55 protein-coding genes (2 of these 55 running past the window's edge) are annotated in these 56,259 nt (G+C 63.9%); 12 read left to right on the top strand and 43 right to left on the bottom strand.

The window, feature by feature from the left end; genetic code table 11:
• Positions 1-303, top strand: partial view of a tetratricopeptide repeat protein gene (locus AWB70_RS05960; protein WP_053568013.1) — the 3' portion only. Its footprint begins 948 nt before the window's first position; only the last 303 of its 1,251 coding nucleotides appear in the window; its start codon lies beyond the left edge, outside the window; the stop codon is at positions 301-303.
• Positions 304-379: 76 nt separating this feature from the next.
• Here the strand turns inward: AWB70_RS05960 and AWB70_RS39515 are convergent, their stop codons facing one another.
• Both AWB70_RS39515 and glgX read right to left on the bottom strand, forming a co-directional pair.
• On the bottom strand, positions 380-502 hold the full coding sequence (locus AWB70_RS39515; protein WP_255724164.1) for a hypothetical protein: 123 nt from the start codon (positions 500-502) through the stop codon (positions 380-382).
• A 170-nt stretch (positions 503-672) separates the two neighbouring features.
• On the bottom strand, positions 673-2,871 hold the full coding sequence (gene glgX, locus AWB70_RS05955; RefSeq protein WP_045450458.1) for a glycogen debranching protein GlgX: 2,199 nt from the start codon (positions 2,869-2,871) through the stop codon (positions 673-675).
• Positions 2,872-3,152: 281 nt separating this feature from the next.
• Here glgX and AWB70_RS05950 point away from each other — a divergent pair, with 281 nt between their 5' ends.
• The 4 genes from AWB70_RS05950 (at position 3,153) to AWB70_RS05935 (ending at position 6,431) form a co-directional block, all read left to right on the top strand.
• Positions 3,153-4,535, top strand: coding sequence for a DUF2252 domain-containing protein (locus AWB70_RS05950; RefSeq protein WP_053568012.1), 1,383 nt, complete (start codon positions 3,153-3,155; stop codon positions 4,533-4,535).
• 170 nt (positions 4,536-4,705) lie between these two features.
• On the top strand, positions 4,706-5,146 hold the full coding sequence (mscL, locus tag AWB70_RS05945) for a large conductance mechanosensitive channel protein MscL (RefSeq protein ID WP_014191180.1): 441 nt from the start codon (positions 4,706-4,708) through the stop codon (positions 5,144-5,146).
• A 322-nt stretch (positions 5,147-5,468) separates the two neighbouring features.
• Positions 5,469-5,960, top strand: coding sequence for a hypothetical protein (locus AWB70_RS05940; protein WP_014191179.1), 492 nt, complete (start codon positions 5,469-5,471; stop codon positions 5,958-5,960).
• Positions 5,961-6,221: 261 nt separating this feature from the next.
• Complete coding sequence (locus AWB70_RS05935; RefSeq protein WP_014191178.1) at positions 6,222-6,431, top strand: dodecin; 210 nt, start codon at positions 6,222-6,224, stop codon at positions 6,429-6,431.
• Between the two features lie 75 nt (positions 6,432-6,506).
• Here the strand turns inward: AWB70_RS05935 and AWB70_RS05930 are convergent, their stop codons facing one another.
• From AWB70_RS05930 to AWB70_RS05915, 4 genes are all read right to left on the bottom strand, one after another.
• Entirely contained in the window at positions 6,507-7,598 is a 1,092-nt protein-coding gene (locus tag AWB70_RS05930) for a BMP family ABC transporter substrate-binding protein (protein ID WP_045450457.1), read from the bottom strand.
• 88 nt (positions 7,599-7,686) lie between these two features.
• On the bottom strand, positions 7,687-8,616 hold the full coding sequence (locus AWB70_RS05925; RefSeq protein WP_053568011.1) for an ABC transporter permease: 930 nt from the start codon (positions 8,614-8,616) through the stop codon (positions 7,687-7,689).
• Between the two features lie 11 nt (positions 8,617-8,627).
• Positions 8,628-9,734 (bottom strand): ABC transporter permease, encoded by a 1,107-nt coding sequence (locus AWB70_RS05920; RefSeq protein ID WP_053568010.1) that lies wholly within the window; start codon positions 9,732-9,734, stop codon positions 8,628-8,630.
• Between the two features lie 4 nt (positions 9,735-9,738).
• Positions 9,739-11,313 (bottom strand): ABC transporter ATP-binding protein, encoded by a 1,575-nt coding sequence (locus AWB70_RS05915; protein ID WP_053568009.1) that lies wholly within the window; start codon positions 11,311-11,313, stop codon positions 9,739-9,741.
• Positions 11,314-11,584: 271 nt separating this feature from the next.
• Between AWB70_RS05915 and AWB70_RS05910 the strand changes: the two genes are divergently transcribed.
• A complete protein-coding gene (locus tag AWB70_RS05910) occupies positions 11,585-12,517 on the top strand; it encodes a LysR substrate-binding domain-containing protein (RefSeq protein WP_008349998.1) in 933 nt (310 codons plus the stop codon).
• A gap of 644 nt (positions 12,518-13,161) precedes the next feature.
• Here AWB70_RS05910 and AWB70_RS05905 read toward each other — a convergent pair.
• The gene (locus AWB70_RS05905; RefSeq protein WP_053568008.1) at positions 13,162-14,520 is read right to left on the bottom strand and encodes an 8-oxoguanine deaminase; all 1,359 of its coding nucleotides are present in this window, start codon (positions 14,518-14,520) and stop codon (positions 13,162-13,164) included.
• 463 nt (positions 14,521-14,983) lie between these two features.
• Between AWB70_RS05905 and uraH the strand changes: the two genes are divergently transcribed.
• Positions 14,984-15,337 (top strand): hydroxyisourate hydrolase, encoded by a 354-nt coding sequence (gene uraH / locus AWB70_RS05900; RefSeq protein WP_053568007.1) that lies wholly within the window; start codon positions 14,984-14,986, stop codon positions 15,335-15,337.
• 66 nt (positions 15,338-15,403) lie between these two features.
• Complete coding sequence (locus AWB70_RS05895) at positions 15,404-16,597, top strand: urate hydroxylase PuuD (RefSeq protein WP_014191171.1); 1,194 nt, start codon at positions 15,404-15,406, stop codon at positions 16,595-16,597.
• Positions 16,598-16,650: 53 nt separating this feature from the next.
• On the opposite strand, the gene ltaE is transcribed toward AWB70_RS05895, so the two are convergent.
• The 18 genes from ltaE to thpR form a co-directional block, all read right to left on the bottom strand.
• Entirely contained in the window at positions 16,651-17,655 is a 1,005-nt protein-coding gene (ltaE, locus tag AWB70_RS05890; protein ID WP_053568127.1) for a low-specificity L-threonine aldolase, read from the bottom strand.
• Positions 17,656-17,798: 143 nt separating this feature from the next.
• Complete coding sequence (locus tag AWB70_RS05885; protein ID WP_053568006.1) at positions 17,799-18,302, bottom strand: ureidoglycolate lyase; 504 nt, start codon at positions 18,300-18,302, stop codon at positions 17,799-17,801.
• Positions 18,302-19,312: an allantoicase gene (gene alc, locus AWB70_RS05880; protein ID WP_014191168.1), complete on the bottom strand. Its 1,011-nt coding sequence runs from the start codon at positions 19,310-19,312 to the stop codon at positions 18,302-18,304. Before alc ends, AWB70_RS05885 begins: the two co-directional genes overlap by 1 nt.
• Positions 19,313-19,362: 50 nt before the next feature.
• Complete coding sequence (gene uraD, locus AWB70_RS05875; RefSeq protein ID WP_053568005.1) at positions 19,363-19,884, bottom strand: 2-oxo-4-hydroxy-4-carboxy-5-ureidoimidazoline decarboxylase; 522 nt, start codon at positions 19,882-19,884, stop codon at positions 19,363-19,365.
• A complete protein-coding gene (gene puuE / locus AWB70_RS05870) occupies positions 19,881-20,831 on the bottom strand; it encodes an allantoinase PuuE (protein ID WP_053568004.1) in 951 nt (316 codons plus the stop codon). Before puuE ends, uraD begins: the two co-directional genes overlap by 4 nt.
• A 127-nt stretch (positions 20,832-20,958) precedes the next feature.
• Positions 20,959-21,693, bottom strand: a complete 735-nt coding sequence (locus tag AWB70_RS05865) for an aspartate/glutamate racemase family protein (protein ID WP_014191165.1) — start codon at positions 21,691-21,693, stop codon at positions 20,959-20,961.
• Positions 21,694-21,705: 12 nt separating this feature from the next.
• Positions 21,706-23,199: an NCS1 family nucleobase:cation symporter-1 gene (locus AWB70_RS05860; protein ID WP_014191164.1), complete on the bottom strand. Its 1,494-nt coding sequence runs from the start codon at positions 23,197-23,199 to the stop codon at positions 21,706-21,708.
• 349 nt (positions 23,200-23,548) lie between these two features.
• Positions 23,549-24,295 (bottom strand): GntR family transcriptional regulator, encoded by a 747-nt coding sequence (locus AWB70_RS05855; protein WP_053568003.1) that lies wholly within the window; start codon positions 24,293-24,295, stop codon positions 23,549-23,551.
• Between the two features lie 295 nt (positions 24,296-24,590).
• The gene (ldcA, locus tag AWB70_RS05850) at positions 24,591-25,514 is read right to left on the bottom strand and encodes a muramoyltetrapeptide carboxypeptidase (RefSeq protein WP_014191162.1); all 924 of its coding nucleotides are present in this window, start codon (positions 25,512-25,514) and stop codon (positions 24,591-24,593) included.
• Positions 25,508-26,116, bottom strand: coding sequence for a tRNA adenosine(34) deaminase TadA (gene tadA, locus AWB70_RS05845; RefSeq protein ID WP_053568126.1), 609 nt, complete (start codon positions 26,114-26,116; stop codon positions 25,508-25,510). Before tadA ends, ldcA begins: the two co-directional genes overlap by 7 nt.
• A gap of 5 nt (positions 26,117-26,121) precedes the next feature.
• Positions 26,122-26,514 carry a DnaJ family domain-containing protein gene (locus tag AWB70_RS05840; protein WP_014191160.1) on the bottom strand — a complete coding sequence of 131 codons (393 nt, stop codon included), beginning with the start codon at positions 26,512-26,514 and terminating at the stop codon, positions 26,122-26,124.
• A gap of 277 nt (positions 26,515-26,791) precedes the next feature.
• Positions 26,792-27,550, bottom strand: a complete 759-nt coding sequence (locus AWB70_RS05835; RefSeq protein ID WP_053568002.1) for an ABC transporter ATP-binding protein — start codon at positions 27,548-27,550, stop codon at positions 26,792-26,794.
• Positions 27,547-28,407, bottom strand: a complete 861-nt coding sequence (locus tag AWB70_RS05830) for an ABC transporter ATP-binding protein (protein ID WP_087086229.1) — start codon at positions 28,405-28,407, stop codon at positions 27,547-27,549. The genes AWB70_RS05835 and AWB70_RS05830 overlap by 4 nt, the downstream gene beginning before the upstream one ends.
• A 1-nt stretch (position 28,408) precedes the next feature.
• Complete coding sequence (gene nikC / locus AWB70_RS05825) at positions 28,409-29,320, bottom strand: nickel transporter permease (RefSeq protein WP_014191157.1); 912 nt, start codon at positions 29,318-29,320, stop codon at positions 28,409-28,411.
• A 19-nt stretch (positions 29,321-29,339) separates the two neighbouring features.
• Positions 29,340-30,314 carry an ABC transporter permease gene (locus tag AWB70_RS05820; protein WP_235024149.1) on the bottom strand — a complete coding sequence of 325 codons (975 nt, stop codon included), beginning with the start codon at positions 30,312-30,314 and terminating at the stop codon, positions 29,340-29,342.
• 74 nt (positions 30,315-30,388) lie between these two features.
• Positions 30,389-31,981, bottom strand: a complete 1,593-nt coding sequence (locus AWB70_RS05815; protein WP_053567999.1) for an ABC transporter substrate-binding protein — start codon at positions 31,979-31,981, stop codon at positions 30,389-30,391.
• 16 nt (positions 31,982-31,997) lie between these two features.
• Positions 31,998-32,561 (bottom strand): D-alanyl-D-alanine dipeptidase, encoded by a 564-nt coding sequence (gene ddpX, locus AWB70_RS05810; protein ID WP_053567998.1) that lies wholly within the window; start codon positions 32,559-32,561, stop codon positions 31,998-32,000.
• An 84-nt stretch (positions 32,562-32,645) separates the two neighbouring features.
• Positions 32,646-33,221, bottom strand: a complete 576-nt coding sequence (thpR, locus tag AWB70_RS05805; protein ID WP_053567997.1) for an RNA 2',3'-cyclic phosphodiesterase — start codon at positions 33,219-33,221, stop codon at positions 32,646-32,648.
• On the opposite strand from thpR, the gene AWB70_RS05800 reads away from it, so the two are divergent.
• Entirely contained in the window at positions 33,207-34,136 is a 930-nt protein-coding gene (locus AWB70_RS05800; RefSeq protein ID WP_053567996.1) for an alpha/beta fold hydrolase, read from the top strand. The two genes, thpR and AWB70_RS05800, sit on opposite strands and share 15 nt — an antisense overlap.
• Position 34,137: 1 nt before the next feature.
• On the opposite strand, the gene guaA is transcribed toward AWB70_RS05800, so the two are convergent.
• The 3 genes from guaA to guaB all read right to left on the bottom strand — a co-directional run bounded on the left by guaA (position 34,138) and on the right by guaB (position 38,162).
• Entirely contained in the window at positions 34,138-35,721 is a 1,584-nt protein-coding gene (guaA, locus tag AWB70_RS05795; protein WP_053567995.1) for a glutamine-hydrolyzing GMP synthase, read from the bottom strand.
• Between the two features lie 149 nt (positions 35,722-35,870).
• Positions 35,871-36,686, bottom strand: a complete 816-nt coding sequence (locus tag AWB70_RS05790; protein WP_014191150.1) for a hypothetical protein — start codon at positions 36,684-36,686, stop codon at positions 35,871-35,873.
• A 15-nt stretch (positions 36,687-36,701) separates the two neighbouring features.
• Positions 36,702-38,162: an IMP dehydrogenase gene (gene guaB / locus AWB70_RS05785; protein WP_014191149.1), complete on the bottom strand. Its 1,461-nt coding sequence runs from the start codon at positions 38,160-38,162 to the stop codon at positions 36,702-36,704.
• A 221-nt stretch (positions 38,163-38,383) separates the two neighbouring features.
• Between guaB and AWB70_RS05780 the strand changes: the two genes are divergently transcribed.
• Positions 38,384-39,364 (top strand): DMT family transporter, encoded by a 981-nt coding sequence (locus AWB70_RS05780; protein WP_053567994.1) that lies wholly within the window; start codon positions 38,384-38,386, stop codon positions 39,362-39,364.
• Between the two features lie 6 nt (positions 39,365-39,370).
• Here AWB70_RS05780 and AWB70_RS05775 read toward each other — a convergent pair whose 3' ends face one another.
• The gene (locus tag AWB70_RS05775) at positions 39,371-39,703 is read right to left on the bottom strand and encodes an RnfH family protein (RefSeq protein ID WP_053567993.1); all 333 of its coding nucleotides are present in this window, start codon (positions 39,701-39,703) and stop codon (positions 39,371-39,373) included.
• Positions 39,700-40,137 (bottom strand): type II toxin-antitoxin system RatA family toxin, encoded by a 438-nt coding sequence (locus tag AWB70_RS05770; RefSeq protein WP_014191146.1) that lies wholly within the window; start codon positions 40,135-40,137, stop codon positions 39,700-39,702. Before AWB70_RS05770 ends, AWB70_RS05775 begins: the two co-directional genes overlap by 4 nt.
• 119 nt (positions 40,138-40,256) lie before the next feature.
• Here AWB70_RS05770 and smpB point away from each other — a divergent pair, with 119 nt between their 5' ends.
• Positions 40,257-40,706: an SsrA-binding protein SmpB gene (smpB, locus tag AWB70_RS05765; RefSeq protein WP_014191145.1), complete on the top strand. Its 450-nt coding sequence runs from the start codon at positions 40,257-40,259 to the stop codon at positions 40,704-40,706.
• 35 nt (positions 40,707-40,741) lie between these two features.
• Here smpB and AWB70_RS05760 read toward each other — a convergent pair whose 3' ends face one another.
• The 3 genes from AWB70_RS05760 to ppsA form a co-directional block, all read right to left on the bottom strand.
• Positions 40,742-41,668 (bottom strand): SPFH domain-containing protein, encoded by a 927-nt coding sequence (locus AWB70_RS05760; protein WP_045450454.1) that lies wholly within the window; start codon positions 41,666-41,668, stop codon positions 40,742-40,744.
• A gap of 29 nt (positions 41,669-41,697) precedes the next feature.
• Positions 41,698-42,123, bottom strand: coding sequence for an NfeD family protein (locus AWB70_RS05755; protein ID WP_014191143.1), 426 nt, complete (start codon positions 42,121-42,123; stop codon positions 41,698-41,700).
• 102 nt (positions 42,124-42,225) lie between these two features.
• The gene (gene ppsA / locus AWB70_RS05750) at positions 42,226-44,643 is read right to left on the bottom strand and encodes a phosphoenolpyruvate synthase (protein ID WP_014191142.1); all 2,418 of its coding nucleotides are present in this window, start codon (positions 44,641-44,643) and stop codon (positions 42,226-42,228) included.
• 502 nt (positions 44,644-45,145) lie between these two features.
• On the opposite strand from ppsA, the gene ppsR reads away from it, so the two are divergent.
• A complete protein-coding gene (gene ppsR / locus AWB70_RS05745; RefSeq protein WP_014191141.1) occupies positions 45,146-45,964 on the top strand; it encodes a posphoenolpyruvate synthetase regulatory kinase/phosphorylase PpsR in 819 nt (272 codons plus the stop codon).
• Positions 45,965-45,973: 9 nt separating this feature from the next.
• On the opposite strand, the gene AWB70_RS05740 is transcribed toward ppsR, so the two are convergent.
• The 10 genes from AWB70_RS05740 to AWB70_RS05695 form a co-directional block, all read right to left on the bottom strand.
• Positions 45,974-46,750: a TrmH family RNA methyltransferase gene (locus tag AWB70_RS05740; RefSeq protein WP_053567992.1), complete on the bottom strand. Its 777-nt coding sequence runs from the start codon at positions 46,748-46,750 to the stop codon at positions 45,974-45,976.
• Between the two features lie 17 nt (positions 46,751-46,767).
• Positions 46,768-47,472 (bottom strand): ribonuclease HII, encoded by a 705-nt coding sequence (gene rnhB / locus AWB70_RS05735; RefSeq protein ID WP_014191139.1) that lies wholly within the window; start codon positions 47,470-47,472, stop codon positions 46,768-46,770.
• Positions 47,472-48,638, bottom strand: coding sequence for a lipid-A-disaccharide synthase (gene lpxB, locus AWB70_RS05730; protein WP_053567991.1), 1,167 nt, complete (start codon positions 48,636-48,638; stop codon positions 47,472-47,474). Before lpxB ends, rnhB begins: the two co-directional genes overlap by 1 nt.
• A gap of 12 nt (positions 48,639-48,650) precedes the next feature.
• On the bottom strand, positions 48,651-49,439 hold the full coding sequence (lpxA, locus tag AWB70_RS05725) for an acyl-ACP--UDP-N-acetylglucosamine O-acyltransferase (RefSeq protein WP_014191137.1): 789 nt from the start codon (positions 49,437-49,439) through the stop codon (positions 48,651-48,653).
• Positions 49,440-49,509: 70 nt separating this feature from the next.
• On the bottom strand, positions 49,510-49,968 hold the full coding sequence (gene fabZ / locus AWB70_RS05720; protein WP_014191136.1) for a 3-hydroxyacyl-ACP dehydratase FabZ: 459 nt from the start codon (positions 49,966-49,968) through the stop codon (positions 49,510-49,512).
• A 146-nt stretch (positions 49,969-50,114) separates the two neighbouring features.
• Positions 50,115-51,203, bottom strand: a complete 1,089-nt coding sequence (gene lpxD / locus AWB70_RS05715) for a UDP-3-O-(3-hydroxymyristoyl)glucosamine N-acyltransferase (protein ID WP_053567990.1) — start codon at positions 51,201-51,203, stop codon at positions 50,115-50,117.
• A gap of 28 nt (positions 51,204-51,231) precedes the next feature.
• Complete coding sequence (locus AWB70_RS05710) at positions 51,232-51,732, bottom strand: OmpH/Skp family outer membrane protein (protein WP_045450453.1); 501 nt, start codon at positions 51,730-51,732, stop codon at positions 51,232-51,234.
• Positions 51,733-51,838: 106 nt separating this feature from the next.
• Complete coding sequence (gene bamA / locus AWB70_RS05705; RefSeq protein ID WP_014191133.1) at positions 51,839-54,151, bottom strand: outer membrane protein assembly factor BamA; 2,313 nt, start codon at positions 54,149-54,151, stop codon at positions 51,839-51,841.
• 77 nt (positions 54,152-54,228) lie between these two features.
• On the bottom strand, positions 54,229-55,611 hold the full coding sequence (gene rseP, locus AWB70_RS05700) for an RIP metalloprotease RseP (protein WP_053567989.1): 1,383 nt from the start codon (positions 55,609-55,611) through the stop codon (positions 54,229-54,231).
• 7 nt (positions 55,612-55,618) lie between these two features.
• Positions 55,619-56,259 carry the 3' portion of a 1-deoxy-D-xylulose-5-phosphate reductoisomerase gene (locus AWB70_RS05695; RefSeq protein WP_053567988.1) on the bottom strand. It continues 577 nt past the right edge of the window, so 641 of the gene's 1,218 nt are visible here — the last part of the coding sequence; the start codon falls outside the window, past its right edge; its stop codon occupies positions 55,619-55,621.

The following is a 56,259-nucleotide window of genomic DNA, read 5'->3' as shown; positions in this document are numbered from 1 at the left end:
CAGCAGCCGCCCGTCATCATCCAGCAAGGCGGCGGCGGGTTCGGCGGCGGCATGGGCGGCCTGCTTACCGGCGTGCTGCTGGGACAGGCGTTGTCGCACGGCAGGGATCGCGTGATCGAGCGCGACGTGCCTGTCGATCGTCCGTCGAACGACAATGGCGGTCTCGATTTTGGCAACGGCAACGACAACGGCGGCGGCGGCCTGGACTTCGGCAGCGGCTCGAACGACTGGAACGACAACGGCGGTGGCGGCGGCGGTGGTCTGGACCTCGGCAGCAACGACGACGGCTGGCGCGATTCCTGAGTTTTGCACGCCAGCATGAATGTGAAGGCCCCGTTTGCGCGGGGCCTTCGTCGTTTCGGCGAGGAAAATTAGCGCATCAGCCGCCGCCGCCGAGAAAGCGCAGCAACGCCCACAGAAACTTGAAAAAGCCGACGACGAATTCCCAGATGCGCTCGAGCTGATCCCAGCCCGCGACGCGCAGGATGGCGTGCAGGATCATGCCGCTGCGGCCTCGCGCGCGCCGGCGCGTTCATGCGCTGATTCAAGCGTCGTTTCAAGCGTGATCGATACAGGCATCGGAAAAAAAGAAGGCGGCTCGCGCCGCCTCCTGTCGCTATCGCAAAAACCAGATGATAACCGGTCGCGCGAGTCGCTCTGCCGATGCGAGACTCAACCCGCCCCGCTTTCGGGCGGCACCTCGTCCGTGAGCGCTTCTTCCAGCCGCTTGAAAATGCGCTTCGTCGCGCCGCGCGGCTGGAGCGCGAAGAGCAGCAGCGAGCGGCCCGTCACCTGATACACGTCGTCGGAGCCGAACTCCGGCAACTCCTCGCGAATCGGCGCGTTCGTGTCGATCAGGCAGATCCATTCGTCCGGACCCGGAATATCGGGCAGCGTGAAATCGACCACGTCGTGATACGCGTTCACGATGAGCAACAGCGTCGCGTCCGAGGCCGGCTTGCGGATGCCGGTCGCCTGCGCGCGTCCGTCGATGACGAGCCCGAAGCAGCGCATGTTCGGATCGTCCCATTGCTCCTGCGTGAGCTCGTCGCCGGTCGTGCCGAGCCATCTGACGTCGGCGACCTGCAAGTCCTCGTGATACTCGCCCGTGAGAAAGCGCTGGCGCCGCAGCACCGGCAGCGTGTGACGCAAGGTCGTCAGCTTGCGCAGGAATTCTGTGAGCGCGCGCCCATCGTCGTCGATGTCCCAGTTGACCCAGCTGATGTCGTCGTCCTGACAGTACGCGTTGTTGTTGCCCTGCTGCGTGCGGCCGAATTCGTCGCCCGCGAGCAACATCGGCGTGCCTTGCGAAAACAGCAGCGTCGCAAGCATGTTGCGCTTCTGGCGCTCGCGCAGCGTGCGAATCTCGGGGTCGTCCGTCGGGCCTTCCGCGCCGCAGTTCCAGGACTTGTTGTCCGAGTGGCCGTCGTTGTTGTCCTCGCCGTTCGCCGCGTTGTGCTTTTCGTTGTACGACACGAGGTCGTTGAGCGTGAAGCCGTCGTGCGCGGTGATGAAGTTCACGCTCGCCCACGGCCTGCGCCCGCGCTTGTTGAACTTGTCGCCCGATGCGGTCATGCGCGTGGCGAGCTCCGGCGCGATGCCTTCGTCGCCCTTCCAGAACTCGCGCACCGTGTCGCGATAGCGGTCGTTCCATTCCGCCCAGCCCGGCGGGAAGCCGCCGACCTGATAGCCGCCCGGCCCGCAGTCCCACGGCTCGGCGATGAGCTTGACGCTCGACAGAATCGGATCTTGCCGGCACGAATCGAGAAAGCCGCCGCCTTCGTCGAAGCCGTACGGCTCGCGGCCGAGAATCGTCGCGAGATCGAAGCGGAAGCCATCGACGTTCATCTCCGTCACCCAGTAGCGCAGGCTGTCCGTGACCATCTGCAGGACGCGCGGATGCGAGAGGTTGAGCGTGTTGCCCGTGCCGGTATCGTTGATGTAATAGCGCGCTTCCTCCGGCATGAGCCGGTAGTACGACGCGTTGTCGATGCCGCGAAACGAGAGCGTCGGCCCGCGCTCGTTGCCTTCGGCGGTGTGGTTGTACACGACGTCGAGAATCACTTCGAGCCCGGCTTCGTGGAGCCGGTCCACCATTTCCTTGAACTCGGCGATGACACCCGGCCCGCGCGCGAAGTAACGCGGATCGGCGGCGAAAAAGCCGATCGTGTTGTAGCCCCAGTAGTTCGTGAGGCCCTTGTCGAGCAGATAGCTGTCGTTCACGAAGGCGTGAATCGGCAAGAGTTCGACCGATGTCACGCCCAGACTCTTGATGTACTCGACCACTTCCTTCTGCCCGAGCCCTTCGAACGTGCCGCGCATCGACTCCGGAATCGCCGGATGCCGCTTCGTGTAGCCGCGCACGTGCGTCTCGTAGAAGATCGTGTGCTCCCACGGCACGCGCACGCGCGTGGGGTGCGTCCATGAAAAGGTCTGATCGACGACCTGACACTTCTGCATGAACGGCGCGCTGTCGCGTTCGTCGAACGTGAGATCGTCGCCTTCGGCATTGAGCGTGTAGCCGAAGACGGCCGGGTCCCACTTCAGCTCGCCGACGTGCGCCTTCGCGTACGGGTCGAGCAGCAGCTTGTTCGGATTGAAGCGATGCCCGGCTTCCGGCTCGTAGGGGCCGTGCACGCGGTAGCCATAGACCGTGCCGGGCTCGAGACCGTACACGTAGACGTGCCAGACTTCGTCGGTATATTCGGGCAGTTCGATGCGCTGCGTTTCCTTCTCGCCTTTTTCGTCGAAAAGGCAAAGTTCGACCTTGGTCGCGTTCGCGGAAAACAGCGCGAAATTAACGCCCTTTCCGTCCCAGGTCGCGCCGAGCGGGAACGGCGAGCCTTCGGCAATGCGGAGTTCGTTCGGCATGAGATGATGTCTTCGATAGGATGACGCACCGGGCGTCGGGAGTGCACGTTGGCATTGCGGGGCTTCAGGCGGATCGTGAGAAGCACTTCTTATGCCCGTGCGCTTATGCCCGTGCGATGGGCCCGCGCGTCATCCGCTGCGGGCCGTGGGCGACGCCCCGCCGCTCATGCTTCGGACGCGTCGAGTGTAAAACGTTCCGCCTGGGAGCGCCGAATGCTGGGCGTCCGACCAACGTCCTACCGCCGTCCGCCACGTTCCGCACCGCCGAAGGAGAAGACGCCTTGTCCACACGCCCCGACACCTCCGCGAATTCCCCGGTCGACGGCACGGCTGAAGCAAGCCGGGCCGCCGGCCGCGCGCTGCGCGACGCCATCGCGTTCGACGCACACGGCGCCTGGACGCCCGCGCCCGACCGGCCCGACCCGGTCGAGCGCGTGCTCGCGGGCAACGCGGGCCGTCAGGAGCGGCTGATTCCGCTGCGCATGCAACGCATGGCGGAGTCGCCGTTCGCGTTCCTGCGCGGCTCGGCGACGGTGATGGCGTGGGACCTGGCCAGGTCGCCGTCGATCGGGCACAACGTGATCATCGACGGCGATGCGCACATCAACAACTTCGGTCTCTTTCGCACGCCGCGCCAGGACGTCGTGTTCGACCTGAACGATTTCGACGAGACGCTCGTCGGTCCGTGGGAATGGGACCTGAAGCGGCTGACTGCGAGCATCAATGTCGCCGCGCGCGAAAACGGCGTGGACGCAACGGGCCGCGAGCGCGCGGTGCGCTCGGCGTGCGCGGCGTACCGCACGACGATGGACGGGCTCTGGCAAGTCAGCCCCTACGAACTCTGGCAGATGCGCTCCTATGCGAGCGCGTTGCACATGGACGCGCCGACGAAACTCGATGCGGAGGAGAAAGCCACCATCGAGAAGACCGTCGAGCGCGCGATGAAGCGCTCGCACGCGACGATGCTCGCGAAGATCGCGGAGCCCGCCGGCAAGAGCTATCGCTTCAAGGTCGATCCGCCGATCCTCACGAAGCTCGACGCCGCCGAGAAAAATCATGTGATCGACGGCCTGAAGGCCTATTTGCAGACCATCGCGGGCGAATGGCGGATGATGCTCGAACGCTACGACGTCGCGGATGTCGCGCATCGCGTCGTCGGCGTGGGCAGCGTCGGCACGCGCGCGTATCTCGTGCTGCTCGTCGGGCGCGCGCTCGGCGATCCGCTTTTCATGCAGGTGAAAGAAGGCATCGTGCCCGCCGCCGCGCCCTTCGTGCCGCCGCTCGACGAGCCGTACCGGCATCAGGGGCGGCGCGTCGTGCACGGGCAGCGGCTCATGCAGAGCTCCTCCGACGCCCTGCTCGGCTGGACCACCATCTCCGGCCGCGATTTCTACGTACGTCAAATGAAGCAGATCCGCGGCTCGATCCCGGTCGACTGGCTGCATGGCGCGACCTTCGATTTCTATGCATGGTGCCTCGGGCTGCTGCTCGCCCGCGCCCACGCGCGCACCGGCGACGCCGCGCTCATCGCGGGCTATTGCGGGCATTCGGACCGGCTCGACGCGGCCTATGCGATGTGGGCCGAGCGCTATGGCTCGCAGGTGGTCGCCGACCACGCCGCCTTCTGCGCGGCGATCAGCGTGGGCCGCGTGCCGGCGGCATGACGATCGGTCGGCAACACGCAGCGCGCACGCGCAGGCGGTCCGCAGTCGAATTGACTATCATTGACGGTGCCCGCGATGCGCAGCGTTGCGCGGGTGTTTCAATGGCATAGCCCTTGCTGCCGTCCGAGCCAGCACAAACGTCCAACCCAAAAAACCGGAGGAAGCCGCGCATGAGCATGATTGAGGAATTCAAGAACTTCGCCCTGAAGGGCAACGTCATGGACCTCGCAGTCGGCGTCATCATCGGCGGCGCATTTTCGACGATCGTCAACTCCGTCGTGAAGGATCTGATCATGCCGGTCGTCGGCCTCGCCACTGGCGGGCTCGACTTTTCCAATCTCTTCGTCAAGCTGGGGCAGATACCACCGACCTTCAAAGGCAATCCCGATTCGTACAAGGATCTGCAGACCGCGGGCGTCGCCGTGTTCGGCTACGGTTCGTTCATCACGACGCTGATCAACTTCATCATCCTCGCGTTCATCATCTTTCTGATGGTCAAGTTCATCAACAATCTGCGCAAGCCGGCCGAAACGGCGCCCGCGGCAACGCCGGAAGACGTGCTGCTGCTGCGCGAAATCCGCGACGAACTCAAGAAGTCGCCGCGCGTCTAGGCGGACAAACCCGCTCGATTTACGGGAACCCGCGCCGCGCGCGCGGGTTTTCCAGATTGCCACCCCGCCCCGCTCGGTGCGCCCACCCGCTTTTTTCTTCATGAAAGCTGTTCGCGCGGGTAGCAGCAGGACTATTATTGGGATAGATGCTCAGAGGGATGCCAAGCGGGCCGCCAAACGGTCATCGGCACGAATCGTGCGCCAGCAACGTGCACCGGCGGCTAACGGTCACGAAAAATGTCAGGCCCGATTCACCGTGACCTAATCACATCGATGCGCTATAAAAGATCGACGTGCGGCGCGCCAAGACGGGAGTGGCCGCATGAGGACGCTGCGTTTCTTGCAATTCTTTTTCAGGCGAGTTTTTATGTCCTTCCCGAAAAAGCGTAAACGCGTGAAGGCCGACGGCGACGAGTCTTTTCTCGCCGTGGTTCGGCATTTCAAGCCATTTGGTCAGCTAGACACGAAGATCGCCCGCGCTCGCGCGCAGGACGAACCGGTTCTGTACGCGCATGTGCTGCCGGGCCTCGATGTGCTTCTGTGCAGCGTACGGGGCGCGCAGCCGCCGTATCCGGCCATCGACGAGCTGCACAGGCGCTGTGTTGAATCGATCACGAATGCGCTCGAACAGCCGCTCGACGGTCTCGAGAATGGCGGCTACTGGTACGAGGCGAACGGTTTCGGTTTCCTCGTGTTCGCGAGCCGTGCGCGCGCGCAGATCCTGAGCGAATTCGGCGCGACCGTTTCGGCGCGCAGACGCCGCGGCGCCCGCCGCCAGGATGCGGGCGATGCCGCATCGCGGCCGCTGCGTTGATCCCTGCGTGACCTTTCCCCGCGGTACCGGATGCGTGCGAGCCTCTTTCACGAGGCTCGCCGCGTGCTCGCGCGCTTCGCGCAAACCCCGACTATTCCCCGGCGCTTTCCTGTCCTTTAATGGAAGCCACGCGCGACGAGCGTGATGGCGCGTGCCTTGCTGCATCGGTATTGCAAGCTTCTTCGGGCGGCAGGACGCGCCGCCTGAGCCGATTCATCATGCCCCGAAGGACATCCCCTCGGGGACTACAAGGAGAACACCATGTCGGAACACGTCTATAAGCAGATCGAACTCACTGGTTCCTCGCCGCAATCGAGCGACGACGCCGTGCGCGTCGCACTCTCGAAGGCGTCGAAGACGCTGCGCAACATGCACTGGTTCGAAGTGGTGGAAACTCGCGGACACGTCGAGGAAGGCAAGATCCTGCACTGGCAGGTGACGATCAAGGTGGGACTGCGCATCGAAGACTGACGCTTTTGCCGAGGTCATGAAAAAACGCGCCTCGCTGCGAAGCGAGGCGCGTTTTGCTTTGGAACGGAAAAGCGCTTACTTCGGCAACGAGCCGTCGACGCCCTCGACATACCAGTTGATGCGCTGCAATTCCGGATCGGTGAGCGTCTTGCCGGCCGGCACCTTCTCCGCGCCCGACTGGTCCTTGATCGGACCGCTGAACACATCCCACTTGCCGGTATGCAGTTCGTCGCGCTTCGCGGCCACTGCCTGCGCGGCCTTCGCGGGAATCACGCCGGTGTTCAGGTCTTCGAGATCGACGGCCTTCTGCGGAATGCCGAGCCATACCGGGTCGTTCTTCCACTTGCCGTCGATGACCTTCTGGATGACGTCGTTGTAGTACACGCCCCAGTGCGCGACCACCGAGCCCAGATGCGCGCTCGGGCCGAACTTCTTCATGTTCGAATCCCAGCCGAACGCGTAGACCTTCTTCTCGGCGGCGGTGTTGAGCGTCGCGTTGGAGTCGGTGTTCTGCAGGAGCACGTCCGCGCCCTGGCCGATCAGCGTCTCGGCGGCCTGCTTTTCCTTGCCCGGATCGAACCAGCTATTGATCCAGATGACCTTCGTGTGGACCTTCGGATTCACCGAGCGCGCGCCCATGGTGTACGCGTTGATGTTGCGCACCACTTCGGGAATCGGCACCGAGGCGACGAAGCCAAGCGTGTTGGTCTTCGTCACATAGCCCGCGGCGACGCCCGCGAGATACGCGCCCTGATACATGCGCACGTCATAGGTGCCGAAGTTCTTCGCCTTCTTGAAGCCGGTCGCCGTGAGGAAGATCGTGTCCGGGAAATCCTTCGCGACCTTCAGCGCGAAATCCTGATAGCCGAAGCTCGTGGCGAAGATCACCTTGTTGCCCTTGTTCGCGAGATCGCGGAAGACACGCTCCGAGTCCGCCGATTCCGGCACGTTCTCCACGCGCGTGATCTTGATCTTGCTGCCGTACTTCGCTTCGGCTTCCTTGCTGCCGGCGTCGTGCGCGAAGGTCCAGCCCGCATCGCCCGGATTGCCGAGATAGACGAACGCGACGCCCGGCGCGTCGGCCGCCTGCGCGCCCGTCGACAGCGCGGCGACGGTGGCGGACAGCGCGACCGTCGCGGTGATCGCCTTAAGCCACGGTTTATTCATTGTGATTCTCCTGGTCGATGTTGTATGTGAAACGAGGTTGCGCGTGATTGAGTGTGGTCGGCCAAAAAAGCGGACGAAATCGGGTTCGCTAGCTCGCCGCGAAAAACGGCTTGCCGAGCGAGGCCGGCGCGTTGAGCTTGATCGTGTTCGGATTGCGCGAGATGACCACGAGCACGACGATGGTGGCGAGATACGGCAGCATCGCGAGGAATTGCGTGGGCACCGGCACGCCGACGGCTTGCGCGTAGAACTGGAGCGCCATCACCGCGCCGAAGAGCAGCGCGCCGATCAGGAGCCGCCCGGGCCGCCACGTCGCGAACACGACGAGCGCGAGCGCGATCCAGCCGCGCCCTGAAGTCAGTTGCTCCTGCCAGACATGCAGATAGACGATCGAGTAATAGCCGCCCGCGATGCCCGCCATCGCGCCGCCGAAAAGCGTCGCGCCATAGCGCACGCCGACGACCGGAAACCCCACCGAGTGCGCCACCGATGGCGATTCGCCGACCGACCGCAGCACGAGCCCCGCGCGTGTCTTGTAGAGAAACCAGCCGATCGCCGCGAACATGGCGAACGCGAGATAGCCGAGCGGCGTCAGCGAGAACACCGCGGGGCCGAGCACGGGGATCGACGCGAGGCCGGGAATCGGCATCGCGTCGATGGTCGAGCGCACCGCGGCGGAGGTGTACGGCTTGCCGATATACGCCGAGAAGCCGATGCCGAAGATCGTCAGCGAAAGGCCTGTTGCGACCTGATTGGCGAGCATCGTGATGGTGAGAAAGCCGAAGAGCAGCGCCATCGCGAGCCCGGCGAACACCGACGCGACGATGCCGAGCCACGGGCTGCCCGTGATCGCCGTGACCGCGTAACCGGTGACGGCGCCCATCAGCATCATGCCTTCGACGCCGAGATTGAGCACGCCCGACTTCTCCGCGACGAGTTCGCCCGCGCCGGCGTACATCAGCGGGATGGCGGCGACCACGGCGCTCGACGCGAGATTGCTGGCTTGATTGATATCCATGTTCCACCCTCTTATGCGGCGTGATGCGCGCTCGTCCTGCGCCTGACGCGGTAATTCACGAACAGATCGCAGCCGAGCAGACAGAAGAGCAGCAAGCCCTGAAACACGCCCGCGAGCGCTTGCGGCAGTTGCAGCGACGTCTGCACCGCTTCGCCGCCGAGATAAAGCAGCGCCATCAGCAGGCTGGCGAGCACGATGCCCACCGGATGCAGCCGCCCGACGAACACGACGATGATCGCCGTGAAGCCATAGCCCGGCGACCAGCCCGCCTGAAGCTGGCCGATCGGCCCGGCGACTTCGCCCATGCCGGCGAGCCCCGCGAGACCGCCTGAGAGCAGCAGCGAGGTCCAGATCGTCTTCTTGTCGGAGAAACCGGCGTAGCGCGCGGCGAGCGGCGCAAGACCGCCGACGTTCATCCGGAAGCCCGCGAAGCTCTTGCGCATGAAGAGCCACACGAGCGGAATCGCGATCGCCGTCAGAAACACCGACGCGTTGATGCGCGTGCCCTTGAGCCAGGTCCAGTGCCAGTCGCCGTAGAGGCGCGGGAACAAGGCGTCGTCGCCGAACATCGCCGATATCGGGAAGTTCATGCCTTCCGGGTCGCGCCACGGGCCGCTCACGAGATAGATCAGCAATTGCGTCGCGACGTAGGTGAGCATCAGGCTCGTCAGGATTTCGTTCGTGTTGAAGCGGCTCTTGAGCAGCGCGGGAATCGCCGCCCACAGCATGCCGCCGACGACGCCGCCCGCCATCATGAGCGGCAGCGTCCACCAGCCGGAGGCGTCGCCGGCGTGAATCGCGATGCCGCCCGCGACGATGCCGCCGAGCAGCATCTGCCCTTCTGCGCCGATGTTCCACACGTTCGCCCGATAGCCCACCGCGAGCCCGAGCGCGATCAGGCACAGCGGCGACGCCTTGAGCACGAGCTCGGACCAGCCGTTGACGCTGGCGAGCGGCTCGATGAAGAACGCGTGCATCGCGCGCAGCGGGTCCTGCCCGACGAGACTGAAAATCAGAAAGCCGATGACGAGCGTCGCCACGGCGGCGACGACCGGCACGGCAAGCTGCATGACGCGCGAGGGCGTCGGGCGCGCTTCGAGTCGATAGGGAAAGGTCATCGGCTTAATGCTTGAGAAGTGAGTCGGGTTCGGCTGTGGGCGCGGCCTTGCCGTCGAAGAGACCGGCCATGAAGAGGCCGACTTCCTCCGCGTTGGTTTCGCTCGTCTTGCGCACGGGTGAAAGCTTGCCGCGCGCGATCACGGCGAGCCGGTCGCAGATATCGAACAGTTCTTCGAGCTCTTCGGAAATGACGAGGATCGCGACGCCGCGCGCCGACAGATCGAGCAACTGCTGACGGATGAAGCCCGCCGCGCCGACATCGACGCCCCAGGTCGGCTGCGCGACGACGAGCACTTTCGGCTCCTGGAGAATCTCGCGCCCGACGATGAACTTCTGCAGATTGCCGCCCGACAGGCTTTGCGCGAGCGCATGGCTGCCGCCGCAGCGCACGTCGAACGACTCGATGCAGCGCTGCGCGAATGCCTTCACCGCGTTCGCCCTGATCCAGCCGCCGCGCACCAGATTTTCGCGATGCGCGGTGAGCAGGCCGTTGTCGGCGAGCGACATCGCGGGCACCGCGCCGCGGCCCAGCCGTTCCTCGGGCACGAACGCGAAGCCTCGGCGGCGCCGGCCGCCCGCGCTGAGACGCGCCGCGGGCTTGCCGCAGATCGACACGGCGTCGGCGGCGACGTGTTTGTCGCGGATCTCGCCCGACAGCGCCGCGAGAAGCTCCGCCTGACCGTTCCCCGACACGCCCGCGATGCCGAAAATCTCGCCCGCATGCACGGCGAACGAGACGTTGTCGAGCGAGGTGCCGAACGGATCGGGGCTCGCCACCGACAGATTTTTCACTGCGAGGCGCACGTCGCCCGGCCGGTGCTCGCGCCGCGTGTAGTCGGGCAGCGAATGGCCGACCATCAGTTGCGCGAGCGACGCCTGCGTTTCGCGGCGCGGATCGACATTGCCGGTCACGCGCCCGCCGCGCATCACGGTGGCGTTCTCGCAAAGCGACTGGATTTCGTCGAGCTTGTGGCTGATATAGAGAATGCTGCAGCCCTCCGACGCGAGCCGGCGCAGCACCTTGAAGAGCTTCTGAACGGCCTGCGGCGTGAGCACGGAAGTCGGCTCGTCCATGATGAGCAGCCGCGGGTTCTGCAACAGACACCGCACGATCTCCACGCGCTGGCGCTCGCCGACCGTGAGGCTGTGCACGTGACGCTGCGGATCGACATCGAGCCCGTAATCCTTCGACACGTCGCGGATGCGTTTGCCGAGCGCTTTCATGTCGAATTTATCGTCGAGCGCGAGCGCGATGTTCTCGCCCACCGTCAACGTCTCGAACAGCGAGAAGTGCTGGAACACCATGCCGATGCCGAGCTTGCGCGCCGCCGCCGGACTGCCGATTTCCACGGCTTCGCCCTGCCAGCGGATCTCGCCTTCGTCGGGCCGCACGGCGCCGTAGATGATCTTCATCAGCGTGGATTTGCCCGCGCCGTTTTCGCCGAGCACGGCGTGGATTTCGCCCGGCATGACGACGAGATTCACGCCGTCGTTCGCCTTGACGGACGGATACTGCTTGCTGATGCCGGACAACGCCAGGCGCGGTGGCGTCGTCGACGTGAGGATGGCGTCGCCCATTGAGATCCAGAAATGCGCCCGGCCACCGAGCAGGCCGGGCTGGAAAAAGTTACCGATCAGGAGCCTGAGACACCGTTATGTCGCACGAACTCATATCGCGGGCAGAATTTACAGAATTCGAGACTCGAAGTCGATAACTCAAAATTAGGTGTTGTATGGCGTCAAGCCACTATTTGCGGGTAACTCACACCTTGACGAAATTTTCGCGTCATACTAAAAATGATATGTCGCACCCCTGCGTCGATCAGCCAGAACATATAGTGGAGATAACATGAGTCAGCAACGCGAGGCGATCGATACGTACTTATTGCGCGTCTTGCATACCCTTCTGATGGAACGCAGCGTGACGCGCGCGGCCGTCAAGCTCAATCAGTCGCAACCCGCCATCAGCGCCGCCTTGCGCCGGCTGCGCGACATCACCGGCGATCCGCTCCTCGTGCGCGGCAAATCCGGCATGGTGCCAACCGAATATGGCCTGCGTCTCCTGGAACCGACGCAGAACGCGCTGCGCGAGATCGAGCGCATCAAGGTTCAGCAGCACAACTTCGATCCTTCCACGTCGGTCCGGTGCTATCGCATCGGCTGTCCTGATTATCTGAACGTGCTGTTCGTGCCGACCGTCGTCGAACGATTCCGGCAGGCCGCGCCCAACGCGACGCTGGAATTTCATTCGCTCGGTCCCGCGTTCGACTACGAGCTCGCGCTGGAGGACGGCAAGCTCGACATCGTCGTGGGCAACTGGCCGGAGCCGCCTGAGCAGTTGCATCTTTCGAACCTGTTCGTCGACAAGATCGTGTGTCTCGTCAGCAACACGCATCCATTTGCGAAGCGTGGCGGGCTGACGCTCGATCAATACCTGAACGCACCGCATCTTGCGCCGACGCCTTATTCGGTCGGCCAGCGTGGCGCGATCGACGTGCATCTCGCGCGTGAGCGGTTGAAGCGTCATGTCGTCGTTACGCTTCCGTACTTCAATCTCGCGCCTTATGTGTTGATCAAGTCGGATCTTGTGTTCACGACGACGCGGTTGTTTGCCGATCACTATGCGCGGTTCCTGCCGCTCGCGGTCGTGCCCGCGCCGCTCGATTTTCCACCTATGCAGTATTACCAGTTGTGGCATGAGCGGTGTCATTATTCGGATGAGGTGCGATGGTTGCGAGGGCTTGTTGCTGAGGCGACCCGGTCGTTGATCGATCAGCCTTGAGCTTTTTCGTCGTGGAACCTGTTTTCGTGTTGGTCTATTTGCGCTGCCCCTCCCCGGGGCGGGGGTAACTTTCTTTGCTGCTGCAAAGAAAGTCACCAAAGAAAGCAGCTTTCTCACCGCCCGCGGTCACACGCACGTTGGCCACTTTTCTCCTCCTAGGCGGCACTCGCCTAAGTGTCGCCCCCAAAGGACCCATCGGGCTTGGATCGCGCACGGTCCGTCACATCGCGCCGCTTAACAAACCGGTACAGCCATTTCAAGTTCCGGCCCGCTTCGCGGCCGACCGGTGAATCAGGTGCGCGGGTGCGCGCGCTTCTTTCCTGCCGGTTTCCCCTGCATACTCCGCGGCAGCGCGTAGCGCTGTGCCGGAGCTATTTCGTGCTGAACCAGCGCCCTTTAGGTGCTGGCTTGTCAGACCGTGCGCGATCCAAGCCCGGCACGGCAACGGGAACACTCGCTACTCTGGGTTCCATTCACCCAATCGCCTGTGCCGCGGCCGGCGTGAAGTGCTTAGGCTGGGGAGAGCTGCTTTCTTTGCCTACTTTCTTTGCAGCAGCAAAGAAAGTAGGTGCCGCCCCGCACAGGGGCAGTGCCAATAGACCGACACGAAATCAGGCAATCCACAAAAGCCCAAGCAAAAACCCTCACAAAACCTCAACCAACTCCCGCGCAAAGCGATTGTGCCTCTCCACGACCGCCCCGAGATCGACCGTAGTCAACCTCCCATCCCTCACCACAATCTTCCCGTCGATCACACTAGTCGACACCGTCGAAGGTGCACAAAACACCAGCGCCGCAACCGGATCATGCAACGCCCCGGCAAACGACGCCTGCGACAGATCAAACGACACAAAATCCGCCGCCATACCCGGCGCCAACGCCCCGATGTCATCGCGATTGAGCACTTTGGCGCCGCCGATCGTCGCAATCTCGAGCGCCTCGCGCGCGGTCATCGCGTCCGGCCCGAAGCCCACGCGCTGCAGCAATAGCGCCTGCCGCACTTCGGCCACCATCTGCGCACCGTCGTTCGATGCCGATCCATCCACGCCGATGCCAACCGGCACGCCCGCATCGCGCATCGCCCGAATCGGCGCAATGCCCGACGCGAGCCGCATGTTCGAGCACGGACAATGCGCCACGCCCGTGCCCGTGCGCGCGAACAGTTCGATGCCCGGTTTGTCGAGCTGCACGCAGTGCGCATGCCACACGTCATGGCCGACCCAGCCGAGATCTTCGGCATATTCCGCCGGCGTCATGCCGAACTTCTCGCGGCTATACGCAACATCGTTCACGTTCTCGGCCAGATGCGTGTGCAACGACACGCCGTACTCGCGCGCGAGCACCGCCGCGTCGCGCATCAACTCGCGGCTCACCGAAAACGGCGAGCACGGCGCGACGACCACACGCAGCATCGCGTAGCGGCCTTCGTCGTGGTACGTCTCGATCAGACGCTGCGAATCCTTCAGGATCGCGTCCTCCTTTTCGACGACCGAATCCGGTGGCAAGCCGCCATCCTTCTGCCCGACGCTCATGCTGCCGCGCGCCGCGTGAAAACGCATGCCGATCTCGCGCGCCGCCGCGATGCTGTCGTCGAGCCGGCTGCCGTTCGGATAGATATAAAGATGGTCGCTCGACGTCGTGCAGCCGGACAGCAACAGTTCGGCCATCGCGGTCTGAGTCGAGACGGCGATCATGTCCGGCGTCAGATGCGCCCAGATCTTGTACAGATTCGTCAGCCAGCCGAAGAGCTCGGCGTTCTGCGCGGCGGGGACCGCGCGCGTCAGGCTCTGATACATGTGATGGTGTGTGTTGACGAGGCCCGGAATCACGAGATGGCCGCGCATGTCGAGCACCTCGTCGGCCGTGGGCGGGAGTTCGCTCGTCGGGCCCGCCGCGACGATGCGGTTGCCTTCGATATACAGACCGCCATCGGCGATCTCGCGGCGCTGCTCGTCCATCGTGACGAGCATGTGGGCGTTCTTGACCAGAAGACTGCGTTGCATCGGAAAATGCCTCCAGATGATTGAGAACCGGTGAAAAGCCCCGGTTACCCAGCGTCTGCCGCCGTCTTCGGGACGCCGCGAAAATCCATCGATTTCGCGCGCATGGCCACTGTCCGCGGTCAAAAAACGGGACGCAATCAACCTGGCGTCATAGTCGTCTTCACGCCAGCCATATATTCGCGATTTTTGACGCGCGTAGCATCGGTAAAAGCGCCCCTCGGGAAAGCCGCATCCCAAGGCTTACGCGCCGCTGTCATGCGTTGGGCATTATCTTTCCTATCGCGGACGCACAGCGCGTCTCAAATTTCTACAATGCTGTACACGGCGCGCATCTGAAACGCCGACGGGTATGTAGCCACTGACGTGGAGCCTCGATCCGCCGCTGACGCACCGATGAAAGCCAGGTGCCGAATTTCGGATCGATGCGCAACGCCGGAACTCGCACAACTCAAGGAAACTGCGAATGGGCAAGCTCACTACCCACGTCCTCGACACCGCGCACGGCCGCCCGGGCGCGCATCTCAAAGTCGAGCTGTTCGCGCTCAACGGCGACACCCGCCGCGCGATCAAGACCATCCACACGAACGACGACGGCCGCGCCGATGCGCCGCTGCTCGAAGGCGCCGATCTCGAAACCGGCGAATACGAACTCGTGTTCCATGCGGGCGATTACTTCGCAACGCTCGGCGTGAAAGTGCCCGAGCCGCGCTTCGTCGATCGCGTCGTGCTGCGCTTCGGCATTGCGGATTCGGGCGCGCACTATCACGTGCCGCTGCTCGTGTCGCCGTGGGCTTACAGCACGTATCGCGGAAGCTAAGCCAAAAGCGAAAGACAAAACACAGCTTGGACCCCACAAGCACATAAATCGGTAGTGGAGGAGTACATGGAAGGCTTTGTCACCGACTGGCTCAATCTCGTATTGCGCTGTCTGCACGTCATCGTCGCGATCGCATGGATCGGCGAATCGTTCTACTTCGTCGCGCTCGACAACAGTTTGAAACCGCCCACGGATCCGAACGCGCGCCGGCGCGGCGTGTTCGGCGACTTCTGGCACGTTCACGGCGGCGGCTTCTATCACATGCAGAAGTATTCGGTCGCGCCGTCCGACATGCCCGAGCATCTGCACTGGTCGTTCTGGCCGTCGTACACCACGTGGATGTCGGGCTTCGGCCTCTTCTTGGTGCTGTATCTGATGTCGCCGAGCACCTATCTCATCGACAAGAACGTGCTCGACATGGGCCCGGTCGTCGCCGTATCCGCCGCGCTCGGCTTTCTGATGGCCGGCTGGATCGTCTACGACTCGCTGTGCCGCCTGCTCGGCACCAACGACAAGCTGCTCGGCATTTGCGTGGGCATCTATGTGCTGGTCGCCGCGTGGATCGCGTGTCACGTGTTCGCCGGCCGCGCCGCGTATCTGATCACCGGCGCGATGATCGCGACGATCATGTCGGCGAACGTGTTCTTCGTCATCATTCCGGGCCAGCGCAAGATGGTCGCCGCGATGCTCAAGGGCGAGACGCCGAACGCGATCTACGGCAAGCGCGGCAAGCAGCGCTCGGTGCACAACACGTATTTCACGCTGCCGGTGGTGTTCGCGATGCTGTCGAACCACTACGCGATGACCTACACGCACAAGTACAACTGGGTGCTGCTCGTGCTCATCATGCTGGCGGGCGCGCTGATTCGCCAGTTCTTCGTGATGCGCCACCGCGGCCAGGTGTTGTGGTACATGCCGGTCGCAGGTCTCGTGCTGGTGCTCGGCGCGTTCGCCTGGACGATGCCCGCGCCCACGGTGCCGGTTGCGCAAGCCGCTGGCGCGCCGACGATCAAGGTCGCCGACATTCAGCCGATCATCCAGCAGCGCTGCGCGACGTGCCACTCCGCGCATCCGACGATGATGGGCAGCGCACCCTCCGGCGTGTTGCTGGATACGCCCGCCGAGATCAAGCAGAACGCGCAGCGCGTGCACCAGCAGGCGGTGACGCTCAAAGCGATGCCGCTTGGCAACGTGACGCAAATGACGGATGCGGAGCGCCAGAAGGTGGCGGCGTGGTTCGCCGGCGGCGCGGTGGAATAAGCTTGGGTTGAGCAAAAAGCCGCGCTTCAGTTTGAAACGCGGCTTTTTCATTTTTAACGCGCGAAGTAGTCTTTCACTGCGCGGATCACCGTGTCGATGTCTTCCCGCGACACATCCCGATGCGTGACGAAGCGCGACGCGTAGAGCATCTGCGTGAGGATGCCCCGCTCCTTCAGAAAAGCTTCGAGCGGTGCGCAATGCGCCTCGGGAATCTGCGCGAAGACCATGTTCGTCGCGTGCGAGTCGATCTGGAGCGGCTCGATTTGCGCGAGACCGGCCGCGAGATGCGCGGCGTTCGCGTGATCCTCTGCGAGCCCATCGACGTGATTGTCCAGCGCATACAGACACGCCGCCGCGAGCAGGCCCGACTGACGCATGCCGCCGCCCAGCACCTTGCGCCAACGGCTCGCGGCGTCGATCAACGCTTTCGGCCCGACCAGCACCGAGCCCACCGGCGCGCCCAGCCCCTTCGAAAAGCAGATTGACACGGTATCGAACGGCGCGCACAGATCCGCGACTGGTTTGTCCGACGCCACCGCCGCATTGAACACGCGCGCCCCGTCGAGATGCGTCGACAGACCGCGATCGCGCGCGAGCTGCGTCGCCTTCGCGACATAATCGGCAGACAGCACCTTCCCGCCGATGGTGTTCTCCAGCGCGAGCAGCTTCGTGCGCGCGAAGTGGTTGTCGATCGGCTTGATCGCGGCTGCGATCTTGTCGAGCGGCAACGATCCGTCGGGCGCGTTTTCGATCGGCTGCGGCTGGATGCTGCCGAGCACCGCGGCCCCGCCGCCTTCGTATTTGTACGTGTGCGCCGACTGTCCGACGATGTACTCGTCGCCGCGCGCGCAATGCGCCATCAACGCGGCGAGATTGCTCTGCGTGCCGCTCGGGAAGAACAGGCCCGCTTCCTTGCCCGTGCGGCTGGCGAGCGTGGACTGGAGTGCGAGCACAGTGGGATCGTCGCCCCAGACGTCGTCGCCGACAGGCGCTGCCGACATCGCGGCGAGCATCGGCTGACTGGGACGGGTAACGGTATCGCTGCGTAAATCGATCATGCGGTCGGGCCTCTTCATGTGCGCATCGGAATGAGGCGTCCATCTTAGCCGCTCCGGATTTTTGACGTCGGCGCCGCGCGGGACGAAAAAAAAGGACCGGCGAGATCACCGGTCCTTCAATCAAACCACGCGAGCCGAACGCATCAGCGCATCGCGTCCTCGGTCAGCCAGAGCGATTCTTTCAGATCCTGCTCGTTGAGGTTGTGCCCTTCACCGCCGCCCCGATCGACCACGACGAAATCGCTCACCTTGCCGAGCGAGAGCAGCGGATGGTGCCACACGCCTCGCGCGTAGTTCACGCCCTGCCAGCCGCTCGTGACGAAGGCGCGAATCTTCGATTCGTCGAGTTCGCCCGCGGGCGCGACGACCACGAGATACGGCCGGTCGTCGAGCGGAATGAACGCCTGGCTGCCGAGCGGATGCCGTTCCATCATCCTGCACTCGAACGGCAGCGCGCGCGGCTGTCCGCGAAAAAGATTCACGAGCGTGTGACCGCCCTGCTCTTCGACGTCGACATCGCACAGGTCGTGAAAACGGATCGTGGTGCCCAGGTTGATCGGAATCTGCTTCGCGCCATCGAGTTCGATGACATCGCCATAAGGCTCGAACGCAGCGCGCGTCAACGGTTCGATAGCGAGTTTTTTCATTATGCAAGCGTGCCGAAGAGACGAAGACGCGACACGCCGCCGTCGGGATAGATGTTGAAGCGCACATGCGTCACGGGGCCGAGCGCCGCGAGCTCCGACTCGAAGAAATGCTGCTTGTCCATCTGCAGCTTCTGTTCGCCGAGCAGCACGGGCCAGAACATCGCCTGCGTGACGAGCGAGCTGTCCGTGCCGCCCGTGACATACGCCGCCTGCAGCGAGCAGCGGTCCGGATAGTTGCCCTTGAAGTGCGCCGTATCCACTTCGACTTTCTTGATGACGCCCGGCTGCGCCAGCGCGACGATGCACCAGTCGTTGCCCGGCTCGCGGCGGCGGCGCGTTTCCCAGCCGTCGCCCATGTTCACGCCGCGGCCCGGCATGAGCAGCGTCGAGGCAAGTCCGAAGTGCTGGTTGTTCGTGCCGACCAGATAGGCGCCGTTTTCCATCGCGCCGAGATCGACGAGCTGGCTGCGATCCGCATTGCGCCAGTCGAGTTGCGGCTGGCCATACACACGCAGACGCGCGATACCGCCATCCGGATAGACGTTCACGCGCAGATGCGTGAACGGCTGCTCGGCCGTGATGTCGAGGTAGTGATGGCTGTTGCCCTGCAGCGTCGTCGACGGGACGATTTCGGTCCATTGCGTCGATTGATTCGGCGCGCCTTCGACGACATGCGCGCCCTCGATCGACGCCGCCGGCGGGAAATTGCCGGTGAAGTGGCTCGTATCGATATCGATGCCCTTGATCACGCCCGGCCGCGCCAGCTTGACGACGCACCAGTCATAGCCCGTCGTGCGCTTGCGGCGGGTTTCCCAGCCGTCCATCCACTTGCCGTGATCGTCGAACTTGCCGGGAATGAACACCGCCGGCTCGGGGTTCAGCATGCGTTCCTTCGGCGCGAAGAAATCGTCGCTCGCCTCCAGTGCCTGCGCGCCCAGACGCGGGTCCGCGAGGTTCACATAGCGGCGCGTGAATTCGGGCGCGTTGGGATCGAGTGTCGGAATTGCCATTGTCTTCGTCCTTGGGGTTTCGGTTGCGGTGAAAGCGGATCGAGCCGCGCTCAGTGCTGGATCAGGTCGTCCAGCCTGAAGCGCGCGATCCGGTAAATCTGATCGAGACTCGTGCGAAGCTCTTCGGCGCGGTCGTGATTCACGCGCTTTTCGAAGTTCGCGATGATGCCGTGGCGGTCATAGCCCCGCACGGCGAGAATGAAGGGAAAGCCGAACTTGTCGCGATACGCCTTGTTCAGCGCCTGCAATCTGTCGAACTCTTCCTGGGTGCAGAGGTTCAGCCCCGCGCCGCTCTGCTCGCGCGTCGATTCGGCCGTCAGTTCGCCGCGCACCGCCGCCTTGCCCGCGAGTTCCGGGTGCGCGTTGATGAGCGCGAGCTGCTTCTCTTCGCCGGCGGTTTCGACGATCTTCGACATCGCCGTGTGCAGCGCGTCGATATCGCCGAACGGACGCTGCGCCGCCGCGGCTTGCGGCACCCACGGCGAATGTTCGAAGATGCCGGCCAGCACCGTCACGAACGTGTCGGCGGGCATGGAGTTGAGTTGGTCGAGTGTGTAATGCATCGCCTTCATGCCGCCGTCCCGTTATGAGCTTTTTCGAAAGGATGTTGCTCGCGCCAGTGACGCGCGATGTCGATACGCCGCGTCACCCACACGCGATCGTGCTTCTCGATGTGATCGAGGAACTTCTGCAGTCCGCGCAAGCGTCCGGGGCGTCCGAGCAGGCGGCAGTGCATCCCGATGGACAGCATCTTCGGCGCTTCGTCGCCTTCTTCGTAGAGCACGTCGAACGCGTCTCTCAGATACGTGAAGAAGTGCTCGCCCGTGTTGAAGCCTTGCGGCGTCGCGAAGCGCATGTCGTTCGTGTCGAGCGTGTACGGCACGATCAGGTGCGGCTGCTTCGCGCCGCCCGTCACTTCGACTTCGGTCCAGAACGGCAGATCGTCGCCATAATTGTCCGAGTCGTAGAGAAAGCCGCCGTATTCCGCAACCAGCCGATGCGTGTTCGGACTGTCGCGCCCGGTGTACCAGCCGAGCGGCCGCACGCCCGTCACGCGTTCGATCGCTTCCATGCCGAGGCGCATGTGCTCCGCCTCGCGTTCCGGCGACATGTCCTGATAGTGAATCCAGCGATAGCCATGACACGCGATCTCGTGGCCCAGTTCGACAAAAGCCTTCGCCACTTCCGGATGCCGCTCGATCGCCATGCCGACGCCGAAAATCGTCATCGGCAGGCCGCGCTTCTCGAATTCGCGCAGGATGCGCCACACGCCCGCGCGCGAGCCGTATTCGTAGATCGATTCCATGCTCATGTGACGCGACGGATACGCCGCCGCGCCCACGATCTCCGACAGAAACTGCTCCGAGCCCGGATCGCCGTGCAGGACGCAGTTTTCACCGCCTTCTTCGTAATTGAGCACGAATTGCACGGCGACGCGCGCGCGTCCCGGCCAGTTCGCCTGCACGGGATGGCGGCCGTAGCCGATCAGGTCGCGTGGGTAGTTCGGATCGAGTGACATGGCTTGGATAGGACGGGTGGGGACGGATTGTCGACGATTCAGTGTAGCGAAAAGGCCCTGACGCGCCCATACATCAGGGCAGATAATGCGGGTCACGTCAGGTGTATGTGCCTCGGCGCAAACGCCATCAGCGGGGGCTGAAATCCGACAGCACGCCGTCGTACCGTTTCGCCAGCGGCCGCGCGAAATCGCCGCGTTTCGCCGTGTGCAGCTTGAGCGCGATGAGCGCCTCCGCCCACTTCACCGCCGCCGTTACGCCCTCAACCACCGGCGCGCCGATCGCGTCTTCCACCTCGCGGCAGAACTCGGCCATGCCCGCGCAGCCGAGCACGATGGCGTCCGAGCCGTCCTCGTCGAGCGCGCGCCGGCATTCGTCGATGATCGTCTGGCGCGCGGGCGAACCCGGCTCGTCCAGTTCCAGCACGGGGACGTCGGTCGCGCGGACGTTCTTGCAAAAGCGCGTCATGCCGTAACGCTCCGCCAGATGCCACGCCATGCCGCAGGTGCGCTGCAAGGTCGTCACGACCGAAAAGCCCGGCGCGATGACACTCGCCGCGTGCATCGCCGCTTCCGCGATGCCGATTACCGGTCCGCGCGCCAGTTCGCGGGCGGCGTAGAGGGCCGGATCGCCGAAGCAGGCGATCACGTAGCCGTCGAAACCCTGCTTTTCTCCGGCCTGCACTTCCGCCAGCAGGCCGAGCGAGGCGACGGCTTCGTCGTAATAGCCTTCGATGGACGGCGGGCCCATCGTCGGACTCACGGCGACGATCTCCGTGCCGGGCGCGGCGACCTCCCGCGCGCAGCGGCCCATCGCATCGGTCATGCGCTGCGTGGTGTTCGGATTGATCAGTTTGATGCGCATTGCCATGCTCCTTTAATGCTGCTGCTTGCGGGCGGCGAGGAAGTAATAGAACACCGCGCCCAGCCCCGCACCGATGAACCACGAGAAGTTCGCGGCGCCTTCCAGCGACGGCACCATCACGCAGAGCGTCGCGAGCACGGCGGCCGGCACGAGCGCCATCACCGCGCGGCGGTTCACGCCCTTCGTGTACCAGTACTTGCCCGTCTCGGACACCGTGTAGAGATCGTCGACGGAGAGCTTGCCGCGCTTCACGAGATAAAAATCGAGAATCAGCACGCCATACAACGGTCCGATGAAGCTGCCGAGAATATCGAGCGTGTAGTGGATCACGGCCGGGTTGTTGAAGAGATTCCACGGCGTGATGAAGATCGACGCGACCGCCGCCATCATCCCGCCCATGCGCCAGCTGATGAGCTTGGGCGCGACGTTCGAGAAGTCGAAGGCCGGCGACACGAAGTTCGCGACGATATTGATGCCGATGGTCGCGATCGTGAAGGTCAGCGCGCCGAGAATCACCGCAGACGGATGATCGATGCGGCCGACCGTCTCCACCGGATCGGTGATCAACTGGCCGAACACCGGCAGCGTCGCCGCGGTGGTAATGACGGTCACGAGCGAGAACGCCAGGAAGTTGACCGGCAGGCCCCAGAAATTGCCGCGCTTCACGCTGCGAAAGCTCTTGCCGTAGCGCGAGAAGTCGCCGAAGTTGAGCATCGGACCGGAGAAGTACGACACGACCAGCGAGATCGCCGTGATCATCACCGGAATCACTTCCATGCCGTGATACTTCACGCCGCCGAGATTCAGCCCGATGTTCCCGAGGCCCGCGCGCCACACCATGTAGCCGGCGAGAATGAACATCACGACATACACGGCGGGGCCGGCGAAGTCGATGAACTTCTTGATCATCTCCATGCCGCGCCAGAACACCACGGCCTGCAGCACCCAGAGCAGCATGAAGCCCGCCCAGCCGAGCGCCGAGAGCCCGACGAAGCCGTACTTGTGGACATCGGCATAAGGCATCAGCGACGGCACGAACTTCAGCACGACGATGACGAGCGCGCTCGACGCCAGATACGTCTGGATGCCGTACCACGCCACCGCGATGAGTCCGCGAATCACCGCGGGAATGTTCGCGCCGAGCACGCCGAAGGTGGCGCGGCACGCGACGGGATACGGCACGCCCGCAACCTGGCTCGGCTTGGCGATCAGGTTGCACAGCACGTTCACGAGGCCGATGCCGATCAACAGCGACACGAGCACTTGCCAGCTCGTCAGGCCGAGCGCGAAGAGGCTGCCGGCGAACACGTAGCCGCCGACGCTGTGCACGTCGGACATCCAGAACGCGAAGATGTTGTAGGCGCCCCAGGTCTGATTCTTCAGCGGGGCAAGATCCTCGTTATAGAGGCGGTCGCTGTAACCGGCGGGCAGACTGGGATCATGATCCTCTGTCTGCTCTTGATATTGCGGCAGGGCTGAATTGCCGGAAGCACTGAACTGGGCCATGACGTCTCCTTCATAGGCTTGCGTGATGAAAAAAAGCAAAGGCTTGCGTGACAAGCGTCCATCGATGCCTTAGCCGACTTATCGGATCGGCGCGGCATTCTTCGGATTTGCGTTTTCGCCGTGGGGCGTGAGGCAGAGAGCGGGCGAGCCTTGGCCCGACACGCCCGCCCCGCGGCGGATTTCATTGCACGCTCGGCTGAGCGTCCTGTTCGATGCTGCGCACGCCGCGCATTTTCGCCGCGTGCGACTCTCCACGCGCCCGGCGCTGCGCGCGGGGCACGGTCTCCATTCATTTAGTCCTGCTTGATTCTTTCGATGGCGAAGTCTGCGCTTCGCCGTGTCTCTGCTGCTACGCGTCGAGCGCTTTTTCGCGCTCGGGCGGCCTTGCGAATACTTCCTTCAGATCGACCGCGCCGCGCGCCGGCCGCTCCAGCATCTTCAACTCGACATCGCGCAGATGTTGCGCCATGAGGTCGGTGGCGTGCGCCGCATCGCCGGCATCGAGCGCGGCGAGAATCTGTTCATGATCCTCGAAGGAGCACGAGCTCTTGCCGAGCGATTCATACAGCGCCGAGATCAGCGTCGAACGCGCGACGAGCCCCGACAGGCACTCGCACAGCACCGTATTGCCGGTGAGCGATGCGAGCTCGGTGTGAAATTCGCCTGACAGCCTGATCCACGACGAAAAGTCCTGGCTTTCGAACGCGCGGCGCTCTTTGCCGATCGTCGAGCTGATCGACTTGAGCCGGCGCATGCCGTGGCCTTGCGCGATCCGCTGCACCACCGCCAGTTCGATGATGCGGCGCATTTCGAACACTTCGTGCACTTCCTGCAGCGACGGGCTCGCGACGAACGCGCCGCGGTTCGGCTCCAGATCGACGAGCCGTTCGTTCGCCAGTTGCGCGAGCGCCTGGCGGACGGTTCCGCGCTTCACGGCGAACACCTCGCACAATTGCGCTTCGGTCAGCTTCGCGCTCGGTGCGAGACGATGTTCGAGGATCGCGGCGCGGATGTTCTCGGCGATCGACTCGGCATTCGCGCCGTTCGGAGCGGGATCTGAAGCATTCGATGCAGCACTACGCTTGGTGTCGGACATGATGTGCTCGCTTGCATGTTAAGCATCTTAGAATCGACATAAAGATTGTCAACAATTCATTTTCGAATTTGTCGATTTTGGCGTGGTTTGCGGAGGTCGCGCGGGCGGCATCGCCAGTACCTATAAGGCTCTGCGGGAATTTACCTCGTTTTTGTCAGCATTGCCGCCACTTTTTTGTCGACAATTTAGCGGACCGGCTGGCATGTCGCGAAGTTGCGGTGAAGGCAAACAAAGACGGTTAGTTGCGAATGAAGCGACAAAATAAGGCGCTCGTCGAGCGCCCGTCTCATGCGTGTCAAGCCAGATGCGGATAGTCGGACAGCTTCAGCGTGAACCCCCGCTCCGTCGATACGAGATGCGCCGTCGCGCCGAAAGGCAAGGTCAGCAGGTTCTCGACGTGGCCGAACTGCAAGCCCGTCACGATTGGAATGCCGGTCACGTTGCGAACCTGCTCGATCATCGCGTCGAGCGAATAGCCGTTGTCGTAGTCCGAGAGGCGTCCGCCCGAAAACTCGCCCATCACGATCGCCTGCTGGCGGCCGAGCACGCCCGACTGGTGCAGTTGATAGATCATGCGTTCGATCCGAAACGGATGCTCGTTAACATCCTCGATATACAGAATCCCGCCCTCGACCGGCGGAAGATACGGCGTGCCGACGAGCGAGGTCAGAATCGCGAGATTGCCGCCCCATAGCATGCCGGTCACGTCGACCGTCTGACGCTGCGGCGCGTTGCTCGTGACCGTGAAGCTCGAATGGGAAATCGCGTTCCAGAAATGCCGCATCGTAAAGGAACTCACCTCTTCCGCGCCGAAATCGCCCGCGAACATCGGCCCGCCGAAGCTCTTCACGCCCGCATGCGCATAGAGCGCGCACTGGATCGCCGTGAAATCGCTATGCCCGACGATCGCGACCGGCTGATCCGCGAGCCTGCGCAGGCCCAGATAGTCCAGACCGTGCAGGATGCGCGACGCGCCATAACCGCCGCGCACCGCGAGCACGATATCCGGCAGCGAGCGTGAAGGGTCGGCCAGGCGATTGAGGTCGGCTGCGCGCTCGGCGTCGGTGCCGCCGAAGCGCTGGAAGCGCCGCCGCGTCGCGTCGACGTTTTCGAGGCGATGCCCTTCCCGGCGCAATCGCCCGATGCCGCGATCCACGGCCGCCGGATCGTGCGGATAACCAGACGGCGCGACGAGGTCGATGGTGCGTGATTTCACGATGTTGTGGTTGGATTCGTTGTGTGATCGGTGTGATCGGAGGAATCGGCGGCGGCGCTGCGCCCCGTTTCCCGCGCGCGGCGCGCATCCCGCTCGTCGCGCGCGAGACGGCGGCGTTCCGCGAAGAAATTCTTGAGCGCGTGTGCGCATTCGTCGGCGAGCACGCCGCCTGTCACCGTGGTGTGATGATTGAGCTGCCCGTTCGCGAACATGTCGACGACACTGCCGCACGCGCCCGTTTTCGGGTCCGCCGCGCCATAGACGACGCGCGCAATGCGCGCATGCATGATCGCGCCCGCGCACATCAGGCATGGCTCCAGCGTCACATAGAGCTCGCAGCCCGGCAAACGGTAATTCTCGAGTTTTTGCGCGGCGGCGCGCAGCGCGGCCATCTCGGCATGCGCGGAAGGATCGTGCCCGCGGATCGGATGATTGAAGCCCGTCGCGATGATTTCGTCGCCGAGGACGATCACCGCGCCCACCGGCACTTCGCCGGCACGTCGGGCTTCTTCGGCGGCGCGTTGCGCGAGCGCCATGAAACGACGGTCGCGCTCGATGGAGGAATCGGCGGTGGAGAGCGGATCGGGCGAAGCGCCGGGCAACATCCCGATCACTTCATTTCCAGCGCCACGCGGGACTGCGCGCGCTCCGAGAGCCGCTCGGCGATGCGCCGGCGATACTCGTGCGGCACGCAACCGCCGCCGCGCAGCGATTCTAGCGCCATGTCGAGCGCGAGCATCTTGGCCTGCAACTGGCAGCGGGCGGTGGGGTCCGTCACGCGATCGAACTCTTCCTGAAGACCGCGCAGCGCGCGCAGTTGCTCCACGGCAGGCGGGACGAAACCCGCGTTCTTGAGGATTCGATTGGCGACACGCACTTCCTCGGGTACGAGGACGTCGTCGTCGAAGTGAAGCGGAGCGCCCGCGCCCGGCAGGTTATGGAACTCGCCACGCGCAGCGGCTTCATTGATCCGCTGTTCGACTAAAGCATCTAGCAATTTCATCGGGGATTACGACCGGCTTTCACCCGCGTACGGGCGCGGTCTGTCACGATTTCCGTTGGTTAGCTCGAAGTCGGAAGGCATCCGGAAACTCACGCTTGGGCGTTGTTCGGCACGTCTCGACAATCCAGCGCCTATTCTATCAGCGCCTAACGCAACGTTTTCGCTCAAGATCCGCGGGTTCGCGGCGCGCCGGTGTATACCGGTCTTATTGGCATGCTTATGCGTCGTTTTCGCAACATTCGTTGACCTGGCCGCAACAACTGTGCTTGTACGATGACTAGGCGCCCTGTTCGCTTTCGAGCCGCGTTCCATCGCCGCGCGTGTAGCCTTCGGTCGCGAGCAGAAGCCGCCGCGTGTACTCGTGGGCGACGTCGCGCGAGCGCACCGCGTCCACGCTCAGTTGCTCGACGATTTCACCATTGCGCATGACCGCGACGCGCTGGCAGAGAAAGCCGATCACCGCGAGGTTGTGACTCACGAGAATCATCGTCAGCCCGCGCTCGCGATGCAGCCGCCGCAGGAGGTTCAAAATTTCCGCCTGCACCGAGACATCGAGCGCGGAAGTCGGCTCGTCGAGCAGCAGCACGCGCGGCTCGACGATCAACGCGCGCGCGATCGACACGCGCTGGCGCTGCCCGCCCGAAAGCTGATGCGGATAGCGAAACCGGAACGCCGCGCCGAGGCCGACTTCGGCGAGCGCCGCGAGAATGCGCGCGTCCTGATCGCCGATGCCGTTGATCGCGAGCGGCTCGCGCAACGTCTTATCGACGGTGAAACGCGGATGCAACGCGCCGTATGGGTCCTGAAACACCATCTGCACATCGTGCCTGCCGTGGCGCGAACCGATGCGAAGGCTGCCGCCGTGCAGCGGCGTGAGCCCGGCGAGCGCGCGCAGCACGGTCGACTTCCCGCTGCCCGATTCGCCGACAAGCCCGAACACCTCGCCCTCTTCCACGCGCAAGGAAACATCCCGCACGGCATCGACGTGGCCGGTCTTCGTCTTGAAGCGAATGCGCGCGTGGTCGAGATCGATCATCGTTCGTAGGATTCGGTGAGCCACGCGGGATCGCGGCGCAGGGTCGGCAGTTCGTCGGGCGGATTGGCGAGCGGCGGATTCGCCGCGAGCAGCCCGCGCGTGTACGGATGCGTCGCGTGGGCGAGATCGCGCGCGGCGCACGTTTCGACCACGCGGCCGCCGTACATCACCGCGACGCGATCGCAGAAGGACATCACGAGCGGCAGATCGTGGCTGATGAACACGAGCCCCGTGCCATGGCGTTCGATCATCTCGTCGAGCACGGCGAGCACCTGCATCGACACGAGGACGTCGAGCGCGCTCGTCGGTTCATCGGCGATGAGCAGCCGCGGGCCGGCCGAGACCATCATCGCGATCATCACGCGCTGGCCCATGCCGCCGGACAACTCGTGCGGATACGCATCCGCGACGCGCGCCGCATCGCGGATATGCACGGCTTCCAGCGCCGCCACGATGCGCTCGCGCACCGCGCGCCTGCCCTCCTTCACGCCTTGCCTCAGGAACGTCTCGCGCATCTGCTGCGCGACGGTCATCACGGGGTTCAGTGAATACTTCGGGTCCTGCAGGATCATGCTCATGCGCGTGCCGCACAGGCGGCGGCGCTCTTTCGGGCGCATCGCGAGCAGATCGTGCCCTTCGAAACGCAGCGACTTCGCCGACCACTTCGCTTCGGGCGGCAACAGTCCGAGCAGCGCGCGCCCCGTCAACGACTTGCCCGAACCCGATTCCCCGACAATGCCGAGCCGTTCGCCCGGCCGCACCGTCAGCGACACGCCGCGCACGGCCGGCATGAGCACGCCGTCGTGACCGGCGAACGCGACGTCGAGTCCTTCGATTTGCGCGAGCGGCTGCGGCATGTCAGCCTCCATGACGCGGATCGAAGACGTCGCGCAGACCGTCGCCGAGCAGGTTGAATGCGAGACTCACCGCGAGGATCGCGAGACCGGGGATCGTCGCGACCCACCATGCGTCGAGCAGCACGTTGCGGCCCGCCGCGACCATGTAGCCCCATTCCGGGCTCGGCGGCTGCGCGCCCAGCCCGAGAAAGCCCAGGCCCGCGACGGCGAGAATGATGCCGGCCATGTCGAGCGTCGCGCGCACGATCACCGACGACGAGCACAGCGGCACGATATAGCGCAACAGAATGCGCAGCGGCGACGCGCCTTGCAGACGCGCCACGTGAATGTAGTCGGCCTGCGCGAGCCGCAGCGATTCCGCGCGCGCGAGCCGCGCATAGGGCGGCCACGCGGTGATCGACAGCGCGATCACCGCATTGAGCACGCCGGGACCGAGCGCCGCAGCGAACGCGAGCGCGAGCACGATCTTCGGAAACGCCAGCGCGACATCGGTCACGCGCATCAGCACCGTATCGACGAAGCCGCCGCAATAACCCGCCACCGTGCCCATCAGCAGCCCGACCGGCACGACCAGCACGACGACCAGCAGCGCGATTGCCAGCGTGAGGCGCGAGCCATGCACGAGCCGCGAGAAGATATCGCGGCCGAGCTGATCCGTGCCGAACCAGTGCGCGGCGTTCGGCGCCGTCAGCCGTTCGGCGAGCACCTGTTGCAGCGGGTCCCGCGCGACCACCATCGGCCCGATGGCCGCGACCACCACGAGCAACAGCAGAATCGCAAGCCCGAGCATGCTGAGCGGATTCGACGAGAACCGCCGCCAGCGGCGATACGCGCGGCCGAGCGCGGCCTGACGCGGCGACGCGGGCGTATCGGTGAGCAGCCACGCGCGCCAGTTCGTTCGCGCCGGTTTCATCTGCGCAAGGTCCTCCATGTCAGCGGGCCCGTGGATCGAAGACGCGATACAGCGCATCGGTGAGCAGGTTCAGCGCGATGAACGTCGCGCCGATCACGAGCGTGCTGCCGAGCACCGCGTTCATGTCGGCGTTCAGAAGCGCGCCCGTCAGGTACGAGCCGATGCCCGGCCACGCGAACACGATCTCGGTCAGCACCGAGCCTTCGAGCAGATAGCTGTACGCGAGCGCGATCACTGTCAAGAGCGGCACCGCGATGTTGCCGAATGCGTGCCGCCAGATCACGCGGCGCTCGGGCAGGCCTTTCGCGCGCGCGGTCGTCACGTATTCCTGGCTCAACTGTTCGAGCATGAACGAGCGCGTCATGCGCGATAGATACGCGATCGAATAAAACGCGAGCACGCTCGCCGGCAGCGCGATATGCGAGAACGCGTTCCTGAAGACATCCCATTCGCCGGCGATGAGCGAATCGATCAGCAGGCTGCCCGTGCGCGTATCGACCATGCCGTCGTACATCGGATCGATGCGCCCCGGCCCCGACACCCAATGCAGCCGCGCGTAGAACAGCAGCAGCCCCATCAGCGCGAGCCAGAAGACCGGCACGGAACTGCCCGCGAGCCCGATCACGCGCGCGATGTGATCGACGATGCGATTGTGCTTCACCGCCGCCGCCACGCCGAGCGGCACGCCGATCGCGACACCGATGAACGTCGAGAGCGTCGCGAGTTCGAGCGTCGCGGGAAAGACGCGTTTGATATCGTCGATGACCGGATTCGCCGTCAGAAGCGAAATGCCGAGATTGCCGTGCAGCACGTCGCGCGCGTAGATCAGGAATTGATCGATGAGCGGCTTGTCGAGGCCGAGCCGCAGCCGCGCGGCCGCGTACGCGCTTGCCGACGCGCGGTCGCCGAGAATCGCGAGCACCGGATCGATCGGAATCTTGCGGCCGATGAAAAACGTGATCGCAAGCAGCCCCGTGAACGTGATGGCGAGCATCGCGATCCAGCGGGCAAGCGCGAGCAGCACGCGCCCCTTCGCGGCGCTCGCGCGGTCGGAAGGCGCTAGCGTGCTCACTGCTTCTTGAGGTTGCGATACGACACGAGATCGTTGATCGGCCCGACTTCGAGACCGGTCACGCCGGGACGCGCCGCCACCTGCGACACCTTCTGGAGCATGATGACGAACGGCGACTTGGCGAGCACTTCGCGCTGCATCTTCTCGTAGAGTTGCGCGCGCTTTTTCGTGTCGCTTTCCGCGAGCGCCGCGTCGGTTTCCTTCGTCAGTTGCGGAATGTCCCACGCGTTGCGCCACGCGAGCATCTTGTAGCTCGACGCATCCGAGTTATCCGGGTTCCAGACGAAACCCTGCGCGTTGCTGTGCGGATCGATGTAATCCGCCGACCACTCGCCGATGTAAATGTCATGCGCCCGCGCGCGATAGCGTCCGAGGGTCTGCTTGTTGTCGCTCGGCATCAGTTGAACCTTGATGCCCGCGAGCGCGAGGTTCGCCTGCACGGCCTGCGCGATCTCGCTGTATGGGTAGTCGTTGCGCACGTCCATCTTCACGGTGAAGCCGTTGGCCAGTCCCGCTTTCGCGAGCAGCGCCTTCGCCTTCGCCACGTCCTGGTGATACGGATTTTCGTTGAGCGCGCCGAGAAAGCCTTCGGGCAAGAACGTTTCGTGCACCTTGTAGGTGGTGCGGATCACGTTCTTCTGAATGCCCTGATAGTCGATCAGCCACTTCATCGCTTCCCAGACTTCCGGCTTCGCGAGATTCGGGTTCTTGTTGTTCAGGCCGAGATACATGAGCGTGGCCTGCGGAATGGCCGTCGCCTTGATGACGCCCGACTTCGAGAGCGTGTCGAGATCGTCGGGCGAGAGATCGCGTGCGACGTCGATATCGCCGTTCTGGATCATCAGCCGCTGGCTCGCCGCTTCGGTCACGTGACGCAGCACGATGCGCTTCATCGCGAGCGGCATGCGGTAGCCGTCGAAGCGCTGCAGCACGATGCTGTCGTTCGCGGTCCACTTGACGAGCTTGTACGCGCCCGAGCCGGCCTCGTTGGTCTTCAGCCACTCGTTGCCGTAATCGTTGCCCTTGGCGTGCGATTCCACGAGCTTGCGATCCACCACCGACGCCGGCCACGAGCCGAGCACGTTCAGCACGAAGGTCGACGCATAGCGACGATCCGTCGTCACGGAGACGGTCGTATCGTCGATTTTCTTCACGTTCTGCGCGGCATTCGCCTTGGTCAAGCCAATGCCCGCGAGCACGGCCGCCGCGCCCTTGTCGAGCAAGGCGGTGCGCTGGATCGACCACGCGACGTCGTCGGCCGTGAGCGCGTTGCCCGAGTGGAACTTGAGCCCCGGGCGAATCTTGAACGTGAACGTGAGGCCATCCGGGCTGACGGTCCAGGACTCGGCGACATCGCCATTGAATTTCGACGGGTCTTTCAGATCGACGCGCACCAGCCGGTCATACGTGTTGGCGACGTATTCCTCCGGCACCAGTTCGTAGATTTCGCCGGGGTCGAGCGATGTGAACTCGTCGAGCAGCGTCGCCATGACGAACATGTCCTTCGGCGTCGCCGCACTGGCCGCACTCCCCAGTTCGGCGCCGCACACGACGAACGCCAGCGCCAGAATGACTGCACTCATTTTCATATGCGATTTTCCCCTGTTACATGAGCCGCAGCGGGCCGCTTTCTTCGTTGTCGATCAAAGCAAGTTCGCGCGAACCTGGCAATTCGTAATGCCACCACTCGCTTTTGATGTGCGTGAATCCCGCGCCGTGCATGACGCCCAGCAGCAGCGTGCGGTTGCGTTGTACCGGCTCCGGCAAATCCAGATGAAAGTGTTCGGATTCGACGACCATCGCGTCGAAGCCCGTGCCCATGTCGAGCTCGTTGCCTTGCCGGTCGACGAGCGTCAGGTCCACGGCCGTGCCGCGGCTATGATTCGAGCCGCGCCCCAGTTCGGCGATGAAGTTGGGGTCGGGCAGGAAATCCCACAGCACTTTCTGGGCTTGAGGCGGACGATAGGCATCGAAAATCCGCAGCCTCATGCCGATACTGCGCGCGATATCGACCGCCTTGCGCAATGCGGCTTCCGCGGGTTCGAGCAGCAGGCAATGCTGGGCTTTGTAGATCGGCTTGCCGGTGAAATTGCGATCGGTCGCGTAGACGAGATCGATCTGGACGTCATGCGTTTCGGGCGTGATGGGCAACAGGCGGGATCGAGTCATGTGGGGCGCGGCCTGAATATCGATAGACGAACCTTAACGCGGAAGAAAAATCCGCGAAACCCTCTGTCGGATGGTTTCGGCAAATTACGATTCGAGCGGCCAGCGCGCAAGCACTTCATATTGCGATTTGCCGAGCCGGCTGCGCACCAGCGCGAACTCGCGCGCGGTCCAGGCGACGGGCGCGACGGCCTCGCGATGGACGCGGTGCTCGTCGTACAGCAGGGTTACGTGGGGCTTGAATTCGGGATGGCGTTTGAGGGGAATTCCGGCGTCGTCCAGCGCGGCGCCGAGAGCGTGTTCAAGTGCGCCGAGCGACTCGCTGATCTCGCCGGAGAGAACCAATGGGCGCTTGGCGCGGCGGCCGGAAAAACTCTCGACGTGGTCGAGGACGATATCGACCGGTGGGAACGCCGTTTGCGCCGCTGCTGTGCGTGCCTGCGCGATCAGATCGGCGGAAAGCCCCGCGAACGCGCCGAGGTAATGCAAGGTGATGTGAAGGCGATCGGCGGGAATCGGCCTTCCCTTCAGCTTGTGACTGGCGCACAGACGCGCGGTCAGTTCGGCGATGCGCGCCGCGGCGGATGCAGTCGGATAGAGGGCGAAGAAGAGAGAGTCGGTGGGGCGGGCCCGGCCAACGGGATCGGCATGCGGCGTGTCCATTTTTCACCCTTTTGCGCTCGATACACCTTTTCTCGCTTCGGTGTCCGTAGTGAAATAGCGTCATCGCTTCGAACCCGTTCAAGGATCGACATGAACACCTTCTGCGTGGCCGAATGCGGCACCGTCCTTCGTTATCTGGATGTATATGCCGGCGCGACGCCGCTCGTGTTCATCCACGGCCTCGGATGCGCTTCGAGCAGTGATTATGCGCCCGTCGTTGCCTCGGACGCCTACTTCAAAGGTCGATCGCTATTGCTCGACCTCATGGGCGCGGGCTTCAGCGACAAACCCACGGACGGCGAATACAGTTCGGATGCGCAGGCCGCCGTTCTAGCCGAATTCATCGCTCAAACGGGATTCGAGCGCGTGAATCTTTTCGGCCACAGCGCCGGGGCGTTCATCGCGATGAAGCTGGCGCGGCGTCTTCGCGAGCACGTCGACGCAGTCATTTTGTGCGAACCGGGATTGAACGAGTATGGCGTCGCGATGCTATCGGAGATGACTTCCGTGACTGAAGCGCAATTCGTCCACGGCGGCTTTTCGGAATGGCTGGTGCAATTGAAGGCGCAGGGTACGAACGATGCGTGGCTGGGACCGTTTTCTGTCGCTTCGCCTCACGCGATTTACCGTTGGGCGCGTTCCGCCCTCGACGATAACGCGGGGAACTGGCTGGACGATCTCGCCAATCTGGATGCGGCGAAGGGAATCATCCTGTCGGAAAAAGCGACGGGCGATGAAATCAAGCGATTCGAGCGGGCGGGCTGCGCCATCGAGCGCGTGGCCGACGCGGAGCACATGATCGCCTATGACAATCCCGATGGTCTGGCGCGGGCGATCAGCGCCCTGCTTGGCTCGGGCAATCGAGACATCATGCCTGCGGGCGAGGCCGAAGCCTCGCCCGCGGCGCGAAGTTAGATCACTCCCACTCGATCGTAGCAGGCGGCTTTCCCGAAATGTCGTACACCACGCGATTGATCCCGCGCACTTCGTTGATGATGCGATTGGACACATGCCCGAGCAGGTCGTGCGGCAGATGCGCCCAATGCGCGGTCATGAAATCCAGCGTCTGCACGGCGCGCAGCGCAACGACGTACTCATACGTGCGCCCGTCGCCCATCACGCCGACGCTCTTCACCGGCAGAAACACCGCGAACGCCTGGCTCGTCAGGTCGTACCACGACTTGCCCGTTTCCTTATCGATGGTGTTGCGCAGCGTCTCGATGAAAATCGCGTCCGCGCGGCGCAGCAGGTCGGCGAATTCGCGCTTCACTTCGCCGAGAATCCGCACGCCGAGGCCAGGCCCCGGGAACGGATGGCGGTACACCATGGCAGGCGGCAGGCCGAGCTTCACGCCCAGCTCGCGCACTTCGTCCTTGAAAAGCTCGCGCAACGGTTCGAGCAACTTCAGGTTCAGCGTTTCCGGCAGACCACCCACGTTATGGTGGCTCTTGATCGTGTGCGCGCCCTTCTTGCCCTTGCCCGCCGACTCGATCACATCCGGATAGATCGTGCCTTGCGCGAGCCACTTCGCGTCCGTGATCTTGTCCGATTCCTGATAGAACACTTCGACGAACTCCGCGCCGATGATCTTGCGCTTCGCCTCCGGATCGGTCACGCCGGCGAGCTTCTGCAAGAATGCCTCGCTCGCATCGATATGGATGACCTTCACGCCGAGGTGATCGGCGAAAGTCGACATCACCTGCTCCGCCTCGTTCTGACGCAGCAGGCCGTGATCGACGAACACGCAGGTCAGCTGGTCTCCGATCGCGCGATGCAAGAGCGCCGCCGCCACCGACGAATCCACGCCGCCGGACAAGCCGAGAATCACGTGCTCATCGCCGACCTGCGCGCGGATCTTCTCCACGGCTTCGTCGATGTAATGGCCCATTTCCCAGTCCGCCTGCGCGCCGCACAGTTCCAGCACGAAGCGGTCGAGCATCGCGCGGCCCTGCACCGTATGCGTGACTTCCGGATGCCACTGCAAACCGTAGAAGCGGCGGTCGTCGTCGGCCATCGCGGCGATCGGGCATGACGGCGTCGACGCCATCAGCTTGAACCCCGCGGGCAAATCCACGACCTTGTCGCCGTGGCTCATCCACACCTTGAGCATGGAATCGCCCTGCGCGCTCGCGAAGTCCTGAATGCCTTCGAGGAAACCCGTGTGGTTCAGCGCCTGCACTTCCGCGTAGCCGAACTCGCGCACGGTGCCGAGTTCGACCTTGCCGCCAAGCTGGTCGGCCATCGTCTGCATGCCGTAGCAGATGCCGAGCACCGGCACACCGAGATCGAAGACGATCTGCGGGGCGCGCGGCGACTTGGCCTCGTGGACCGAGTTCGGCCCGCCCGACAGGATGATGCCCTTCGGCGCGAATTCGCGGATGAACGTCTCGTCGACGTCGTACGGATGGATTTCCGAGTAGACATGCGACTCGCGGATGCGCCGGGCGATCAGTTGGGTGACTTGGGAGCCGAAATCGAGAATCAGGATTTTGTCGTGCATGGCTGCGGCCAAAGGCTAAGTGAACGAATGATGACGGGGCTGCCGGGACGCGGCTTCGCGCGGCCCGCCTGCAAATAAATCGACGGCCGGCGCAAAGGCCGACCGTGCTTGTGCTTCACGTTTGCGCTGCGTGTTTTCCGCTGCTGCGCTCATCGTGGCGCGCGGCCCGCGTCGGGCGCGAGTGGATCGACTCGTCTGCCCGTCGCCGGATCGATCTCGCCGCTGATGACAGGCTCGATGCGCCTGCCGGTGACGGGATCGATCGCGCGGCCCGTCACCGGGTCGAGCGTGCCGCCAGTGACGGGATCGACCGCGCCGTCCGGATGCGCGCGCACGGCGGCCGGCGGGATCGGGGAAATCGGCGAAATCGGTGAAGCGGGATCGAGCGGACGGCCCGACGAATCGATCGCGCGGCCCGAAACCGGGTCGATGGCGGTCGCATCGGGCGCGCGGGCTGCGGGGCGCGGGGTATCCACCGCCTCCGCACGCGTGACTTCGCGCTTTTGCGCGGCCTTTTTCTCCGCGCGCTGTGCCGACGCCGCGCCGGCCTGCGCCGCGCGCTCGCGCCGGCGCACCGCCGACGACAGCCGCACGCTGCCGAGGCCCAGCACCAGCAGTACGATGCCGACCACCGCCGCGCTCATCTGACCGAAGCCATCGACCTGGGGCGTTTTCAGCCCGAGGAGCCAGACCAGCACGATCACGCCCGAGAGCCATTCCACGTGGCCGGACACCCGCGCGGCCCGCGCGGTCAACGCGCCGTCGACCGCCGCATGAAACGCGAGCCACGCGAGACCGACGAGCGCCAGGCCGAGCAACTGCCCCGCGAACGCGGGCTGCACGCGGATCGAATCCAGTTGCAGCGCGCCGTACAAGCCTGGCCACGGCGTCAGCAGAAACAACACGCCGAACGCGACGAAAATCAGGGCATTGACGACGAGCACGACCCGCAGCAACGGTTTCATGATCAGTCCGCGTAGTTAATCGACGTGATAATTGGGCGCTTCCTTGGTGATCTGCACGTCGTGCACATGCGACTCGCGCATGCCGGCCGCCGTGATCTGCACGAATTCCGCCTTCTCGTGCATCTCGGCGATGGTGCGGCAGCCGCAATAGCCCATGCTCGCGCGCACGCCGCCGACGATCTGGAACAGGATGGCGTTCACCGAGCCCTTGTAGGCCACACGGCCTTCGATGCCTTCCGGCACGAGCTTGTCGATGTTCGCCGAATTGTCCTGGAAGTAGCGGTCCGCGGCGCCGTCCTTCATCGCGCCGACCGAGCCCATGCCGCGGTACGACTTGTACTGGCGGCCCTGATACAGGAACACGTCGCCCGGCGATTCCTCGGTGCCCGCGAGCATGCTGCCCATCATCACGACGTTCGCGCCCGCGGCAAGCGCCTTGGAGACGTCGCCCGAGAAACGCACGCCGCCGTCCGCGATGACCGGCACGCCGCTGCCGCGCAGCGCTTCGGACACGTTGGCGATCGCCGTGATCTGCGGCACGCCCACGCCCGCGACGATACGCGTCGTGCAGATGGAGCCCGGGCCGATGCCGACCTTCACCGCATCCGCGCCGTATTCGACGAGCGACTTCGCCGCCGCCGCCGTCGCGATGTTGCCGCCGATGACCTGCACGTGCGGATAGTTCTGCTTGACCCAGCGCACGCGTTCGAGCACGCCCTGGCTATGGCCGTGCGCGGTATCGACGACGATCACGTCGACGCCGGCCGCCGCGAGCAGTTCGACGCGCTCTTCATTGTCCGCACCCACGCCCACTGCCGCGCCCACACGCAGCTTGCCGTCCTGATCTTTACAGGCGTCCGGGTTTTCGGTCTGCTTGGTGATGTCCTTCACCGTCATCAGGCCGCGCAATTCGAATGCGTCGTTGACGACCAGCACGCGTTCCAGGCGATGGCTGTGCATCAGCGCCTTCGCCTCGGCCAGCGACGTGCCTTCCTTGACCGTCACGAGACGCTCGCGCGGCGTCATGATGTTGCGCACCGGCTCGTCCAGGCGCTCCTCGAAACGCAGGTCGCGGTTGGTGACGATGCCGATCAGTTGCGCGCCCTCGACCACCGGAAAGCCCGAAATGCCATGCTGCTGCGTGAGCGCGATGACGTCGCGCACGCGCATTTGCGGCGGCACGGTGATCGGGTCGCGCACGACGCCCGACTCGAAACGCTTCACCTTCGCGACTTCGCGGGCCTGTTCCTTGGCGGTGAGATTCTTGTGGACGATGCCGATGCCGCCCATCTGCGCCATGGCGATGGCGAGCCGGCCTTCGGTGACGGTGTCCATGGCGGCGGACACGAGCGGCATGTTCAGGGAGATGTTGCGAGTCAGCTGGGATTTCAGGCTGGTGTCGCGCGGGAGAACGCTGGAAAACGCGGGCACGAGGAGCACGTCATCGAACGTGAGTGCTTTCTGGATCAGACGCATGGCAAATCCTATGGGCGCAAAAGCAGATTATACCGATAGTTCCCCGCATTTTCACTGCCCGAACAGCAGCTTACGCGATTCGCCCGCAAATTCCGGGCCGCCGGCGGCGCCGATTCGGCCGCGAACCCGGTGGTTCGGCGGGTGCAGTTTTCGACAAGACGGACGGCCGGGGGCACGCTACGCTTCGCCCCGTCAATCGGAATAAACGCAGGGAGCGGACAATGCAGCGCGGTGTGATGTACGGAATGGCGGCGGGCGCGATCTGGGGCTTCATTTTTCTCGCGCCCCGGCTCTTGCCCGATTTTTCTCCGTTGACGCTGTCGATCGGGCGCTATCTGATGTACGGCGCCGTCTCCCTTGCGGTCGCGCTGCCGTTTGCGCGCAAGCTCGTCGCCAAACTCACGCGCGCGGATTTCATCGCGCTGGTGAAGCTCGCGCTCGTCGGCAACCTGCTCTACTACATGCTGCTCGCGAGCGCGGTGCAACTGGTGGGCGTCGCGCCGTCGTCGCTGATCGTCGGCATTTTGCCTGTGACGGTCACGCTCGCCGGGCGGCGCGATCACGGCGCGGTCGATCTCAGGCGTCTCGCCGGCCCTCTGCTGCTGATTCTGGCGGGCATCGCGTGCATCAATGTCGATGTGTTCAGCGACGTGCTCGCCGCCTCCGCCAGCGGCGAGCCTGCGACGGGCGTGCTCACGCGCGTAGCCGGTCTCGCCTGCGCGCTGGGGGCGCTTGCGTCCTGGACGTGGTACGCGGTCGTCAACGCGCGCTATCTGCAGGCCAACCGCCATTTCGACGGCAACGAATGGTCGGTGTTGTGGGGCATCGTGACGGGGCTGCTCGGCGTCGTGCTCGGCCTGATCGTATGGATGCTGCCGGCGGGGGCCGTGCAGGCGAGCGTGCCGGCCGCTCGCTGGCATCTCTTCTGGATCGTGTGTGTTGCGCTCGCGACGGGCGGTTCGTGGCTCGGCAACATGCTGTGGAATGCGGCGGCGAAGCGCCTGCCTTTGACGCTCGCTGGCCAGATGATCGTGTTCGAAACGCTCTTCGCGCTGCTCTACGCGTTCGTCTACGATGGCCGCTGGCCGCGCACGCCCGAAGTGCTCGCGATCGCGCTGCTGCTCGTCGGCGTGTGCTGGTCGGTCAGGCAGCATACGGTGGGCGCGGCGCCCGCCGTCGCGAGCGAAGCGCCCGCGCACTGAACCGGTTCAGGTCGAGCGCGAATCCTTCGACTGCCACTTGCGCCCTTCGATCGACCCGGCCTTGCGGGTTTTCTCGACGCGGCGCTGGCGCGCCATCTTGGGATCCACTTTCAGCGGACGATAAATCTCCACGCGATCGAAGTTCGCGAGCGCGGCATCGAGCGGCGTCAGCTTGCCGAACACGCCGATCTTCTGCGTCGCGAGATCGATGTCCCGATGCGCGCTCAGCACGCCGCTCGCCTCGATCGCATCGCGCACCGTCGCGCCTTCGCGCAGATCGACGCGAGCGAGAAAACTCGCGCCGCCGGGCAGTCCGTAACACACGTCGATCTGCATCATGGCTTGCCGTAGCGCTGGTCCGCGCGCTTCACGAAAGAATCGACGAACGTATTGGCGATATGGCTGAACACGGGCCCGATGAGCTTCTCCAGGATCACGTTGGAGAACTCGTAATGCAGTGCGAATTCGATCTTGCACGCGTCCGCGCGCAGCGGCGTGAAGTGCCAGTACCCGGTGAACTTCTTGAAAGGGCCGCTCAGGAACTCCATATCGATGTTGGTGGGCCGCTTCTGAGTGTTGCGCGTCGCGAAATGCTGCTTGATGCCCTTGAAGCTGATGTCGATCTTCGCTTCCATGCCATTCTCGTCCTGGCGGCCGATCTCGACGCCGCCGCACCAGGGCAGGAAATTGGGATAGTCGGCGACATCAGTGACGAGGTCGAACATTTCTTCCGCTGAATGGCGGATCAATACGGTTTTCTGAACGTCTGCCATATAGGGCGCAGCGGTGGCTTAATTGGGCGGCAACGCGCAAGAGAACGCGGCGGTAGTTCGAATGCCGGGCGGCGCGCTGCTAAAATCGTGATTTTAAACGAGTTGGGCACTTTCCATTCATGAGCATCATCGACAACAGAAAAGCTTTCTTCGATTACTTCGTCGAAGAGCGCTACGAGGCCGGTCTCGTGCTCGAAGGCTGGGAAGTCAAGGCGCTGCGCGCGGGCCGCGGGCAGATCAAGGAGGGCTACGTCGTGATCAAGCAAGGCGAGCTCTTTTTGATCGGCACGCATATCAGCCCGCTGCCCGAGGCGTCGAAGTTCGCCAATCTGGACCCGGTGCGCACGCGGAAGCTGCTGTTGCATCGCGACCAGATCGACAAACTCATCGGCAAGGTCGAGCAGCGCGGCCATACGCTCGTGCCGCTCAACTTCCACTACAAGGACGGCCGCGTGAAGTGCGAAATCGGCCTTGCGAAGGGCAAGAAGCTGCACGACAAACGCGAGACCGAAAAGAAGCGCGACTGGGAACGCGAGCGCGGGCGGCTCATGCGGAGCGCGGCGCGATAAAGCGAATCGGGGCGCTCATGAGCGCCCCGATTGTCTTATGCCTTTTTGACGACGCCGCCGCCCTCACCCCTCACGATCGTCAACGCCGACGCGATCATCGAACTCATGTCCGACAGATTGCCCGGCACGATCAACGTGTTGCCGGTCTTCGCGATGTTGCCGAACGCGCCGACATACTGCTCCGCGATCTTCAGGTTGACCGCTTCCATGCCGCCTGCGGTCTGAATGGCGGTGCCGATCTTCTGAATCGCCTGCGCGTTCGCCTCGGCCACCGCGAGAATCGCCGACGCCTCGCCCTGCGCCTGATTGATCGCCGCCTGACGCTCGCCTTCCGACTTCTGGATCGCAGCCTCACGCGCGCCGGCGGCGAGGTTGATCTGCTCCTGCTTGCGGCCTTCGGACGCCGCGATCAGCGCGCGCTTCTCCCGCTCGGCGGTGATCTGCTGCTGCATGGCGTGCAGAATCTCCTTGGGCGGCGTCAGATCCTTGATCTCGTAGCGCAGCACCTTCACGCCCCAGTTCGCGGCGGCTTCATCGAGCGCGTTGACGATGCTCTGGTTGATGAAATCGCGCTCCTCGAAGGTCTTGTCGAGCTCCAGCTTGCCAATAACGGAACGCAGCGTGGTCTGCGACAACTGCGTGATCGCGAACACGAAGTTGCTTGAACCGTACGACGCCTTCATCGCATCCGTCACCTGGAAGTACAGCACGCCGTCGACCTGCAACTGCGTGTTGTCGCGCGTGATGCAGACCTGGCTCGGCACTTCGAGCGGAATCTCCTTGAGCATGTGCTTGTAGGCGATCCGGTCGATGAAGGGCAGCACGATGTTCAGGCCCGGCGTGAGCGTGCCGTGATAGCGGCCAAGGCGCTCCAGCACCCAGGCGTGCTGCTGCGGAACGATCTTGACCGTGTTCATCACGATCACGATCGCGATGACGAGCAGGACAAGTGCGAAATACATTGTTTTTCTCCTTATTTCACTGACTTCGACTAACGTTTGGCGGCGACGATGAGCCGATTGCCGTCAAGCGCGGTAATGCGATACAGCCTCGCGCCTTCCGACTCCCCGGGCGCAAGTTCGACGTCCCACTGCGCGCCGCGATACATCGCCCGCGCGCGGCCATCGCGCCATTGCTCGACCTGCAGCGTCGCGCCGATGTCCAGATTCACGGCCGCGTCGCGCGAGGCATCGTTGGGCCGCTTCCAGTTGCCGAAGCGCGAACGCCTCAGCACCGCGACGGCGATGAGCGCAACGAGCGCCGCCGCGCCGATCTGCACATGCGCGAGCGCGCCCATCACGAACGCGATACCGCCCGCGATCAATCCGAGCGCGATCATGAGCAAATAGAACGTACCGGTGAACAGCTCCGCGACGATCAGCGCGCCCGCCGCGAACCACCAGATCAGCCCAATCATCCTGGTCTCCAAACGAAAACACCCCGGAACAAAATCGTTCCGGGGTGTTTTTTATAGCACGCCGCGCTTATCCGTAAGCAAGCGGAAAGGCGCGATCACGACTTATTTTGACAACGTCTTCGCCAGTTGCTGCCAGGTGTCGATGATCGTGTCCGGATTCAGCGACATCGACTCGATGCCTTCCTTCGCCAGCCATTCGGCCAGGTCCGGATGGTCCGACGGACCCTGACCGCAGATACCGACGTACTTGTTCAGTCGCAGACACGTTTCGATCGCGCGCTTGAGCATGAACTGCACGGCTTCGTCGCGTTCGTCGAAATCTGCGGCGAGCAACTCCATGCCGGAATCGCGGTCGAGCCCGAGCGTCAGCTGCGTCAGGTCGTTCGAACCGATCGAGAAGCCGTCGAAACGCTCCAGGAACTGCTCGGCGAGAATCGCGTTGGACGGCACTTCGCACATCATCACGAGCTTGAGGTCGTTCTTGCCACGCTCCAGACCGAACTTCTTCAGGAGCTCGACCACGCGATCCGCCTGCTTCAGCGTGCGCACGAACGGCACCATGATCTGGACGTTGTCGAGGCCCATTTCTTCGCGCACCTTCTTCAGCGCGATGCATTCCATATGGAACGCCTCGGCGAAGTCTTCCGCGATATAGCGCGACGCGCCACGGAAACCGAGCATCGGGTTCTCTTCGTCCGGCTCGTAGCGCGAGCCGCCGATCAGCTTCTTGTACTCGTTCGACTTGAAGTCCGACAAGCGCACGATGACGGGCTTCGGATAGAACGCCGCCGCGATCGTGGCGATGCCTTCGGTCAGCTTGTCGACATAGAACGCACGCGGCGACGCATGACCGCGCGCGACGCTTTCGACCGCCTTCTTCAGGTCCGCATCGACGTTCGGGTACTCCAGAATCGCCTTCGGATGCACGCCGATGTTGTTGTTGATGATGAATTCCAGCCGCGCCAGGCCCACGCCCGCGTTCGGCAACTGCGCGAAGTCGAACGCGAGTTGCGGATTACCGACGTTCATCATGATCTTGACCGGAATCTTCGGCAGTTCGCCGCGCTGCACTTCGGTCACTTCGGTTTCGAGCAGGCCGTCGTAGATCTTGCCTTCGTCGCCTTCCGCGCACGACACCGTGACGAGCGCGCCGTCCTTCAGCAAGTCGGTGGCGTCGCCGCAGCCGACGACCGCCGGCACGCCCAGCTCACGCGCGATGATCGCCGCGTGGCACGTACGCCCGCCGCGATTCGTCACGATGGCCGACGCGCGCTTCATCACCGGCTCCCAGTTCGGGTCGGTCATGTCGGCGACGAGCACGTCGCCCGGCTGCACTCGTTCCATTTCGGACGGATCGTGAATCACGCGCACGGGGCCCGCGCCGATCTTCTGGCCGATCGCGCGGCCGGTGGCGATCACGTTCGACTGGCCCTTCAGCTTGAAGCGCATCTCGGCCTTGCCGGACGCCTGGCTCTTCACCGTTTCGGGGCGCGCCTGGAGGATGAAGATCTTGCCGTCGCGGCCGTCCTTGCCCCACTCGATGTCCATCGGACGCTGATAGTGCTTCTCGATGATCACCGCGTACTTCGCGAGCTGGATCACGTCTTCGTCGGTGATCGAGAAGCGGTTGCGCTGCTCGTGCGCGACGTCGACCGTCTTCACGCGGCCCGGCTCGCCCGGCTTCGTGAACTCCATCTTGATGAGCTTCGAGCCGATCGAGCGGCGGATGATCGGGTACTTGCCCTGTTCGAGCGTGGTCTTGAAGACGTGGAACTCGTCCGGATTCACCGCGCCCTGCACCACGGTTTCGCCGAGGCCATAGCTCGACGTGATGAACACGGTTTCCTTGAAGCCCGATTCGGTGTCGATGGTGAACATGACGCCCGCCGCGCCGACGTCCGAACGTACCATGCGTTGCACGCCCGCCGACAACGCGACTTCGGCATGCGTGAAGCCCTTGTGGACGCGATAGGAAATGGCGCGGTCGTTGTAGAGCGACGCGAACACGTGCTTCATGCGATCGAGGACGTCCTCGATGCCGACCACGTTCAGATAGCTTTCCTGCTGGCCCGCGAAGGATGCGTCGGGCAAGTCTTCGGCGGTCGCGGACGAACGCACGGCGAACGAAAGCTCTTCGGGCGAGCTTGCCTGGAGCACGTCGAAACCACGGCGGATTTCGTCTTCGAGACGCGGCTGCAGCGGCGCGTCGACGATCCACTGGCGGATTTCCTTGCCGGCTTCGGCGAGCGACTTCACGTCGTCGACGTCGAGCGTCTCGAGACGCTTGGCGATGCGCTCGGTCAGGTCGTTATGCTGGAGAAAGTCGCGAAACGCGAGCGCGGTCGTGGCAAAGCCCGTCGGCACGCTGACGCCGGCTTCGGAAAGCTGGCTGATCATCTCGCCGAGCGACGCATTCTTGCCACCGACAACTTCCACGTCGGTCATTCGCAACTGCTCGAATGGAACTACATACGCCTGATCCTTTGCGACGTCTTTCGCAACATTGACTGCGTTAGTCATACAAGCCCCTAAGGTGGATGGAATGCTCGATCGCACGAGTGGGCTCATATGCGGCGCGCTCAATGGGAGCGCGGCCGCATCTCGTACAACCTGTTTGATAAACCATCGGGGGAAACGCGCCACCGGAGACGGAGCGCGTTGCAAAAAGAAGCGGGACGTCGGGAATCTGCTCGAAAACGTGGTTTTTGCTGCCAAAACCGACGAAACGACCGCGATTTGACGAAAATCCGAATCAGTTTGTCCGCAATTGCTTATCGAACAGGTTGCCGCTATTCTACCGTGCCGATTGTCAGTTTTGCTTCGGCAGAAACAGTAATTCCACGGCAAAATCGAGGTCTTTCACGCCGCTCGGTTGGCCGGCGCACACCGCAGGGCAACCAATGTAACACAGGCGCTTAATGCCGCCGCGCTCAAGACGTTGCCGCGCGTTTTCAGCACGTTATCCGCGTGTTACCTTCTGAGCGCGCCCACCCCATTTCGTTCCCCATTTGGTTTTTTGCCGATGCCGCCTTCCGTATTCATCGTTTCCGACGGTACTGGGATCACTGCCGAAACCTTCGCGCATTCGATCATGGCCCAGTTCGATCAAAAGTTCCGGCTCGTGCGCGTGCCTTTCGTCGATTCGATCGACAAAGCGTATGCCACCGTCGGGAAGATCAATGAAGCCGTCACGCTCGACGGGCGCCGGCCGATCGTGTTCACCACGCTCGTCGACAGCGCGTCGAACGAGGTCGTCAAGGGCTGCAATGCGCTCGTGCTCGACATGTTCCAGACCTTCATCGAGCCGCTCGAACACGAGTTGGAGATGAAATCGACGCACGCGATGGGCCGCGTCCACCAGAACGCGGACACCGAGGAGTACAAGAATCGCATCGAGGCGATCAACTTTTCGCTTGCGCACGACGACGGCCAGTCCAACCGCAATCTCGCCGAAGCCGACGTGATTCTCGTCGGCGTGTCGCGCAGCGGCAAGACGCCGACGAGCCTGTATCTGGCGATGCAATACGGTGTGAAAGCGGCCAACTATCCGCTGATTCCCGAAGACTTCGAGCGCGGCAAGCTGCCTACGCCGTTGCTGGAGCATCGCGCGAAAATGTTCGGCTTGTCGATCGATCCGCAGCGGCTCGCCGAAATCCGCAACGAGCGCCGTCCGGGCAGCAAATACGCCGCGCTGGAGAATTGCCGCTACGAAATCAACGAAGCGGAAATGATGATGAAGCGCGAGGGCATCAAGTGGCTGTCGTCGACGCACAAGTCGATCGAGGAGATCGCCACGACGATCCTTCAGGAAATCAAGCCCGAACGGCCGTCCTATTACTGACGCGCCCCTCTAGCGCTGCTGGCGGCACTGCTCGAAAAGACAGATCGCCGCCGCAGCCGCCACGTTGAGCGACTCCATCCCGCCCGGCTGCGGAATGGTCACGCGGTGCGTCACCGCATCGCGCCAGACCTGCGAGACGCCCGCGCCTTCGTTGCCGAACACCCACGCCAGCGCGCCCGACAGGTCGCAGTCGTACAGCGCGACCGCGCCGTGCGAATCCGTGATCGTGACGGGCGCATCCAGTCGGGCGACCAGATCCTCGGGCGCGACATCCTCGAAAATATCGAGCAGAAAGTGCGCGCCCATGCCCGAGCGCAGCACTTTCGACGACCATGCGTAAGCGGTACCCGGCGCGCAGAACACGCGCGTGATGCCCGCGGCGGCCGCGCTGCGCAGAATCGAGCCGACATTGCCGGCGTCCTGAATGCCGTCGAGGATCACGCAGGTTTCAGCGACGCGCGCGGGAAGCTCACTGTCGATCTTCTCGACGAGCAGCAGCATGCCCACGCCGTGCACGACGCTCGACAATTGTCCGAATAGCGCATCCGGCAGCACGACGACACGCCGTTCCTCGATCCGAGCGACGATCTCGCGCGCCTCTTCATGCGTGAGCGCGCCTTCGGTGACGACACAGGTTTCGGGTTGCCCCGCCGCATCCAGATAGGCTGCCGCCAGATGAAGGCCTTCGAGCAGCGCGTGGCCGCTGCGCCGCTGTTGCGCGGTCGAGCCGGCCAGCGCCTTGATGCGCTTGTAGAGCGGGTTGTCCCGCGAAGTGATGGATTTCACGTTGGAATGAATGACGCTCAGAAAGCGAGCGCGTCGGGACCGTCGTCGAGGTTCGACGCGACCTGGAGCACTTCCGGCGCGATTTCCGGCAGCACGGAGCCGAACACGAGCGCATGCGCCTCGCGCACCGGCGCGAACGAACGCCGATGATGCTCGCACGGACCATGCTCGCGCAGCGCCCGCAGATGCTGAGGCGTGCCGTAGCCCGAATGCGCGTCGAAACCGTACATCGGATAGGTTTGATGCAGGTCCAGCAGCATGCGGTCGCGCGTGACTTTCGCGAGAATCGATGCCGCGGAAATCTGCTTGATGAGCGCGTCGCCGCCGATCACCGCTTCCGAGCGGATCGAAAGCGTCGGGCAGCGGTTGCCGTCGACCTTGACGAGCGTCGGCGCCACCGCGAGGCCTTCCACCGCGCGCTTCATCGCGAGCATGGACGCGTGCAGAATGTTGATGGTGTCGATTTCCTCGACGCTCGCCGACGCGATGCAATAGGCGAGCGCGCGATCGACGATCTTCGCGTAGAGCTCTTCGCGCCGCTTGGCCGAGAGCGCCTTGGAATCGTCGAGGCCGTTGATTCGCGGCTTGGCGGGATCGAAAATCACCGCCGCCGCGACGACCGGGCCCGCCAGCGGGCCGCGCCCGGCTTCATCGACGCCACAGATGATGTCGAACGGCGAACTGAAATCGAGTCCCGTCTGAGCTGAATTTTTCGCCGCCATTAGCGCGGCCTCCGCGTGTCCAGCACCCGCGCGACCGCCTGGGCCGCCTTCTGCGCCGTATTCTGGCGCAGCGCGATGTGCATGTCGGTGAAGATTTCCGTCAGGGTACGGCGGTTGGCGTCGTCGTTCAACTGTTTCAGCGTGGCGTCGGCGAGCGCTTCGGGCGTGGCGAAATGCTGCAGGATTTCGGGCACGACGAAGCGCCCCGCCAGAATGTTCGGCAAGCCCACGTACGGCAGATAACCCTGCCGCTTCATGATCTGACCCGTGAGCCAGGGCACCTTGTACGAGATGACCATCGGCTTCTTGAGCAGCGCGGCTTCGAGCGTGACGGTGCCGCTTTTCACGAGAATCGCGTCGGCGGCGGTCATCGCGGTTTGCGCGCGGCCGTCGGTGATCGTCAGCGACAGGTGCGGATGCGCCTCTACGAGCGGCTGCAGCAATTCGCGCAGCGCCGGATTCGCGGCGGGCATCAGAAAGCGCACGCCCGGTTCGCGAAGCTGCATCAGCTCCATCGCGTCGAAAAAGGTCGGGCCGATCAGCGAGATTTCCGAACGGCGGCTGCCCGGCAACACGGCGATCACCGGACCGCCTTCCGCGATGCCGAGTTCGCGGCGTGCGCCGTTCGTGTCGGGTTCGAGCGGGATTTCGTCCGCGAGCGGATGGCCGACGTAGGTCGCCGCAACACCCGATTTTTCGAGCAGCGCTGTTTCGAACGGAAACACGCACAGCATGTGATCGACCGCTTTCACGATCTTCTTGATGCGCCCGCCGCGCCACGCCCAGATCGACGGGCAGACGAAATGCACGGTCGGAATCCCGGCTTCGCGCAGCGGTTGTTCGAGCCCGAAATTGAAATCGGGCGCGTCCACGCCGATAAACACCGAAGGCGGCTCCGCGAGCAGCTGCCGCTTGATCTCGTTGCGGATGCCGAGAATTTCGGGAATGTGCTTGAGCGCTTCGACATAGCCGCGCACGGTCAGTTTGTCCATCGGCCAGTGCGCTTCGAAACCCTCGGCCGTCATGCGCGGGCCGCCGATGCCGCTATAGCGCGTGCCGTCCGGCAGCGTTTGCCTCAGGCCCTTGAGCAGCGAGGCCGCGAGCAGGTCGCCAGACGGCTCGCCCGCGACCATCGCGATGCGTGGCGGGTTGTGGTTCGGGGTCATCGGGCGGCGTGCTTAGCGGATGATGCCGCGCTGCGACGCCGCGATGAAGTCGGAGAATGCCTTAACGGGCGCATCGCCCTCGCCGCCCGCCGTGCTCAGTTCCTTGAGCTGCACTTTCGCCTCTTCGAGCGACAGGCCGCTCTTGTAGACGATGCGATACGCCGAGCGCAACGCCGAAATGGCGTCGGGCGTAAAACCGCGGCGGCGCAGGCCTTCGACGTTGATGCCGTGCGGCTCCGCCTTGTTGCCCGCCGCGATCACGAAGGGCGGGACGTCCTGCACGAGCGCGGAGGCGCCGCCGAGCATCGAATGCGCGCCGATGCGCACGAACTGGTGCACGCCCGACATGCCGCCGATGATGGCGTGATCGCCGACGATCACGTGCCCCGCCAGTTGCGCATTGCTCGACATGATGACGTTGTCGCCAAGCCGGCAGTCATGGCCGACGTGCACGTACGCCATGATCCAGCAATCGCTGCCGATGGACGTGAGGCTCTGATCCTGCACCGTGCCCGTGTGCAGCGTCGTGAATTCGCGAATGGTGTTGCGGTCGCCGATTTCGAGGCGCGTCGGCTCGCCTTTGTACTTCATGTCCTGCGGACGGCCGCCGATCGACGCGTAATGGCCGATGCGGTTGTCGCGGCCGATCGTCGTGTGGCCCTCGATCACGCTGTGCGAGCCGACGGTCGTGCCCGCGCCGATCACGACGTGCGAACCGACGATCGCGTACGGTCCGACTTCGACGGAATCGTCGAGCTGCGCGCCCGGCTCGATGATCGCGGTGGGGTGAATCTTGCTCATGCGCTGATGGCCTTATGCGGTTCGTGCTGCTTGTTACGGTGAACGCGGGGTGTACGCAACGCAAATGCGCTTAAGCGTCCGTGTCCTTCACGGTACACATGAGCTCAGCTTCGGCGGCCGTCGCGCCGTCCACTTCGGCGCGCGCCTTGAACTTCCAGATGCCTCGCATGTACCGCTCGAAATTGACATTGAGCACCAGTTGATCACCCGGTTCCACCACGCGCTTGAAACGCGCGCCGTCGATACCGACGAAGTAGTAAAGCGTCTTGGCCGGGTCGTGCGGCTCTTCCGCGAAGGTCAGGAGCGCCGCGGTCTGCGCGAGCGCCTCGAGAATCAGCACGCCCGGCATGACCGGACGCGTCGGGAAGTGACCCTGGAAGAACGGCTCGTTGATCGTCACGTTCTTGATCGCTTTGATGCTCTTGTGCGGCTCAAGTTCGAGCACGCGGTCCACGAGCAGGATCGGATAGCGATGCGGCAACAGCGTGAGGATCTTGTGGATGTCGAAATTGATTTTTTCTGTGCTCATGGTCGTTCTGCTCACGCGCGTGTCGGCGCGGAAATTGGATGGCGGGCCGTCTCAGGCGCCCGCCCGGTTTGCTGCGTCTGTCGGGCTGCTCGAACCGGCCCGCTCTTGATTCGGCTTCGGCGCTTCGCTTTTGACGCGCCGGGCGCTCAGGCGCCGCTTCGATCGTCAGGCTTGCCCGCGTCCGCCAGCGCCGTTTCGAGCGCCTTGATGCGGTCGCGCATTTTGTCCAGATTGCGCATGATCGCCGCGCTCTTGTTCCACTCGGCGTGCGGCACGGCCGGAAACGCGCTCGTGTACAGGCCCGGCTTGAGCAGCGACTTCGACACGCCTGACTTCGCCGTGACGATCACGTAGTCCGCGAGCGTCACGTGGCCCGCAATGCCCACCGCCCCGCCGATCATGCAATGCTTGCCGATAGTCGTGCTGCCCGCGATGCCCGCGCAGCCCGCGATGACCGTGTAGGCGCCGATACGGCAGTTATGGCCGATCTGCACGAGATTGTCGATCTTCACGCTGGCCTCGATGACGGTGTCCGCCATCGCGCCGCGGTCGATCGTCGTGTTCGCGCCGATCTCCACGTCCTCCGCGATATCCACCGCGCCCACCTGCGGGATCTTCACCCAGCTTCCGGTGCGCGCTTCGCCCTCGCCGGTGAAATCCGGCGCGAAACCGAAGCCGTCCGCGCCGATCACCGCGCCCGCGTGCACGATCACGCGCGCGCCCAGCTTGCAGCCGTGATAAACGGTGACATTGGGATACAGATGCACGTCGTCGCCGAGCTGCACGCCGCGACCGACGACCACGCCGGCATCCAGCCTGACGCGCTCGCCGACGACCGCGCCCGCTTCCACCGTGACGTGCGGTCCGATCACAGCGCTCGCCGCGACCTTCGCATCGGCATCGACATAGGCGCTCGGATGCACGCCCGGCTTGGCCTTGGGCGTGGCCAGGTCGATGAACGCCTGCGCGACGCGCGCGAAATAAGCGTAGGGGTTCGGCGTGACGATGAAATTGCTGCCCGAGCGATTCGTCACCTTCTCGAGGTCCGCGGGGGAAATCAGCACCGCGCCGGCGCGGGTCGCTTCCACCTGCGGCAGATACTTCTGATTCGCAAGAAACGCCAGTTGTGCGGGGCCTGCCTTGTCGAGCGGCGCGAGGCTCCCGACCGCGTGCGCGCCGTCGCCGACCACCTCGCCGCCGAAGCGCTTCACCAGTTCGTCGAGCGTGATCGCCATGCCTGATGCCATCTCGTCCCAGTCCTCGTCAGTTCGAGCTCGATCCCGTGCCGGCCGAACTCGCGGCCAGCGCCTTCAGCACCTGATCCGTGATATCGATGCGCGGACTCACGTACACGGCTTCCTGCACGATGAGGTCGTAATGCTGCTGCTCCGCGATCTGCTTGATCACCTTGTTCGCCCGGTCCAGCACCGCCGCGAGTTCCTCGTTGCGGCGCTGATTCAGGTCTTCGCGGAATTCGCGCTGCTTGCGCTGAAAGTCCGCGTCGAGCTGCGCGAGGTCGCGCTGACGCGCCGCGCGGTCGGCCGGCGCCATCGAGGAACCGTTCTTGTCGATGTTGTCCGACATCGATTTCAGACGCTGCGCCATATCCTGCAGCGCTTTGTCGCGCTTGGAGAATTCCTGCTCCAGCTTCGACTGTGCGGCCTTCGCCGCCGACGATTCGCGCAGGATGCGGTCCGAATTCACGGCCGCGATGCGCGCTTCCTGAGCGCTGGCGGACATCGCCGCGCCCAGGCCGAGAACCATCGACAACGCAAGCGCCAGCGCCCTATGTTTCGAATGCTTACCGGTTCCCAAAGTGTTCCTCACGTTACGTCTGAATGAATGAAATTCGCGTTCGAAGACAGGCCGCTTAGAAAGCCGTACCGATCTGGAACTGGAACTTCTGATACTGGTCGCCTTCGTGCTTCTGCAGCGGGAAGCCGAGGCTCAGCTTGAGCGGGCCAATCGGCGAGATCCACGCGAGACCCACACCGTAGCCGTAGCGCAAGCCGTTCGCGCCGCCGCTCGTGCCGCCCTGGTTCGGATCGCCCCAGACGTTACCGGCATCGAGGAAGGTGAAGACGCGCAGCGTGCGGTCATAACCCGTGCCCGGCAGCGGGAACGTCAGTTCGATATTGCCCACCGCCATGCGCGAGCCGCCGATCGGGTCGTTCGTCTTGGAGTCGCGCGGACCCAGCGAACTCGGCGAGTAGCCGCGCACCGAACCGATACCGCCCGCGTAGTAGTTCTTGAAGATCGGGTACGTCTGGCCTTGCAGACCCTTGCCGTAGCCACCCTGCAGGTTGAAGCCGAGCACGAAGCCGCGCGCGAACGAGTAGTAGTACTGGAACTGCGCGTCGAACTTGGCGTACGTCGTGTTGCCGAGCGGCGTGCCGTATTCCGCGTTCGACTGGATGTAGTAACCGCGGCTCGGCACCAGCGCGCTGTCGCGATTGTCGCGCGACCAGCCGACCGTCAGCGGATAGTTGTTCACCACGCGGCCGAACTCGTTCACGTAGTTCTGATACGACTGCGGCGTGGCCGAGTCGAGATCCATCGTGTTCTGCTCGGCGCCGACGCCGAAGAACACCGTGTCCTGCTCGGAGAACGGGATGCCGAACTTGGTGTCCGCACCCATCGTGATGATCTTGAAGCTCGAATCCGTCGAGTAATACAGCGGCTGATACGTGCGGTAGTACGCGTCGGTAATGCGCTTGATGCCGTCGATCGTGAAGTACGGATCGACCTGCGTTACGGTCAGCGTGCGGTATGTCTTCGCGGTGTTCACGTTGACCGCGAGACTCGTGCCCGAGCCGAACACGTTGTCCTGCGACACGCCCGCGGACAGCACCACCTTGTCCGTCGACGAGAAGCCCGCGCCCAGCGTGATCGCGCCGGTCGGCTTTTCCGCGACCTTCACATCGACGTCGACCTGGTCGTTCGTGCCTTCGACGGGAACCGTCGTGACGTCCACGTCGGTGAAATAGCCGAGACGGTTGATACGGTCCTTCGACAGCCCGAGGCGGCTCGAATCGAACCACGAGCTTTCGAGCTGACGCATTTCACGGCGCACCACTTCGTCGCGCGTGCGCGTATTGCCGACGATGTTCACGCGACGCACATACACGCGGCGGCTCGGGTCGACTTGCAGCGTGAGCGCGACCGTGTGATCCGCCTGATCGATCTGCGGCTGAGCGTTGACCTGCGCGAACGCGTAGCCGTACTCGCCGAGCTTGTCGACGATCGCCTTGGTCGTGGCCTGCAGCTTCTCGGCCGAGAAGCGCTCGCCCGGCTTGATCTTGATGAGCTTCTTGAGCTCGGCCTCGCGGTCGAGCAGATTTCCCGCCAGCTGGACGCTGCTGATCTTGTACGGCTCGCCTTCATGCACGGCGATCGTCAGATACATGTCCTTCTTGTCCGGCGAGATCGACACCTGCGTGGAATCGATGCTGAACTCGAGGTAGCCGCGGTTCAGGTAGTACGAGCGCACGTTCTCGAGGTCGCCCGTCAGCTTTTCCTTCGCGTACAGATCGCTCTTCGTGTACCACGAGAACCAGTTCGGCGTGGACAGCTGCATTTCGCCGAGCAGCGTGTTCGAACTGAACGCCTTGTTGCCGACGAAGTTGATCTGGCGAATCTTCGCGCTCGGACCTTCGGCGACCGAGAACAGGATCGCGACGCGGTTGCGGTCAACCGGCGTCACGGTGGTCGTGACTTCCGCCGCGTAGTAGCCGCGCGTGAGGTATTGGCGCTTGAGCTCCTGCTCCGCCTTGTCGACGAGCGCCTTGTCGTACGAGCGGCCTTGCGACAGGCCGACCGAGCGCAGCGCCTTGGTCAGATTTTCCTTGTCGAACTCGTGCAGGCCCGCGAAGTCGATGGCGGAGATCGCCGGGCGCTCCTGCACCTGCACGACCACCACGTTGCCTTCGGTGGCGATCTGAACGTCGTTGAAGAAGCCCGTTGCGTACAGCGCGCGAATCGCTTCGGAGGCCTTGTCGTCGGTGAAGGTGTCGCCTTGCTTGATGGGCAGATAAGCGAACACGGAGCCCGGTTCGATGCGTTGAAGACCGTCGATCCGAATATCCTGCACGACGAACGGCGTGGTGGCGTGCGCCGCCATACCCGTCGCGGCCAGCGCCGCGGCCACAGCCGTCTTAGGAACAAAGCGATGAGGTTTGAACAACGTGCTTCCCCAGTATTTAAAGCTGCATTCGTTCCGGCGGTCGCTCGAAAGACGCCGCCAGAAATTGTCAAAGTGGATCAGAAACGAATCAGGCGAGCGAGGTCGTTGAACAATGCGATCATCGACAGCGCGACGATGCAGACCAGGCCCGCCCTTTGCAGAACAAGCTGCCAGCGATCGGATACAGCCTTGCCGGTAACAGCCTCAACCAAATAATATAACAGATGACCACCGTCCAAAACGGGAATCGGTAACAAGTTCAACACACCGAGGCTGATGCTGACGAGCGCCAGAAACGAAACGAAGGCCGTCAAACCGAGCCTTGCGCTCTTGCCCGCATAGTCGGCAATCGTGACAGGCCCCGACAGATTCTTGAGCGACGCCTCGCCGACGATCATCCGCCCGAACATGCGCAGCGAGTACACGCTGATGTCCCACGTGCGGTTCACGCCGAGACGCAAGCTCTCGATCGGCCCGTAGCGCACGTCCACGGTCGGCAGCTGGTTCGCGAGCGCCGCGCCGATCCGGCCGATATCCTTGCCCGACGACGCATCGCGCTTGATGTCGGGCACGATCTGCACCGCTTCGCGCTGGCCGTTGCGCTCGATCACGAGCGTCACGGGCTTCGCGCCATGCGCCTTCACGTAGTCGATGAAGCTCGCCGCGTTGTCGACGGAACGGCCGTCGATCGCGCGCAGCGTGTCGCCCGCCTTGAGGCCGCTTTTCTGTGCGGCGCTGCCCGCCTCGACGCCCGCCACCGTCAGCGTGCCGCCGCCCGGCGCGAAGCCGAGCTTGTCCATGAAGTCCTGATCGGCGTCGGCGTCGGTAATGCCGGCGACGCTCACCGGAAAGTCGAAGGTGCCCTCGTGCGTCTTCGCGGTGAGCACGACGCGGCGGTGGTCGAACGACGCATCGAGCAGTTTCCAGCGCAGGTCGGACCAGGAGCGGATCGGATGCGTCTCGCCGCCTTGCGCGTCGCGCATCGAAAGAATGTTTTCGCCGCCTTCGAAGCCCGCGCGCGCCGCCGCCGTTTCCGGCGCAGGCTGCGAGACGATCGCTGCCGGTTCTGTCACGCCGCCCGCGAACACCGCGGAAAAAAGCGCGATCGCCAGCAGGAAGTTGGCGACGGGCCCCGCCGCGACGATCGCGATGCGCTTGCCGACACTCTGCCGGTTGAACGCGCGCGGCAGGTCCTCCGGGGCAATCTTCTGGCCGCTCTCCGGATCGACCTCGCGCTCGTCGAGCATCTTCACATAGCCGCCGAGCGGCAACGCGGCGATCGTCCACTGGACGCCCGTCTTCTTGCTGACCCATTGCACGAGCGGTTTGCCGAAGCCCACCGAAAAACGCAGCACCTTCACGCCGCACAGGCGCGCGACGCTGTAGTGACCGAATTCGTGGACGACGACGAGCACGCCTATCGCGACGACGAAGGCGACGATTTCGGTCAGAAAGTTCATGACGGCCTCAATGGGCGATGGGTTCGGCGCCTGGCGCGCTCGCGGTGAGCTCTGCGACGAAACCGGATGCGAGACGGCGCGCGTTCGCATCGGCGGCGAGGACGTCGGCAAGCGTGGCAGCGCTCGTGTTCGGCAAGGCGTTCAGCACGCGCTCCACCACCTCGCCGATCGCCATGAAGCCGATGCGGCGTTCGAGGAACGCCTCCACGGCGATTTCGTTCGCCGCATTGAGCGCGGCGCTCGCGATGCCGCCCGCCTCCAGCGCCTGAATCGCGAGCGCGAGACACGGAAAGCGCGCGAAATCGGGTTTCTCGAACGTAAGGGACGCGATCTGCGCGAGGTCGAGCGCCGCGACGCCCGAGTCCACACGCTCAGGATACGCCAGCGCATGCGCGATGGGCGTGCGCATATCGGGATTGCCAAGCTGCGCGAGCACCGAGCCGTCCGCGTAGGACACCATCGAATGAATCACGCTTTGCGGATGGATCAGCACCTCGATGCGCGATCCGGGCAGATCGAAGAGCCAGTGCGCCTCGATGACTTCGAGGCCCTTGTTCATCATCGTTGCGGAATCGACGGAAATCTTGCGGCCCATCGCCCAGTTCGGGTGCTTCACGGCCTCTTCGGGCGTGACGTTCACGAGCGTGG

It is taken from the genome of Caballeronia cordobensis (genome assembly GCF_001544575.2).
Taxonomy (GTDB): domain Bacteria; phylum Pseudomonadota; class Gammaproteobacteria; order Burkholderiales; family Burkholderiaceae; genus Caballeronia; species Caballeronia cordobensis.
The sequence above is the reverse complement of the archived record's forward strand: the minus strand, read 5'-3'. Positions and strand labels throughout refer to the sequence as shown.

Excerpts from the sequence above, each read along its gene's own strand:
- AWB70_RS39515 (WP_255724164.1), bottom strand. The coding sequence starts at position 502 with ATGATCCTGCACGCCATCCTGCGCGTCGCGGGCTGGGATCAGCTCGAG.
- glgX (WP_045450458.1), bottom strand. The coding sequence starts at position 2,871 with ATGCCGAACGAACTCCGCATTGCCGAAGGCTCGCCGTTCCCGCTCGGC.
- mscL (WP_014191180.1), top strand. The coding sequence starts at position 4,706 with ATGAGCATGATTGAGGAATTCAAGAACTTCGCCCTGAAGGGCAACGTC.
- AWB70_RS05940 (WP_014191179.1), top strand. The coding sequence starts at position 5,469 with ATGAGGACGCTGCGTTTCTTGCAATTCTTTTTCAGGCGAGTTTTTATG.
- AWB70_RS05935 (WP_014191178.1), top strand. The coding sequence starts at position 6,222 with ATGTCGGAACACGTCTATAAGCAGATCGAACTCACTGGTTCCTCGCCG.
- AWB70_RS05930 (WP_045450457.1), bottom strand. The coding sequence starts at position 7,598 with ATGAATAAACCGTGGCTTAAGGCGATCACCGCGACGGTCGCGCTGTCC.
- AWB70_RS05925 (WP_053568011.1), bottom strand. The coding sequence starts at position 8,616 with ATGGATATCAATCAAGCCAGCAATCTCGCGTCGAGCGCCGTGGTCGCC.
- AWB70_RS05920 (WP_053568010.1), bottom strand. The coding sequence starts at position 9,734 with ATGACCTTTCCCTATCGACTCGAAGCGCGCCCGACGCCCTCGCGCGTC.
- AWB70_RS05915 (WP_053568009.1), bottom strand. The coding sequence starts at position 11,313 with ATGGGCGACGCCATCCTCACGTCGACGACGCCACCGCGCCTGGCGTTG.
- AWB70_RS05910 (WP_008349998.1), top strand. The coding sequence starts at position 11,585 with ATGAGTCAGCAACGCGAGGCGATCGATACGTACTTATTGCGCGTCTTG.
- AWB70_RS05905 (WP_053568008.1), bottom strand. The coding sequence starts at position 14,520 with ATGCAACGCAGTCTTCTGGTCAAGAACGCCCACATGCTCGTCACGATG.
- uraH (WP_053568007.1), top strand. The coding sequence starts at position 14,984 with ATGGGCAAGCTCACTACCCACGTCCTCGACACCGCGCACGGCCGCCCG.
- AWB70_RS05895 (WP_014191171.1), top strand. The coding sequence starts at position 15,404 with ATGGAAGGCTTTGTCACCGACTGGCTCAATCTCGTATTGCGCTGTCTG.
- ltaE (WP_053568127.1), bottom strand. The coding sequence starts at position 17,655 with ATGATCGATTTACGCAGCGATACCGTTACCCGTCCCAGTCAGCCGATG.
- AWB70_RS05885 (WP_053568006.1), bottom strand. The coding sequence starts at position 18,302 with ATGAAAAAACTCGCTATCGAACCGTTGACGCGCGCTGCGTTCGAGCCT.
- alc (WP_014191168.1), bottom strand. The coding sequence starts at position 19,312 with ATGGCAATTCCGACACTCGATCCCAACGCGCCCGAATTCACGCGCCGC.
- uraD (WP_053568005.1), bottom strand. The coding sequence starts at position 19,884 with ATGAAGGCGATGCATTACACACTCGACCAACTCAACTCCATGCCCGCC.
- puuE (WP_053568004.1), bottom strand. The coding sequence starts at position 20,831 with ATGTCACTCGATCCGAACTACCCACGCGACCTGATCGGCTACGGCCGC.
- AWB70_RS05865 (WP_014191165.1), bottom strand. The coding sequence starts at position 21,693 with ATGCGCATCAAACTGATCAATCCGAACACCACGCAGCGCATGACCGAT.
- AWB70_RS05860 (WP_014191164.1), bottom strand. The coding sequence starts at position 23,199 with ATGGCCCAGTTCAGTGCTTCCGGCAATTCAGCCCTGCCGCAATATCAA.
- AWB70_RS05855 (WP_053568003.1), bottom strand. The coding sequence starts at position 24,295 with ATGTCCGACACCAAGCGTAGTGCTGCATCGAATGCTTCAGATCCCGCT.
- tadA (WP_053568126.1), bottom strand. The coding sequence starts at position 26,116 with ATGTTGCCCGGCGCTTCGCCCGATCCGCTCTCCACCGCCGATTCCTCC.
- AWB70_RS05840 (WP_014191160.1), bottom strand. The coding sequence starts at position 26,514 with ATGAAATTGCTAGATGCTTTAGTCGAACAGCGGATCAATGAAGCCGCT.
- AWB70_RS05835 (WP_053568002.1), bottom strand. The coding sequence starts at position 27,550 with ATGATCGATCTCGACCACGCGCGCATTCGCTTCAAGACGAAGACCGGC.
- AWB70_RS05830 (WP_087086229.1), bottom strand. The coding sequence starts at position 28,407 with ATGCCGCAGCCGCTCGCGCAAATCGAAGGACTCGACGTCGCGTTCGCC.
- nikC (WP_014191157.1), bottom strand. The coding sequence starts at position 29,320 with ATGAAACCGGCGCGAACGAACTGGCGCGCGTGGCTGCTCACCGATACG.
- AWB70_RS05820 (WP_235024149.1), bottom strand. The coding sequence starts at position 30,314 with ATGCTCGCCATCACGTTCACGGGGCTGCTTGCGATCACGTTTTTCATC.
- AWB70_RS05815 (WP_053567999.1), bottom strand. The coding sequence starts at position 31,981 with ATGAAAATGAGTGCAGTCATTCTGGCGCTGGCGTTCGTCGTGTGCGGC.
- ddpX (WP_053567998.1), bottom strand. The coding sequence starts at position 32,561 with ATGACTCGATCCCGCCTGTTGCCCATCACGCCCGAAACGCATGACGTC.
- AWB70_RS05800 (WP_053567996.1), top strand. The coding sequence starts at position 33,207 with ATGCGGCGTGTCCATTTTTCACCCTTTTGCGCTCGATACACCTTTTCT.
- thpR (WP_053567997.1), bottom strand. The coding sequence starts at position 33,221 with ATGGACACGCCGCATGCCGATCCCGTTGGCCGGGCCCGCCCCACCGAC.
- guaA (WP_053567995.1), bottom strand. The coding sequence starts at position 35,721 with ATGCACGACAAAATCCTGATTCTCGATTTCGGCTCCCAAGTCACCCAA.
- AWB70_RS05790 (WP_014191150.1), bottom strand. The coding sequence starts at position 36,686 with ATGAAACCGTTGCTGCGGGTCGTGCTCGTCGTCAATGCCCTGATTTTC.
- guaB (WP_014191149.1), bottom strand. The coding sequence starts at position 38,162 with ATGCGTCTGATCCAGAAAGCACTCACGTTCGATGACGTGCTCCTCGTG.
- AWB70_RS05780 (WP_053567994.1), top strand. The coding sequence starts at position 38,384 with ATGCAGCGCGGTGTGATGTACGGAATGGCGGCGGGCGCGATCTGGGGC.
- AWB70_RS05775 (WP_053567993.1), bottom strand. The coding sequence starts at position 39,703 with ATGATGCAGATCGACGTGTGTTACGGACTGCCCGGCGGCGCGAGTTTT.
- AWB70_RS05770 (WP_014191146.1), bottom strand. The coding sequence starts at position 40,137 with ATGGCAGACGTTCAGAAAACCGTATTGATCCGCCATTCAGCGGAAGAA.
- smpB (WP_014191145.1), top strand. The coding sequence starts at position 40,257 with ATGAGCATCATCGACAACAGAAAAGCTTTCTTCGATTACTTCGTCGAA.
- AWB70_RS05760 (WP_045450454.1), bottom strand. The coding sequence starts at position 41,668 with ATGTATTTCGCACTTGTCCTGCTCGTCATCGCGATCGTGATCGTGATG.
- AWB70_RS05755 (WP_014191143.1), bottom strand. The coding sequence starts at position 42,123 with ATGATTGGGCTGATCTGGTGGTTCGCGGCGGGCGCGCTGATCGTCGCG.
- ppsA (WP_014191142.1), bottom strand. The coding sequence starts at position 44,643 with ATGACTAACGCAGTCAATGTTGCGAAAGACGTCGCAAAGGATCAGGCG.
- ppsR (WP_014191141.1), top strand. The coding sequence starts at position 45,146 with ATGCCGCCTTCCGTATTCATCGTTTCCGACGGTACTGGGATCACTGCC.
- rnhB (WP_014191139.1), bottom strand. The coding sequence starts at position 47,472 with ATGGCGGCGAAAAATTCAGCTCAGACGGGACTCGATTTCAGTTCGCCG.
- lpxB (WP_053567991.1), bottom strand. The coding sequence starts at position 48,638 with ATGACCCCGAACCACAACCCGCCACGCATCGCGATGGTCGCGGGCGAG.
- lpxA (WP_014191137.1), bottom strand. The coding sequence starts at position 49,439 with ATGAGCAAGATTCACCCCACCGCGATCATCGAGCCGGGCGCGCAGCTC.
- fabZ (WP_014191136.1), bottom strand. The coding sequence starts at position 49,968 with ATGAGCACAGAAAAAATCAATTTCGACATCCACAAGATCCTCACGCTG.
- lpxD (WP_053567990.1), bottom strand. The coding sequence starts at position 51,203 with ATGGCGATCACGCTCGACGAACTGGTGAAGCGCTTCGGCGGCGAGGTG.
- AWB70_RS05710 (WP_045450453.1), bottom strand. The coding sequence starts at position 51,732 with ATGGTTCTCGGCCTGGGCGCGGCGATGTCCGCCAGCGCTCAGGAAGCG.
- rseP (WP_053567989.1), bottom strand. The coding sequence starts at position 55,611 with ATGAACTTTCTGACCGAAATCGTCGCCTTCGTCGTCGCGATAGGCGTG.